Origin of the sequence: Dyella sp. M7H15-1 (genome assembly GCF_004114615.1) — a bacterium.
GTDB lineage: Bacteria > Pseudomonadota > Gammaproteobacteria > Xanthomonadales > Rhodanobacteraceae > Dyella_B.
The window spans coordinates 1,726,074-1,783,744 of the sequence record NZ_CP035300.1; the positions used below are offsets into that span (position 1 = coordinate 1,726,074).

At 60.3% G+C, this 57,671-nt stretch carries 54 protein-coding genes and 1 tRNA gene (2 of these 55 cut by a window edge); 21 read left to right on the forward strand and 34 right to left on the reverse strand.

Translation table 11 applies throughout. The features are described from left to right. Positions 1-3,577: the 3' portion of an alpha-2-macroglobulin gene (locus tag EO087_RS08110; protein ID WP_128898428.1), read on the forward strand. 1,412 nt of this gene lie to the left of the window's left edge; only the last 3,577 of its 4,989 coding nucleotides appear in the window; its start codon lies beyond the left edge, outside the window; the stop codon is at positions 3,575-3,577. Between the two features lie 359 nt (positions 3,578-3,936). Further along, on the forward strand, positions 3,937-6,222 hold the full coding sequence (pbpC, locus tag EO087_RS08115) for a penicillin-binding protein 1C (RefSeq protein ID WP_343133210.1): 2,286 nt from the start codon (positions 3,937-3,939) through the stop codon (positions 6,220-6,222). A gap of 39 nt (positions 6,223-6,261) precedes the next feature. Here pbpC and EO087_RS08120 read toward each other — a convergent pair. From EO087_RS08120 to thrS, 9 genes are all read right to left on the reverse strand, one after another. After that, positions 6,262-6,338: transfer RNA gene (locus EO087_RS08120), tRNA-Pro, on the reverse strand. 74 nt (positions 6,339-6,412) lie between these two features. Then, complete coding sequence (locus EO087_RS08125; RefSeq protein ID WP_115493718.1) at positions 6,413-6,769, reverse strand: MerR family transcriptional regulator; 357 nt, start codon at positions 6,767-6,769, stop codon at positions 6,413-6,415. Beyond that, the gene (gene ihfA, locus EO087_RS08130; protein ID WP_126674889.1) at positions 6,750-7,052 is read right to left on the reverse strand and encodes an integration host factor subunit alpha; all 303 of its coding nucleotides are present in this window, start codon (positions 7,050-7,052) and stop codon (positions 6,750-6,752) included. The genes EO087_RS08125 and ihfA overlap by 20 nt, the downstream gene beginning before the upstream one ends. 1 nt (position 7,053) lies before the next feature. Beyond that, positions 7,054-9,510, reverse strand: coding sequence for a phenylalanine--tRNA ligase subunit beta (gene pheT, locus EO087_RS08135; RefSeq protein ID WP_128898430.1), 2,457 nt, complete (start codon positions 9,508-9,510; stop codon positions 7,054-7,056). Between the two features lie 183 nt (positions 9,511-9,693). After that, entirely contained in the window at positions 9,694-10,704 is a 1,011-nt protein-coding gene (pheS, locus tag EO087_RS08140; protein WP_128898431.1) for a phenylalanine--tRNA ligase subunit alpha, read from the reverse strand. Positions 10,705-10,951: 247 nt separating this feature from the next. Continuing rightward, a complete protein-coding gene (gene rplT / locus EO087_RS08145; RefSeq protein ID WP_128898432.1) occupies positions 10,952-11,311 on the reverse strand; it encodes a 50S ribosomal protein L20 in 360 nt (119 codons plus the stop codon). 16 nt (positions 11,312-11,327) lie between these two features. After that, a complete protein-coding gene (gene rpmI, locus EO087_RS08150) occupies positions 11,328-11,525 on the reverse strand; it encodes a 50S ribosomal protein L35 (protein WP_019467379.1) in 198 nt (65 codons plus the stop codon). Positions 11,526-11,962: 437 nt separating this feature from the next. Next, entirely contained in the window at positions 11,963-12,487 is a 525-nt protein-coding gene (gene infC, locus EO087_RS08155) for a translation initiation factor IF-3 (protein WP_304988492.1), read from the reverse strand. Positions 12,488-12,530: 43 nt separating this feature from the next. After that, positions 12,531-14,432, reverse strand: a complete 1,902-nt coding sequence (gene thrS / locus EO087_RS08160) for a threonine--tRNA ligase (RefSeq protein WP_128898434.1) — start codon at positions 14,430-14,432, stop codon at positions 12,531-12,533. A 441-nt stretch (positions 14,433-14,873) separates the two neighbouring features. Here thrS and EO087_RS08165 point away from each other — a divergent pair, with 441 nt between their 5' ends. Continuing rightward, positions 14,874-15,887: an NAD-dependent epimerase gene (locus EO087_RS08165; protein ID WP_128898435.1), complete on the forward strand. Its 1,014-nt coding sequence runs from the start codon at positions 14,874-14,876 to the stop codon at positions 15,885-15,887. Between the two features lie 5 nt (positions 15,888-15,892). Here EO087_RS08165 and EO087_RS08170 read toward each other — a convergent pair whose 3' ends face one another. After that, on the reverse strand, positions 15,893-16,339 hold the full coding sequence (locus EO087_RS08170; protein ID WP_128898436.1) for a CopD family protein: 447 nt from the start codon (positions 16,337-16,339) through the stop codon (positions 15,893-15,895). Positions 16,340-16,495: 156 nt separating this feature from the next. Continuing rightward, a complete protein-coding gene (gene flgA, locus EO087_RS08175; RefSeq protein WP_128898437.1) occupies positions 16,496-17,191 on the reverse strand; it encodes a flagellar basal body P-ring formation chaperone FlgA in 696 nt (231 codons plus the stop codon). A gap of 157 nt (positions 17,192-17,348) precedes the next feature. Here flgA and flgB point away from each other — a divergent pair, with 157 nt between their 5' ends. The 13 genes from flgB (at position 17,349) to EO087_RS08240 (ending at position 30,345) form a co-directional block, all read left to right on the forward strand. Beyond that, a complete protein-coding gene (gene flgB / locus EO087_RS08180) occupies positions 17,349-17,711 on the forward strand; it encodes a flagellar basal body rod protein FlgB (protein ID WP_128898438.1) in 363 nt (120 codons plus the stop codon). Between the two features lie 2 nt (positions 17,712-17,713). After that, complete coding sequence (gene flgC / locus EO087_RS08185; RefSeq protein ID WP_128898439.1) at positions 17,714-18,112, forward strand: flagellar basal body rod protein FlgC; 399 nt, start codon at positions 17,714-17,716, stop codon at positions 18,110-18,112. A gap of 2 nt (positions 18,113-18,114) precedes the next feature. Next, positions 18,115-18,774 (forward strand): flagellar hook capping FlgD N-terminal domain-containing protein, encoded by a 660-nt coding sequence (locus EO087_RS08190; protein WP_128898440.1) that lies wholly within the window; start codon positions 18,115-18,117, stop codon positions 18,772-18,774. A 34-nt stretch (positions 18,775-18,808) separates the two neighbouring features. Beyond that, positions 18,809-19,978, forward strand: a complete 1,170-nt coding sequence (locus tag EO087_RS08195) for a flagellar hook-basal body complex protein (protein WP_128898441.1) — start codon at positions 18,809-18,811, stop codon at positions 19,976-19,978. Next, positions 19,978-20,703 (forward strand): flagellar basal-body rod protein FlgF, encoded by a 726-nt coding sequence (gene flgF / locus EO087_RS08200; protein WP_128898442.1) that lies wholly within the window; start codon positions 19,978-19,980, stop codon positions 20,701-20,703. The genes EO087_RS08195 and flgF overlap by 1 nt, the downstream gene beginning before the upstream one ends. Positions 20,704-20,795: 92 nt before the next feature. Next, positions 20,796-21,581 carry a flagellar basal-body rod protein FlgG gene (gene flgG, locus EO087_RS08205; protein WP_128898443.1) on the forward strand — a complete coding sequence of 262 codons (786 nt, stop codon included), beginning with the start codon at positions 20,796-20,798 and terminating at the stop codon, positions 21,579-21,581. After that, positions 21,581-22,240: a flagellar basal body L-ring protein FlgH gene (gene flgH / locus EO087_RS08210; protein ID WP_128898444.1), complete on the forward strand. Its 660-nt coding sequence runs from the start codon at positions 21,581-21,583 to the stop codon at positions 22,238-22,240. Before flgG ends, flgH begins: the two co-directional genes overlap by 1 nt. Before the next feature lie 415 nt (positions 22,241-22,655). Further along, positions 22,656-23,711: a flagellar basal body P-ring protein FlgI gene (locus EO087_RS08215; RefSeq protein ID WP_240669165.1), complete on the forward strand. Its 1,056-nt coding sequence runs from the start codon at positions 22,656-22,658 to the stop codon at positions 23,709-23,711. Next, entirely contained in the window at positions 23,711-24,067 is a 357-nt protein-coding gene (locus EO087_RS08220; RefSeq protein WP_128898445.1) for a flagellar biosynthesis protein FlgJ, read from the forward strand. Before EO087_RS08215 ends, EO087_RS08220 begins: the two co-directional genes overlap by 1 nt. Positions 24,068-24,236: 169 nt before the next feature. Next, entirely contained in the window at positions 24,237-25,583 is a 1,347-nt protein-coding gene (flgK, locus tag EO087_RS08225) for a flagellar hook-associated protein FlgK (protein ID WP_128898446.1), read from the forward strand. A 15-nt stretch (positions 25,584-25,598) separates the two neighbouring features. After that, positions 25,599-26,516, forward strand: a complete 918-nt coding sequence (gene flgL, locus EO087_RS08230; RefSeq protein ID WP_128898447.1) for a flagellar hook-associated protein FlgL — start codon at positions 25,599-25,601, stop codon at positions 26,514-26,516. Positions 26,517-26,523: 7 nt separating this feature from the next. Continuing rightward, positions 26,524-27,570 carry a hypothetical protein gene (locus tag EO087_RS08235; RefSeq protein ID WP_128898448.1) on the forward strand — a complete coding sequence of 349 codons (1,047 nt, stop codon included), beginning with the start codon at positions 26,524-26,526 and terminating at the stop codon, positions 27,568-27,570. A 201-nt stretch (positions 27,571-27,771) separates the two neighbouring features. After that, a complete protein-coding gene (locus tag EO087_RS08240) occupies positions 27,772-30,345 on the forward strand; it encodes an autotransporter outer membrane beta-barrel domain-containing protein (RefSeq protein ID WP_164931797.1) in 2,574 nt (857 codons plus the stop codon). Positions 30,346-30,449: 104 nt separating this feature from the next. Here the strand turns inward: EO087_RS08240 and EO087_RS08245 are convergent, their stop codons facing one another. The 9 genes from EO087_RS08245 to efp all read right to left on the reverse strand — a co-directional run bounded on the left by EO087_RS08245 (position 30,450) and on the right by efp (position 40,851). Next, positions 30,450-32,090: an NAD+ synthase gene (locus EO087_RS08245; RefSeq protein WP_128898450.1), complete on the reverse strand. Its 1,641-nt coding sequence runs from the start codon at positions 32,088-32,090 to the stop codon at positions 30,450-30,452. A 155-nt stretch (positions 32,091-32,245) separates the two neighbouring features. Beyond that, positions 32,246-34,351, reverse strand: coding sequence for a TonB-dependent copper receptor (locus EO087_RS08250; protein WP_128898451.1), 2,106 nt, complete (start codon positions 34,349-34,351; stop codon positions 32,246-32,248). A 307-nt stretch (positions 34,352-34,658) separates the two neighbouring features. Continuing rightward, positions 34,659-35,078, reverse strand: a complete 420-nt coding sequence (locus tag EO087_RS08255; RefSeq protein WP_128898452.1) for a DUF2946 domain-containing protein — start codon at positions 35,076-35,078, stop codon at positions 34,659-34,661. A gap of 193 nt (positions 35,079-35,271) precedes the next feature. Further along, entirely contained in the window at positions 35,272-36,222 is a 951-nt protein-coding gene (gene folE2 / locus EO087_RS08260; protein ID WP_128898453.1) for a GTP cyclohydrolase FolE2, read from the reverse strand. 99 nt (positions 36,223-36,321) lie between these two features. After that, positions 36,322-37,179 carry a squalene/phytoene synthase family protein gene (locus EO087_RS08265; protein WP_240668999.1) on the reverse strand — a complete coding sequence of 286 codons (858 nt, stop codon included), beginning with the start codon at positions 37,177-37,179 and terminating at the stop codon, positions 36,322-36,324. Further along, complete coding sequence (gene gph / locus EO087_RS08270) at positions 37,176-37,850, reverse strand: phosphoglycolate phosphatase (RefSeq protein ID WP_128898454.1); 675 nt, start codon at positions 37,848-37,850, stop codon at positions 37,176-37,178. Before gph ends, EO087_RS08265 begins: the two co-directional genes overlap by 4 nt. Further along, complete coding sequence (gene ubiG, locus EO087_RS08275; protein WP_128898455.1) at positions 37,847-38,557, reverse strand: bifunctional 2-polyprenyl-6-hydroxyphenol methylase/3-demethylubiquinol 3-O-methyltransferase UbiG; 711 nt, start codon at positions 38,555-38,557, stop codon at positions 37,847-37,849. The genes gph and ubiG overlap by 4 nt, the downstream gene beginning before the upstream one ends. 58 nt (positions 38,558-38,615) lie before the next feature. After that, positions 38,616-39,956, reverse strand: a complete 1,341-nt coding sequence (locus EO087_RS08280; RefSeq protein ID WP_128898456.1) for a TRZ/ATZ family hydrolase — start codon at positions 39,954-39,956, stop codon at positions 38,616-38,618. A gap of 328 nt (positions 39,957-40,284) precedes the next feature. Further along, positions 40,285-40,851 carry an elongation factor P gene (gene efp, locus EO087_RS08285; RefSeq protein WP_128898457.1) on the reverse strand — a complete coding sequence of 189 codons (567 nt, stop codon included), beginning with the start codon at positions 40,849-40,851 and terminating at the stop codon, positions 40,285-40,287. A gap of 85 nt (positions 40,852-40,936) precedes the next feature. Between efp and epmB the strand changes: the two genes are divergently transcribed. Both epmB and EO087_RS08295 read left to right on the forward strand, forming a co-directional pair. Continuing rightward, positions 40,937-41,950 (forward strand): EF-P beta-lysylation protein EpmB, encoded by a 1,014-nt coding sequence (epmB, locus tag EO087_RS08290; protein ID WP_128898458.1) that lies wholly within the window; start codon positions 40,937-40,939, stop codon positions 41,948-41,950. Between the two features lie 61 nt (positions 41,951-42,011). Further along, positions 42,012-44,066: an EAL domain-containing protein gene (locus EO087_RS08295; protein ID WP_128898459.1), complete on the forward strand. Its 2,055-nt coding sequence runs from the start codon at positions 42,012-42,014 to the stop codon at positions 44,064-44,066. A gap of 245 nt (positions 44,067-44,311) precedes the next feature. Here EO087_RS08295 and rplS read toward each other — a convergent pair whose 3' ends face one another. From rplS to ffh, 5 genes are all read right to left on the reverse strand, one after another. Continuing rightward, on the reverse strand, positions 44,312-44,674 hold the full coding sequence (gene rplS / locus EO087_RS08300; protein WP_128898460.1) for a 50S ribosomal protein L19: 363 nt from the start codon (positions 44,672-44,674) through the stop codon (positions 44,312-44,314). Positions 44,675-44,692: 18 nt separating this feature from the next. Beyond that, positions 44,693-45,481: a tRNA (guanosine(37)-N1)-methyltransferase TrmD gene (gene trmD, locus EO087_RS08305; RefSeq protein WP_128898461.1), complete on the reverse strand. Its 789-nt coding sequence runs from the start codon at positions 45,479-45,481 to the stop codon at positions 44,693-44,695. A 15-nt stretch (positions 45,482-45,496) separates the two neighbouring features. After that, complete coding sequence (gene rimM / locus EO087_RS08310) at positions 45,497-46,012, reverse strand: ribosome maturation factor RimM (RefSeq protein ID WP_128898462.1); 516 nt, start codon at positions 46,010-46,012, stop codon at positions 45,497-45,499. Positions 46,013-46,014: 2 nt separating this feature from the next. After that, on the reverse strand, positions 46,015-46,269 hold the full coding sequence (gene rpsP, locus EO087_RS08315; protein ID WP_128898463.1) for a 30S ribosomal protein S16: 255 nt from the start codon (positions 46,267-46,269) through the stop codon (positions 46,015-46,017). A 214-nt stretch (positions 46,270-46,483) separates the two neighbouring features. Continuing rightward, entirely contained in the window at positions 46,484-47,866 is a 1,383-nt protein-coding gene (ffh, locus tag EO087_RS08320) for a signal recognition particle protein (protein WP_128898464.1), read from the reverse strand. 168 nt (positions 47,867-48,034) lie between these two features. Between ffh and ccsA the strand changes: the two genes are divergently transcribed. Next, the gene (gene ccsA, locus EO087_RS08325; RefSeq protein ID WP_240669000.1) at positions 48,035-48,862 is read left to right on the forward strand and encodes a cytochrome c biogenesis protein CcsA; all 828 of its coding nucleotides are present in this window, start codon (positions 48,035-48,037) and stop codon (positions 48,860-48,862) included. A gap of 197 nt (positions 48,863-49,059) precedes the next feature. On the opposite strand, the gene radA is transcribed toward ccsA, so the two are convergent. The 9 genes from radA to EO087_RS08370 all read right to left on the reverse strand — a co-directional run bounded on the left by radA (position 49,060) and on the right by EO087_RS08370 (position 56,060). After that, entirely contained in the window at positions 49,060-50,439 is a 1,380-nt protein-coding gene (gene radA / locus EO087_RS08330) for a DNA repair protein RadA (RefSeq protein ID WP_128898465.1), read from the reverse strand. Positions 50,440-50,550: 111 nt separating this feature from the next. Further along, positions 50,551-50,877 (reverse strand): type II toxin-antitoxin system RelE/ParE family toxin, encoded by a 327-nt coding sequence (locus EO087_RS08335; RefSeq protein WP_205744336.1) that lies wholly within the window; start codon positions 50,875-50,877, stop codon positions 50,551-50,553. 82 nt (positions 50,878-50,959) lie between these two features. Further along, positions 50,960-51,235, reverse strand: a complete 276-nt coding sequence (locus tag EO087_RS08340; protein WP_128898467.1) for a type II toxin-antitoxin system Phd/YefM family antitoxin — start codon at positions 51,233-51,235, stop codon at positions 50,960-50,962. 57 nt (positions 51,236-51,292) lie between these two features. Then, complete coding sequence (alr, locus tag EO087_RS08345; protein ID WP_128898468.1) at positions 51,293-52,381, reverse strand: alanine racemase; 1,089 nt, start codon at positions 52,379-52,381, stop codon at positions 51,293-51,295. Positions 52,382-52,506: 125 nt separating this feature from the next. Then, positions 52,507-53,904 (reverse strand): replicative DNA helicase, encoded by a 1,398-nt coding sequence (locus tag EO087_RS08350; RefSeq protein WP_128898469.1) that lies wholly within the window; start codon positions 53,902-53,904, stop codon positions 52,507-52,509. 316 nt (positions 53,905-54,220) lie between these two features. Next, complete coding sequence (rplI, locus tag EO087_RS08355) at positions 54,221-54,673, reverse strand: 50S ribosomal protein L9 (protein WP_128898470.1); 453 nt, start codon at positions 54,671-54,673, stop codon at positions 54,221-54,223. A gap of 217 nt (positions 54,674-54,890) precedes the next feature. Then, positions 54,891-55,121, reverse strand: coding sequence for a 30S ribosomal protein S18 (gene rpsR / locus EO087_RS08360; RefSeq protein WP_074552179.1), 231 nt, complete (start codon positions 55,119-55,121; stop codon positions 54,891-54,893). 16 nt (positions 55,122-55,137) lie between these two features. Further along, positions 55,138-55,560, reverse strand: coding sequence for a 30S ribosomal protein S6 (gene rpsF / locus EO087_RS08365; RefSeq protein WP_240669187.1), 423 nt, complete (start codon positions 55,558-55,560; stop codon positions 55,138-55,140). Positions 55,561-55,733: 173 nt separating this feature from the next. Next, positions 55,734-56,060, reverse strand: coding sequence for an iron-sulfur cluster assembly accessory protein (locus EO087_RS08370; protein ID WP_128898472.1), 327 nt, complete (start codon positions 56,058-56,060; stop codon positions 55,734-55,736). A gap of 130 nt (positions 56,061-56,190) precedes the next feature. Between EO087_RS08370 and asnS the strand changes: the two genes are divergently transcribed. Further along, positions 56,191-57,591 carry an asparagine--tRNA ligase gene (gene asnS / locus EO087_RS08375; RefSeq protein WP_128898473.1) on the forward strand — a complete coding sequence of 467 codons (1,401 nt, stop codon included), beginning with the start codon at positions 56,191-56,193 and terminating at the stop codon, positions 57,589-57,591. Positions 57,592-57,603: 12 nt separating this feature from the next. Continuing rightward, a protein-coding gene (locus tag EO087_RS08380; protein ID WP_128898474.1) for a MalM family protein crosses the window boundary here: on the forward strand, positions 57,604-57,671 show its 5' end (the start). The gene runs 727 nt beyond the window's last position; 68 of the gene's 795 nt are visible here — the first part of the coding sequence; the start codon lies at positions 57,604-57,606; the stop codon falls past the right edge of the window.

The window sequence follows — 57,671 nt, forward strand, 5'->3', positions numbered from 1 at the left end:
GCAGCTCGAATTCCGCCTTGACCCGGCCAGCAAGCAGGCCGTGCAGGCCTTCCCCTTCCACGTCGAAGAGTTCCTGCCCGAGCGCCTGAAAGTGGATTTGTCCAGCCCGCAGGCACGGCTTGCGCCGAACGAGCCGTTGAAACTGGCCGTTAGCTCCAGTTATCTCTACGGCGCCCCCGCCGACGGCAACCGCTTTACCGCCAAGCTGCTGGTGAAGCCGGAAGTGCATCCGCTATCGAATCTACCGGATACCTTCTTCGGCAATCCGCTGACAGAGGTATCGAAAGAGGCGAAGGATGTCGTGGATGCCAAGCTCGATGCGCAAGGTCATCTCAAGGACGATATTAGCCTGCCCGATGACGTGAAACCGGTCGCACCCTTCACGGTGACCTTGTCAGGCAGCGTGTATGAAAGCGGTGGCCGCGCTGTTACGCGGTTGTTGAATCGGGTCTATTGGCCTGCCTCCGAACTGGTGGGTGTGCGCCCACTGTTTGATCCCATCCAGGGCGCGGAAAGTGAAGGTCATGCTTCGTTCGAAATCCTGCGCGCCAATGTGGATGGCAAGCTGGTCGCCGGTTCGCACCTGAAAGTACGCCTGCAACGCGAGATTCGCGATTTCTACTGGTTGTACGAACATGGCGACGACTGGAAGTCGAACGCCAACGTGCAATTGCAGCAGATCGATGAAAAGGACATCGACGTCGCCGCGGGTCAACGCGTGCAGGTCGACTTCCCGGTGGAATGGGGCGGTTATCGCCTGGAAGTCTATGATCCTGACACCAAGCTCACCGCGGTTTATCCCTTCTTTGCTGGCTATAGCTGGGACGACGAGAACCTCGGCAAGGAAGCACGCCCAGACAAGGTGAAGCTGGCGCTGGACAAGGCGCGCTATCGTGCTGGCGATACCATGCAGGTAACCGTCACGCCACCGCACAATGGCCCTGGCGTGTTGCTCGTCGAATCCGACCATTTGCTATACACGCAAAATATCCAAGCCACGGCTGGCGCCACCTTCTCGATCCCGGTCACCAAGGATTGGGAGCGGCACGATGTGTACGTCGTCGCGCTGGTGTTCCGCGGCGGTGATGCCACCGAGCACACCACTCCGGCACGCGCCATGGGCATCGAACATGTGACGATGGATCGCAACGACCGGCGCATTCTGCTGAAGCTCAGTGCACCCAGCATGATGCGTCCAGGCAATCCGCTCGACGTGACGGTGCAGGCCGATGGGCTTTCGGGCCAGCACGCCTATGTCACGCTGTCTGCCGTCGATCAGGGTGTGCTGAACATCACCAACTATTCGGTACCCGACGCTTGGGCATGGATGTTCGCCAAGCGTGCGCTGGGCGTGGATGCCTACGACCTCTACAGCCGCGTGATCGAAGCGATGGATGGCGCTGAAGCCAAGCTCCGCTACGGCGGCGACATGAGCGGCAAGGGCCTGCCGCATGCCGCGCGCCTGAATCCGCGCGTGCAGATCGTCGACCTGTTTGCCGGCCCAATCGCCTTTGATGCACAAGGCAAGGCAACACTGCATGTGCAGGTACCAGACTTCAACGGCAGCCTGCGACTGGCAGCGCTGGCGTATACCAACGAGCGCTTCGGCAATGCCGATGGCAACGTCACCGTACGCGCCCCGCTGGTAGTCGAACCCAGCACACCACGCGTGATGGCAGCGGATGACAAGGCGCAGATCAGCATCGATCTGAAGAACCTGTCCGGCAAGGACGGCATTGCCAAGATCAGCGTGAAAGGTGGCGACCTGATCAAGATCGATAACGCCACGCGCGACGTGCCACTGAAAGACGGCGGCAGCACCACCCTGCTGATGCCGGTCACCGCAGGCGGCGGCGCGGGTGTGGCCACCCTCGACATTCATGCGCAGCTCAACGACTACCAGGTGGATCGCCACTTCGAGTTTGCCGTGCGTCCCGCGTGGCCGGAACAGGTGACCACCGTGCCGATGGTGATCGAGAACGGCAAACCCGCGCATCTGGACGGCTCGCTGACCGGTCTGATTCCTTCCACGGTACGCACCCTGCTCACCCTCAGCACATTGCCTCCGCTGCCCTACAGCTCGGCCCTGCGCGATCTGCTCCGTTATCCCTACGGCTGTATCGAGCAGACGACGAGCAAAGGTTACGCCGCACTGTATATGGATCAGAAAACCGCCAAGGCGCTGGGCAGCGAAGGCTTGAGCGATCACGCACGGCAAGCGGCGGTAGAAGGTGCGCTGGCGCGCATCGCCTCGTTCCAGGCCAGCAACGGGCACTTCAGTTTCTGGGGCGGCACCAGCCCGATCGAAACGTTCATGACGCCCTACGTGGTCGATTTCATGCTCGACGCGCGTGATGCCGGCTTCGCCGTGCCGCAGGACGTACTGCAAAAATCTCTGCAGCGCCTCAGCGATGATCTGCTCGCCGGCGGCCACCCCTACTTCGATTACGAGTACCACGATCACCTGCGTATCGCCGACGAAGCGTACTCCGGCTTTGTGCTGGCAAGGGTCAATCGCGCGCCGCTAGGCACGCTGCGTGCGATCTTCGACAACGACCGGCAGAAGCTGGTAGGTCCGCTGCCACTGGTACACCTGGGTATCGCACTCAAGCTGATGGGCGACAACGAGCGCGCGCAAAAGGCCATCGATGAAGCCTTCGCCTGGACCAAGGAACGCCCCTGGTATGTGGGGGACTATGGCTCGGAACTACGCGACCTGGCAACCATGGTGGCGCTCACGCATACCTACAGCATGAGCAAACCCGAGTACGATGCGAAGCTGATCAACTGGGCGCGCAATGCAACAGCCAACGTCCGCTCCACCCAGGAAAAGATCCCGTACTACCACTGGTCGTGGTCCTACCTGAGCACCCAGGAACAGGTCGCCATCGCTCGCGTGGCGCATGCCTTCGATGCGGCAAACAATGCGCCACTCTCCGCTTCGTTGGTGATCGGCGGCAAGACTGAGCAGGTTCCTGCGGATAAATTCTTGTGGACACGCCATCTCACGCCAGCCGAACTTGCCGGCGGGGTCAGTGTGCAACCGGATAGCAAGGCCACGGTCTTTGCCAGCTTCGATATCGCCGGCATTCCCACCAAGGCGCCCGCCGCCGATGCCAGCCAGGTCGATGTACGCCGCGCGTACTTCACCACCGACGGCAAGCCGTGGACAGGCGATACGTTGAAGGAAGGCGACACACTGATCGTCGAACTGACCATCGAGGCTCGGATGAATATGCCTGATGCGCTGGTTACCGACCTGTTGCCAGGTGGTTTGGAAGTGGAGAACCTCAACCTCGCTGGCGCGCAGCAGTGGTCTGGCGTGGTGATCGACGGTATCCATCTTGATCAGCACACGAGTGCGGCCAATATCGTGCATGAGGAATATCGTGACGATCGCTACGATGCCGCACTGCACCTGGAAAAGGGTAATGCAGCGCATGTGTTCTATCTGGTGCGTGCCGTGACGCCGGGTACGTACACGGTGCCGCCGCCGCTGGTGGAAGATATGTATCGGCCGGCGGTGCGTGGCATCGGGGCGATACCGTTGACGCAATTGAAAGTGGTTGAGCCTTAAGCACGATGTGTCCCTCCCCCTGCCCGGCAGCTGTCTCTTGATCACATCTTTTAGTTTGCTATTTGCTGCGAATAACCGGCAAAACGAGACAGACCAGTCCCCTCTCCCCTCCGGGGAGAGGGCTAGGGTGAGGGGCCAGGCTTGAGCGAAACTCCATGGCTACACGAAAGCTCCGCTCTTTAAAAGGTCAAGATGAATTCTCGCTTTCGCGAAAACTCTTTACACCAGCGAAGCTGATCAACAACGGCCGTGAGAGTTACACCCTTCTTGCGTGTTTCACTATGAGCCATCCAAAAGCCCCCCAAACACGCATCGCCCGGTGCTTTCGTTGGCTGTTGCCGACTGTCATATCGATCGCTTTGACGGCACTCATTCTCGATCGGCTCTTCCCACTGCACCTCCCCGCCCCCGACACTGGCAGCACTGTCGTCCTCGCCCGCGACGGCACGCCACTGCGTGCCTTTGCCGATAGCGACGGCGTCTGGCGTTATCCGACCACCGCGCAAAAAGTCTCACCGCTCTACCTGCAAGCCCTGCTCACCTACGAAGATCGCTGGTTCTACCGTCACCCGGGTGTCAATCCTTACGCGTTGTTGCGTGGCGCGGCCGGCGCCCTACGTCATGGCCGTATCGTTTCCGGCGGTTCGACGCTGACCATGCAGGTTGCACGCATCATCGAGCCGATCCCGCATACCTTCATGGGCAAAATCATGCAGATTTTCCGGGCGCTTCAACTTGAAATACATCTGAGCAAAGCACAGATCCTTGGCCTGTATCTGGATCACGCGCCATTCGGGGGACCTATTCAGGGCGTGGAAGCGGCATCGTGGGCCTATCTTGGCAAACCCGCGAGCAAACTCTCGCATGCCGAAGCCGCCCTGCTCGCCGTGCTGCCGCAATCACCCAGCATGTTGCGTCCGGATCGTCATCCCGATGCAGCTTGGCACGCACGCGACAAAGTGCTCAAGCGCATGCGCGACGAAGGTGTGTGGACCGACGCGCAGATTCGCGACGCACACATCGAGCCGGTAGTAGCCCGTTCGCTACGCGCACCCTTGTCCGCGGCGTTGCTCGCGGAACGTTTGCACCGGCAGCAGCCGCAGGCCAGGCGCATCGTGACGACCATCGATGCGAACTTGCAACGTGCCGTGGAGGATCGCGTCAGCGACTATCTTTCGCGCCTGCCGCAGCGCACCTCCGCAGCCGTGCTGGTGGTCGACAATGCCACGCTCGAAACGCGTGTCTATGTCGGTACCGCCGAGTTTGCCGATCCACTGCGGCTTGGTCATGTCGACATGGTGCGTGCACCACGCTCGCCGGGCTCGACGCTCAAGCCGTTCCTGTATGGGCTGGCGCTGGACGATGGATTGATCACCTCGCAAAGCCTGCTGGTCGATGCGCCGCAAGATTTCAACGGCTACAAGCCTGGCAATTTCGACGAAAGCTTCAGTGGACCGGTGAGCGTGGCCGAAGCCTTGCAGCGTTCGCTCAATGTGCCGGCGGTGGATGTGCTCGATCATGTCGGCCCTCATCGCTTCGTGGCGCGCCTGGCCAATGGAGGTATCGATCTAGGCTTGCCACAGGGTGCGCCGCCGAACCTTTCCATCATCCTCGGCGGTGCATCGACACGACTGGAAAACCTGGTAGGCGCGTACACGGCTTTCGCCAACGGTGGCATCGCCGGTACGCCACGTTATGTGCCGGAACAATCCAAACAACAGCGCCATCTGCTTTCGCCCGGCGCCGCGTGGATCATTCGCGACATTCTTTCTACCAATCCTGCCGACGTCGAAGGCGCACCGCTAGATGGCACCGTCAACCGCCACGCCACCGTAGCGTGGAAGACTGGCACCAGTTACGGCTATCGCGATGCCTGGGCGATTGGCGTGACCGATAGCTGGACGGTTGGCGTGTGGATTGGACGCCCGGATGGCACGCCATCGCCGGGACAATACGGCGCGGTGACCTCACTGCCACTGATGTTTGCCGTGGTCGACATGCTGCCGAATGACCGCACTGCCTTTCATGCACCGCAGCCGCCGAACGTACAGCGCGTGGATATCTGCTGGCCGCTGGGTGGTGCCGCGACAACGACGTCGCCCGCATTGTGTCGCCAGCGACGCACGACTTGGTCACTGGATGGCGCCATTCCACCGACCTTTGCCGAGCGCGACATCACGGCGTGGTCGGCAGGCTTGATCACGCTACGCATCAATGCAAAAGGACAACGCCTCAGTGCAAGCTGCCACGGGAAAGACGAACACAACGTGCAGATTGCACGCTGGCCAGCCTTGGCCACACCGTGGCTGAGCACTGATGATGCCGCGCGCTCTAGGTTGCCGCCGCTTGCACCGGGCTGCGCACCGGATTCGCTTGACGTTGCCAACCCAATTCGCATCGCCGGACTTACGCAAGGGGCGCGCTTGCGGCAGGCGCCCAACAGCGCGCAGCCGCTGCGGGTGACGCTGCAGGCGCTGGGAGCAACGGGGGAAGTACAGTGGCTACTGGATGGACGCTTACAGGGCAGCAGCGTGGGTAGTGCAACGATACGGCTTGCGCTGCCGCAGGCGGGAGACCATCAAATTACGGCGCTGACGCGGGATGGAGCGTTTGCGCAGTTGGCGGTATCGGTCGATAAATCCTAGCATGTCCACCGCATGAACCCTTTGATCTCCTTTGCGAATTGGTCGGGGCGGCGGGATTCGAACCCACGACCCTTTGCCCCCCAGGCAAATGCGCTACCAGGCTGCGCTACGCCCCGACTGATCCAGCAAAGAAAAAAATTGTAGCAGTTCCGGTATGGTCACCGGAAGGCCGGACTTATTCAGCGTTGCCTCAACGCCGTAGCAAGGCCAGCACTTCTTCCAGCTCCATGCGCACTTGGCGCACGATCTGGTGCGACATGCTTGCCTCCATCCGTGCCTGCGGGCCTTCCAACCGGGCGCGAGCGCCGGTGATGGTGAAGCCTTCGTCGTAGAGCAACGAACGAATCTGACGGATCATCAATACGTCGTGGCGCTGATAGTACCGGCGGTTGCCGCGGCGCTTGACCGGATTGAGCGCAGGAAATTCTTGCTCCCAGTAGCGCAGCACATGTGGCTTCACCCCGCACAACTCGCTGACTTCACCGATGGTGAAGTAGCGCTTGGCAGGGATGGCGGGCAGTTCGGTGTTATTCCCCTGATCCAGCATAGCCCTCGACTCTCACCTTGAGTTTCTGTCCTGGTCGGAACGTCACCACCCGACGGGCGGAGATCGGAATCTCTTCGCCCGTCTTGGGGTTGCGACCCGGCCGCTGGTTTTTCTTGCGCAAGTCGAAATTGCCGAATCCTGACAACTTCACCTGTTCACCACGTTCCAACGCTTCGCGAACCACCTCGAAATAGGCGTCCACGAACTCTTTGGCTTCCCGTTTGTTAAGGCCCACCTCGAGGAAGAGGCGCTCGGCCATCTCCGCCTTTGTCAGCGCCGCCATCTTACCCTCGCAATTTCGCCTCGCATGCAGCCCCCAACGCCGACACCACATTTCGTACGCAGTTGTCCGCGTCGTCGTCAGTAAGGGTGCGTGAAGCGTCCTGCAAAATCAAGCCCATAGCGAGACTCTTTCGGCCTGCTTCGACCCCTTTGCCGCTATAGCGATCGAACAGGCGCAACCCTACCAGGGCACCACCTAAGCTACCTCGTACGGCGTGTTCAACCTGTGACCAGCTCACCTGCTCGGGCACGTCGACGGCGATGTCACGGCGGACTACGGGGAAACGGGGCACCGGCTGGGCCTTGGGCAGACGGCGGCCAAGCAGCGGCTCAAGGGCCAATTCCAGCACATGAACGTCCGGCCCCAGGTCCAGGGTCTTGGCCAGTTGCGGATGCACGGCGCCAAGATAGCCAACCGTCTGGCCGTCGCGCGCCACGCGCGCGCCACGCCCCGGGTGCAGCCAGCCGGGCAGGCCATCGGCATGCACCGACCAGCACTGCGGCTCGCCGCCCCATGCGATCAGTGCGTCCAGATCACCCTTGAGATCGAAAAAATCCAGTGGTCGGGCTGCCTCGCCCCATTGCTCGGCCCGGGCGTTGCCGCAAGCAACGATGGCTAGGCTCGGGGTTTCCTCGGGTGGGTCGCCCGCCGCAAATACGCGACCCAACTCGAACAGGCGCACGCGCTCCTGCTGGCGTGCGCGGTTGTGCGACAGCGCCTCGATCAAACCAGGCAGCAGCGACGGACGCATGACCGCCAAGTCGGCAGAAAGTGGATTGGCCAGCGGCACCAGCCCTTCACCCATGCCCCACTTCTCCAGCAAGGCGTGGCTGACAAAGGCCAGATTGATCGCCTCGTAGTAGCCGCGCGCCGCCATTTGCTCGCGCACGGCCAGCTCATTGAGACGTGCCTCCGGCTCGATGGCCAGCGCTAGCTCGCCCGCCGGGATATGCGTGGGGATGCGGTCGTAGCCGTAGATACGGGCCACTTCTTCGACCAGGTCTTCTTCCCGTTCGATATCGAAGCGACTGGTGGGCGCAGTAATACGCCAGCCTTCGGCAATGGTTTCCACCTGCATGCCGAGGGCAGTGAAGATGCGTGCGACTTCGGCATCGGCCACCTCCATGCCGAGCACGCGCTTGAGGCGCGTGCGGCGCAGTGCGACCGCGGCCGGCTTTAGCAGGTCGGACGGATTTTCGGCCACCAGCACCGGGCCGGCCTTGCCGCCGGAAATCGTCAGCAGCAATTGGGTAGCGCGCTCCAGCGCGCGGCGCGGCAGTTCTGGATCCACACCACGCTCGAAGCGGTGCGATGCGTCGGTGTGCATGCCTAGCTTGCGCGCGCGGCCCATGATGGCTGCCGGAGCAAAGTGCGCCGACTCCAGGAAGATGTTGTGCGTGGCGTCGGTGACACGCGAGTCGTAGCCGCCCATCACACCTGCGACCGCAAGCGCCTTGCTCTCGTCGGCGATCAGCAAAAATTGATTGTCTCTGCCAACACCAATCAGTGCGTGCTTGTCATATTCATCGCCATAGCTATCGCCGCTGTTCTGCAAGAAGCTCGTGTCGAACTTGACCGTCGTGACGTCAAGCAGTTTCAACGTTTCTCCGGCGCGCGCATGACGCACCACGATGTCGCCCTCCAGCGTGTCGTTGTCGAACGCATGCAGCGGCTGACCCAGTTCCAGCATGACGTAGTTGGTGACATCTACCACAGCGCTGATCGAACGCAAACCAGCGCGACGTAGGCGTTCGGCTAACCACAAAGGCGTACGTGCAGCGGGATCGATACCTTCGATAACGCGGCCGAGGTAACGTGGTGCATCGACGCCCGCTTCGAGGCGTATGCCACGGCGCGCACTGCCGGTGACTGCGACATCGGCTTGCGCAGGTACTTTCACGTGACTACCAAACAACGCGCCTACATCGTGTGCAAGGCCGACCAACCCGAGGCAGTCTGGGCGATTCGGCGTGAGCTTCAGTTCGATGCTTGCATCGGGCAAACCCAGAAAATCGGCCAGCGGTTTGCCGACCGGCGCATCGGAGGGCAGCTCCAACAAGCCGGACGCATCGTTGTCGATGCCCAGCTCCTTGGCCGAACACAGCATGCCAAACGAGTCGACGCCGCGCAGCTTGGCTGCCTTGATGGCGATACCACCAGGCAAATTCGCACCGACCGTGGCCAACGGAACCTTGATGCCGACGCGTGCGTTCGGTGCACCGCAAACGATCTGCAGCGGCTCGCCGGCGCCAGCGTTGACCTCGCATACCTGCAGGCGGTCAGCTTCCGGATGCTTTTCGGCGCCGATAATTTCGGCCACCACCACACCGTCCAAGCCTTCACCCAGCGACGTGAGCTCTTCCACTTCCAGCCCGGCCATGGTCAGCGCATGTGCAAGCGAAGCACGGTCCGCCTCGATCTCGACCAGCTCGCGCAACCAGTTTTCGGAGAATTTCATGGCTGCACCTGCGGGACTCGGGACTTGGGACTCGGGACTCGGGCGAAGAGCTCCCACCTGGAATGTTTCATGCTCGTGGCTCCAAATAGCTTCAAGGAACCCATCGCTCCGAACTGGCCACGCGGCGGCGCACTTGGCGCTCTACCGGGTCCCAAGTCCCGAGTCCCGAGTCCCGCCAACACATCAAGCAAACTGCTTCAAAAAGCGCAAATCGTTCTCGAAGAACGCACGCAGGTCGGAGACGCCGTAGCGCAGCATGGCGAAACGCTCTACACCCAGGCCGAAGGCAAAGCCGGTGTAACGCTCCGGATCGATGCCGCAATGCTTCAGCACGTTCGGATGCACCATGCCGCAGCCAAGCACTTCCAACCAACGCGTACTGCCGTCTTCGCCGCCTTTATCAGGATCGGTCCAACAGATGTCCACTTCGGCACTAGGTTCTGTGAAGGGGAAGTAGCTGGGGCGGAAACGCATCTCGAAATCGCGCTCGAAGAACGCACGAATGAATTCGGCCAGCGTGCCTTTCAGGTCGGCGAAGCTGGAGGTTTCGTCCACCAGCAGACCTTCGATCTGATGGAACATCGGTGAGTGCGTCTGATCCGAATCGCTGCGGTATACCTTGCCGGGCGCGATGACGCGGATTGGCGGCTGGCGCCCTTTCATCGAACGGATCTGCACCGGCGAGGTATGCGTGCGCAGCAAGCGCCCATCGCCGAAGTAGAACGTGTCATGCATGGCGCGCGCCGGATGGTGCGGCGGAAAATTCAGCGCTTCGAAGTTATGCCAGTCGTCTTCGATTTCCGGACCGTCGGCACGCTGGTAGCCGAGGCGCGCAAAGATCGCGGCAATGCGCTCAAGTGCGCGAGTGATGGGATGAATGCCGCCACGTTCGCCGTCGCGGCCCGGCATGCTGATGTCGAGTTTTTCGGAAGCAATGCGATGATCGATCTCCGCCTGTTCCAACGTTTGCTTGCGCGCAGAGAGTGCGTCGTTGAGGCGCTCTTTCAGGCAATTCACTTCAGCGCCGCGTGTCTTGCGTTCTTCCGGCGAGAGCGTGCCGAGTGCTTTCAGCGCAGCAGTAACGATGCCGCTTTTGCCGAGCAAGCTCACGCGCAACGCGTCGAGCGCGTCGAGCGTGTCGGTTTTGTCGATGTCGGCCAGCGCCTGGGTAGCGCGGGTGTCGAGGTCTTCCATTGTTTTTCCCCGGGAATCGGAAATCGTCAATCGTCAATCGTCAATCGTCAATCGTCAATCGGACGAGCAAAAGCTGGTGCGCTTTTACGATTCACGATTCACGATTCACGATTCACGATTCACGATTCACGATTCACGATTCACGATTCACGATTCACGATTCACGCCAAAAACAAAAACAAAAACGGGGAGAAGGCTTAAGGCCTTCTCCCCGCTTGATTCACATCATTTCGTCAGTGCTTGACGATCAAGCGGCCAGACTGGCCTTCGCTTTTTCCGCGATGGCCCCAAACGCCTTGATGTCATGCACGGCGATGTCGGCCAGCACCTTGCGATCAACGGTGATACCGGCCTTGGCCAGACCGTTGATCAGGCGGCTGTAGGACAAGCCGAACTGGCGAGCAGCCGCATTGATACGCACGATCCACAGGGCGCGGAACTGGCGCTTCTTCTGCTTGCGGCCGATGTAGGCGTACTGACCGGCCTTGATGACGGCCTGGTTGGCAACACGGAAGACCTTGCGACGGGCGTTGTAGTAGCCCTTCGCGCGACCGATGATTTTCTTGTGACGACGACGGGCGGTAACGCCACGCTTTACACGAGCCATGGTTTAGTCCTCCGCCTTAGAGATACGGCAACATGCGTGCTACACCCTTGGTGTCGCAAGCCTTGACGTGATTGGTGGCGCGCAGATTGCGCTTACGCTTGGTCGACTTCTTGGTCAGGATGTGCGACTTGAAGGCGTGACCGGCCTTGAACTTACCGGACGCGGTCTTGCGAAAACGCTTCGCCGCCGCGCGGTTGGTCTTGATCTTGGGCATGGAATGCTCCTTGATGGGGCTTGGCCCCTGGTTTCTAACTGATCTGGCGGCAGCTTCGAGGGCTGCGCTTTCCGTCCTGCCAGGATCGGTTCACGACCCTTCCTTGCGGATCGAACCAACGATCTTACGCGTAAATCCTCGACGTGACTAGCCCAAACCTTGACCAGCCCACGATTGCTTAACGTTCCGGCGGCGACGCCCCAGACCCTGCGGCCGGATGGGGCATGCGACTGGGCGGCAACTCATCTGACGAAGCAGCGCCCTTGCCATTCGGTTCGATCACGATCGTTTTGCGAACTTCTGCCACGATGTCACCTGCGCCGTTCTTCAGGTCAAGCCAGATGGGGACGGTGACGCGGCTAGTCAATCGACGAACCTGGCGCAGCAAAAGGCCCGATACGCGGTAACGTATCGGGCCCGATGAGTGTTTCGGGACCTTACTTCTTCTTCGGCCCAATCATCATCACCATCTGCCGCCCTTCCAGGCGCGGAAAGGATTCGATGATGCCGTTCTCGCCCACGTCATTCTGGATGCGCTTGGCGAGATCCTGACCAAGGTCCTGGTGGGACATTTCGCGGCCGCGGAAGCGGATGGTGACCTTAACCTTGTCCCCTTCCTCAAGGAAGCGAAGCATGTTACGCAGCTTGATCTGGTAGTCGCCCACGTCCGTCACCGGACGGAACTTCACTTCCTTGATTTCGACCTGCTTTTGCTTCTTTTTGGCGGCCTGGGCCTTCTTCTGGGCTTCGAACTTGAACTTACCGTAATCCATGATGCGGCAGACCGGCGGATCGCCATTCGGCTGGATCTCGACCAGGTCGAGCCCTACTTCCTCGGCGGCGCGCAGCGCCTCGTCACGAGTGAGGATGCCAAGTTGTTCGGAATCCGGGCCGATCACACGCACACGGGGTACGCGGATCTCATGGTTGCGGCGGTTGCCCTTAGTTTCTGTGGTGGCGATACCACTATCCTCCAGAAGATGTTTTCAATTTGGCCGGGCGGCGTCAGCGCCGCGTCTCGGTCTCCAGACGTTCGATGAAGCTGGCAAGCGACATGCTACCCAAATCTTCACCCGAACGGGTACGCACAGAAACAGCCCCCGATTCCTTTTCGCGATCACCGACCACAAGCAGGTAGGGCACTTTCTGGAGCGTATGTTCGCGGATTTTATAGCCGACCTTTTCATTGCGCAAATCGGCCTTCACGCGGAAGCCTTTGTCGACAAGGGCTTGTGCCACCTCGCGAACATAGTCGACCTGGGCATCCGTAATACTGAACACCTGCGCCTGCACCGGCGCGAGCCAGGCGGGCAGATGGCCGGCGTGATGTTCGATCAGGATGCCGATGAAACGTTCCATGGAGCCCACGATGGCCCGATGCAGCATCACCGGGTGGCGGCGCTGGCTGCGCTCGTCCACGTACTCGGCGCCGAGGCGCTCGGGCATCATGAAATCCACCTGCATCGTGCCGACTTGCCAGGCACGGCCGATGGAGTCCTTCATGTGGTACTCGATCTTCGGTCCGTAGAAGGCGCCCTCGCCCGGCAGTTCTTCCCATTGAACGCCGGCCGAGTGCAACGCGGCCCGCAAGGCATCCTCGGCGCGATCCCACACGTCATCACTGCCGATGCGCTTGTCGGGGCGCAGTGCAATCTTCAACGCAATGTCGTCGAAACCGAAATCGGCATACACCTTCATGGCCTGGCCGTGGAATGCTGTCACTTCCGATTCAATCTGCTCTTCCGTGCAGAAAATGTGACCGTCGTCCTGCGTGAAGGCGCGCACGCGCATGATGCCGTGCAGCGCGCCGGAAGGTTCGTTGCGATGGCAGCCGCCGAATTCGCCATAGCGGATCGGCAAATCGCGGTAGCTGTGCAGGTTGGTGTTGTAGATCTGCACGTGGCCCGGGCAGTTCATCGGTTTGAGCGCGTAGGTACGCTTTTCCGATTCCGTGAAAAACATATTTTCCTGGTAGTTGTCCCAGTGGCCGGACTTCTTCCACAGGCTTACGTCCATGATTTGCGGGCCGCGCACTTCCTGATAGCCGCTGCTGCGGTACACGCCGCGCACATATTGCTCCACCGCCTGCCAGATGGCCCAGCCATTCGGGTGCCAGAACACCATGCCGGGCGCTTCTTCCTGCTGGTGAAACAGGTCGAGCGCCTTGCCGATCTTGCGGTGATCACGCTTCTCGGCTTCTTCCAACTGATGCAGGTAGGCTTTCAGGTCCTTGTCGTTGAGCCAGGCCGTGCCGTAAATACGCGTGAGCATCGCGTTGTTGGAATCGCCGCGCCAATACGCGCCAGCCACCTTCATCAGCTTGAACGCACGCAACTTGCCCGTGTTCGGCACATGCGGACCACGGCACAGGTCTGTGAATTCACCTTGCGTGTAGAGCGACAGTTCTTCGTTGGCCGGAATGCTTTGGATGATCTCGGCCTTGTATTCCTCGCCCAGGTCACGGAAGAACGTCACCGCGTCATCACGCGACTTCACGCTGCGCGTGACCGGGAGCTGTTCCTTCACGATCTTTTCCATCTCCGCTTCGATCTTGATCAGATCATCGGGCGTGAACGGGCGCTCGTAGGCGAAGTCGTAATAAAAGCCGTTGTCGATCACCGGACCAATCGTCACCTGCGCACCGGGAAACAGGCGTTGCACGGCCTGCGCCAGCAAATGTGCCGTGGAGTGGCGAAGGATGTCCAGCGCTTCGGGGCTTTTCTCCGTAACGACTTCGAGGCTGGCGTCGTGCTTGATCGGGAAACTGGCGTCCACCAACGTGCCATCCACCTTGCCAGCAAGGGTGGCCTTGGCCAGACCGGCGCCAATGGAGGCGGCCACGTCCTGCACTGTGACGGGATGGTCGAACGGGCGCTTGCTGCCGTCAGGTAGCGTGATTTCAATCATGGGAATACACCTGCCAACGTCACTTCAATGAGACGTCGTTTTTTGGGGAGTCCGGCCACGGATGGCCGGTTTTGCCTATGCCCGCCTGGACGGCGGGCAAAAATAAAGAGCGCCACGCGCCCTTTATTTGTAATACAAGGCGTGGCGGGTTCAACGTTGGAAGCAGGTAGTTGCCATGTCGCACACTCGACCGGCGCCTGGGCGCGGGCCACCTTGTCTCCGTTGGATAATCTACAAACGCTAGTTCAGCGCATCGCAGGTGTCAATTCCGGGTAGCCCAACCGTTACAATGAACACCCCACGCACGTCATCCCGGCGCAGGCCGGAGACGCTTTACAACAGCGAAGCTGGTCACCCAGCGTCTTCCCGATGGCAAGACACCAGGCCCAGACTGTCCTGTAGCGGCGAGCAGCGACAACCACACTTTCGGAACATAGATAGATGCGTATTCTCGTCACCGGCTCGGCCGGCTTCGTCGGCGCCGCCTTTACGCAACGCCTGCTGGCCCGTGGCGATGAAGTACTCGGTATCGACAACCACAACGACTACTACGACCCTGCCCTGAAAGAAGCGAGGCTGGCGCTATTCGCTTCACACCCACGCTACACCCATCTACGTGCCGACCTGGCCAACGCAAAGGCGATCAGCCAGGCGTTCAGTGATTTCCAGCCACAACGCGTCGCTAGTCTCGCTGCCCAGGCTGGCGTGCGCTATTCGCTGAAAAACCCGCAGGCTTATGTGCAAAGCAACCTGGTGGGATTCGTGAACGTGCTGGAAGCGTGCCGCCACAACAAGGTGGAGCATCTCGTATATGCCTCATCCAGCTCCGTCTACGGCGCGAACCGCAAGATGCCGTTTGCCGTGGAAGACGCAGTCGATCATCCCGTCAGCCTCTACGCGGCCAGCAAGAAAGCCAATGAACTGATGGCGCACACCTACAGCCATCTTTACAACCTTCCTGCCACTGGCCTGCGCTTCTTTACCGTGTATGGACCATGGGGCCGCCCAGACATGTCGCCGATCCTGTTTGCCGACCGCATCGTGCGCGGCGAAGCGATCGACGTGTTCAACTACGGCAATCACAGCCGCGATTTCACCTATATCGACGATATTGTCGAAGGCGTGATCCGTACGTTGGATCACGTTGTACAGCCAGATCCCACGTACGATCCGCTGCAGCCGAATCCCGGCACCTCCAACGCCCCCTATCGCGTCTACAACATCGGCAACGACCAACCCGTACAACTCATGCGCTTCATCGAACTGCTGGAACAAAACCTGGGTCGCACGGTGGAAAAACGTCTGCTGCCGATGCAGCCTGGCGATGTACCCGATACCTGGGCCGATGTCTCAGCCTTGCGGCGCGATGTGGGGTATGCACCGAATACGTCGATTGAGGAAGGGGTGGCGAAGTTCGTGCAGTGGTATCGCGAGTATCACCAAATTGCGGCGTAGGTTACTCAAAACGGCTTGGCAACCGCCAGAAATATTACGCCAAGCAACAGCAACACCGGCAACTCATTGAGCAAGCGCAGCGTACGCGCCGAAGGCAAGGCGCCGCCTTTCGCGCTGCGCTTCATCATGCGGCCACTCCATATGTAATAGACCAGCAACACCGCGACCAGAGCCATCTTGGCGTGCAACCAGCCCAATTGCCTCCAATGCGGCAAGATCGTCGGGAACATATACGAACCGAGCCAAAGCGTGAGGCCGAACAGGAAGGCCACGCCGAACATCATGCCACCGAATCGGTATAAGCGCAGGCCCATCAACTCCAGTCGCGCCTTCACCGCCGGCTCGCTGCCTGCTTCGGCAATATTCACCAGGATTCGCGGCAGATAAAACACGGCAGCCACCCAAGCCATCACGAACAGGACATGCAGGCTTTTGATCCACAAATAGGTCATGACGACTCGCACGAAAGAGGCACGTGCGAGATGGTACGTGGATTGGATGTTTGCGTCAGCGGTTGCGGCTACACGTCACATGGGATGTAGGTTGGGGTGCAAACCCCAACACCGTCATCCGGATCGACAGGGCGACGTTGGGGTTTGCACCCCAACCTACGTGCCATCCACCACCGGCTCCACCACTCCAGTCCCCACCACCCGCGCCATGATCAACTTGCCCGTCGCATCGTTACGCACGCGCACCAGCGCATCGTGATCGGCTTTCTGCATCACCGTGCCCATCGTGCTGATCTGGAACTGCGGCTGGCGCGACACGATCTGCACCACCTGCCCGCGACGCACGCCTTCGCCGTTTTTCAGAAAACGCATCTGTACCACCTGCCCTGCCCGCAATGGACGTTGCGCCGCACGGCCGGCAATGTCGTCGACCTTGAGCGTGGCATCGGGCAACAACACAATATCGGCATCGACCCGTTTCAAGTCGTTCTTGTCGATGGTCTTGCCGGCAGGTATCGCCGCAGCCACGGCAAGCGCCTTGGTATGCACAGCGGCGCGCACGGTATAGGTTTCAGCCGTGCCATCAGGGCAACGCGCAGAGAAGCGCAAACGGGACATCCGAGCGGTATCGACCGGCAACACTTTCAACGCCTGCCCGCATGACGGCGCGGGACGGCGATTAGGCAACACCACCACATCGACCCGCGCATCCGGCCACTGCTCCTGCTTGACCCGATCCGCCAGCCAATTGTGCGCCGCGCGTGACACGACGTCTTCCACCTCGCCCGCCAAGGCGCCATGCACCGGCAGGGCCAACAAGGCTGCCACGATCAGGGCAGGTATTGGATTCATAAACGCTCGATTCACGTAAGCATGCCGAACATGCTGCGCATTATGAAGTGCTCATCGCACTTGCAACGCTCAAGGTCTTTTTAGATTCCTAAGCAGCCCGCAAGCGTCCACCTACCATCGCCCTCGTTCGAAAACCGTACTGAGGAAGAGCCGCACGATGGGACTGAATATTGAACAAGCGCTGGGCGTCCATCCGGCCGCATTGAAGTTACGTGCGGAGCGCACCAAGATCCTTGCTTCCAACCTTGCCCACGACAGCACGCCGGGTTACCAAGCGCGCGACATCGACTTTCGCGCCAGCCTGCGCGATGCGATGAACGGCCAGTCGCAGGGCCTGAACTTCGATTCCGATCGTGTGATGTATCGCGTCGCCAACCGCGCCTCGCAGGACGGCAACACCGTGGAGCTTGGCGCGGAGCAAGCCGAGTTTGCGCAGAACGCCATCGATTTCCAGACCAGCCTGACCTTTCTCAATATGAAGTTGAAAGGTCTGGCCACGGCCATCAACGGGAACTCCTGATCATGAGTTTTAAAAGTATCGCCCAGATCGCAGGTTCCGCCATGAGCGCGCAAACCGTGCGCCTCAATACCGTGGCGAGCAATCTTGCCAACGCCGGCACCGCCGGCACGGAAGACAGCGCCTATCGCGCACGCAAACCGGTATTCGCTTCCGTTTTCGACGGTGCCGGTGCACGCGTGCAGGTGCTCGATGTGATCGACAGCAACGAGCCGCTCAACGCGCGGCATGAGCCTGGCCACCCGATGGCCGACGACAACGGCATGGTCTATTACTCGAACGTCAGCCCAGTCGAGGAAATGACCGACATGATGGCCGCCTCGCGCGCCTTCTCCACCGGCCTGGAAGTGCTGGCACGGGTGAACGGCATGCAGCAGGAACTGCTGAAAATGGGGCAGAGCTGATCATGCAAATCAACAACGCGATCCACAACGCCAACGACAACTCGATAACCGGCAACACACCTCAGAGCAACGGCGGCGGCAGCATCTCCGACATGTTCACCACCTTGCTGGTAGCGCAGATCCAGAACCAAGACCCGCTGGCGCCGACGGACGCCAGCCAGTTCGTGACCCAGTTCGCCCAGCTGAGCCAGGTGGAAGCCATGCAGTCGATGGCCAGCCTCACTGCCGCCGCCGCGGCGCTGCAGGAAAGCATGCTGGTCGTCACGCTCGGCTCACAGGTGGGTTCGCACGTGATGGTGGCTGCCGATGCGGTACATCTGGACGGCGATACCGTTAAAGGCGGCTTTGTACTCAGCGACCACGCCAGCGACGTCACCCTGGTGCTGACCGGTCCGGATGGCAGCGAACATCGCATCGAGCTGGGTGCGCGCGAGGCCGGCGAAGTGGATTTCGAGATCGATCCGGAAGCACTCGGCCTGCCGCCCGGCAAGTACGCCATGCGCGTGGACACCAATACCAACGAAACCGTCCGCACTGAAATCCAGGGCGAACTGCAAAGCGTGCGCCTGGGTGCCGATGGCCGCGTGATCCTGATGGTTGCCGGCATCGGCGAAATCGCCACCAGTGACATCACGCGCTTCCTCGGCCGTGGTGTTAGTTAGTGCGTTGACCTTTTAATAAAACTCAGGAATCACCATGAGCCTCAATATTGCCCTGTCCGGCATCCAAGCCATCAACAGCCAGCTCAACTCGATCAGCAACAACATCGCCAACAGCGGTACGTTCGGCTTCAAGTCCGGTCGCGCCAACTTTGCCTCGTCTTACATGTCGGGAGCGCCGCAAGGCGTGTATGTTGGCTCCACCACGCAGTCGATGAGTATCGGCGGCAACCTGCTCGCGACAGGCCGCAGCATGGATGCGGCGATTCAGGGCCGTGGTTTCTTCGTCAGCCGCGACGCCGACGGTTCCATGATGTATTCACGCGTCGGCATGTTCGATGTGGACAAGCATGGCTTTTTGGTCGACGCCTTTGGCCGCCACGTTCAAGGCTACGACCCAAGTGGTAACGGCAATATCGGCGACATCACCGTACCGACCGGCGCGATCGGTGCCGAGGCCAGCGGCACGCTGGATTTCGCCGGCAACATGTCCGCGGATTGGGAACAGCCGGAGGTTCCGTTCGATATGGACGACCCAAGCTCCTACAACGGTATGCAGGTGACGCGCGTATTTGACTCGCTCGGCCGCGAACACACGGTCACCCAATATTTTGTAAAGGGTGACGGCAACTCCGTCCAGGTGTACTACGCGATGGATGGCAACGAAGTAGGCATGCCGACCACCTTGCGCTTCGATACCAACGGGAAACTGACCAGCACACCCAACCTGACCCTGCCGCTGGGCACCCCCAACGGCGCGTCGCCCATGTCGCTGAGTCTCAATTACACCGGCATGACGTTGTATGCCGGCACGATGACCACGACCACTAATCGCGCCGACGGCTATCCCTCCGGCCAGGTCACCGGCGTCGCCTTGGCGGATGATGGTTCGATCCAGGTGCAATACAGCAATGGCGTAAAGCTACCCGCCGGCTTGCTCGCCATCGCCACGTTCCCCGACGAACTCGGTCTGAACCCGATCGACGGTTCGGCCTGGCAGGCATCGACGACGTCCGGCGAACCGATCTACGGCACCGCCGGCTCCGGCCTCGCCGGCAAGTTGCACGTGAGCGCGCTGGAGCAATCCAACGTGGACATGACGGCTGAACTGGTCAACCTGATGTCGGCGCAGCAGAACTATCAAGCCAATTCCAAGGTACTGAGCACCGAAAACGACATGATGCGCAGCTTGATGCAGGCGCTCTAATGGACGCTTTTATCTACACCGCGATGAGCGGCGCCGACCACGCACAACGTTCGCTGGGCGTGCGCGCCAACAATCTCGCGAACGCGCATACCGCGGGCTTTCGCGCAGATACCGCCGTATCAGAAACAACGACCGTGAAAGGTTACGGCTACGACTCGCGCCATCAGGCACGCCTGGCCGAAAGCGCGGTGGTGCATGCACCTGGCCAGCTCAGCGAAACCGGTCGTTCACTCGACGTGGCGATCCAGGGCGAGGGTTACTTCGTGCTGGATACCGATAGCGGCAGCGCGTACACCCGTGCCGGCAGCTTGCAGATGGATGCCGACGGCGCACTCACCAGCAACGGCCACAAAGTACGCGGCGAAGGCGGTCCGATCGTCTTGCCGCCGCACAGCCAGGTAAGCATCGGCAACGACGGCAGCATTTCCGTGCTGCCGCAAGGCCAAACCGAGTTGCAGGTGGTCGACAAGCTGCTGCTGGTGAAACCCGACCCCGCCGATCTGCTGAAGAACGAGCAGGGTCATTTGATCACGCGTTCCGGCATGGATTATCCGGCCGATGACAGCGTGGCCGTTGCGCCTGGCCATGTGGAAGGCAGCAATGTATCGGCGGTGGAAGAAATGATGCAGACCATGCAACTCACCCGCTCCTTTGAAATGCAGATGCGGATGTTCAAGGTGGCGGATGAGATGGCGGAAGGTGGAAATCGGCTGATGCGCTCCTGACCTGTAGGTTGGGGTGCAAACCCCAACAAGACACCTCCGCAAATCACCACATTGGGGTTTACACCCCAACCTACGACATCGAGAACAACGTCATGAATCACGCACTTTGGATCAGCAAAACCGGCCTGCAAGCACAAGATACACGCCTGCAAACCATCGCCAACAATCTCGCCAACGTAAACACTGTCGGCTTCAAGCGCGACCGTGCCGTATTCGAAGACCTGTTCTACCGCACCGAAATGCAACCCGGTGCGCAGACCGGCGACAACACCACCGCTGGCGGCGTGCAGATCGGCAACGGTACGCGTGTGGTCGGTGCACAGAAAATCCACACCAGCGGTTCGGTGCAAGTGACGGGCCAGGCACTGGATCTGGCCATCGTCGGCAACGGCTTCTTTCAGGTGGAAATGAACAACGGTGAGACCGGCTACACCCGCGCCGGTCAGCTGCGCCTCGATCAAGATGGCCGCCTGACCAATGCGCAAGGCCTGCCGCTGATTCCCAACATCAATATTCCGCAGGAAGCGACCTCCATCACCATGGGCGAGAACGGCGTGGTGTCGGTGATCACGGCAGCCAATCCGAACGGCACCGAAGTCGGCCAGATCACGCTGGCGAGCTTTATCAACCCGGCCGGCTTGCTGGCACAAGGCGACAACCTGTTCCAGGAAACCGCCGCCAGCGGCGCGCCGACCGAGGGCGAACCGGGTATCGAATCGCTGGGCAAGATCAAGCAAGGTTCGCTGGAAGGTTCGAACGTGCAAGCGGTCGAAGAAATGGTGGAAATGATCGCCGCCCAACGCACCTATGAAATGAACACCAAGGTACTCACCGCATCCGACAGCATGATGCAGAGCCTGGTACAGGCGGCACGCTGATGAGTCCACGCATCCCTTTCCTTATCGTTGCGCTGATGGCGCTATGCGGCTGTGCAGGGATGCGCGTCAACCCGACCACACCGGATGTCGACGACATGCCCGATTCCGCCTTCGACATCAGTCGCGGCCAGGCCGGTGGCGTGATGGTGCCGAACTCGGCGTGGTCGCTCACCTCCGACAACCGCGCCTTTCGCACCGGCGATCTGCTCACCGTGGTGTTGCAGGAATCCACCCAGGCCAGCAAGCAGAGCGGCACCAGCATCGGCAAGAACAGCAACATCGGCGCGAAAGCCGGCAAGATTCTCGGCAACACCATCCCCACCGAAACCGACGTCGGCTTCAAGCGCGATTTCAGCGGCAACGGCAGCAGCTCGCAACAGAATGCGCTGAAAGGTTCGGTGAGCGTGATCGTACAGAAAGTGCTGCCGAACGGCCTATTGCAGGTGCGCGGTGAAAAGCGACTGACGTTGAATCAGGGCGAGGAAATCGTACGTCTTTCCGGCTACGTGCGTGTGGCCGATATCGACACCAGCAACCGCGTGTCGTCGCAGCAAATTGCCAACGCGCGCATTCAGTATTCGGGCAAGGGTTCGCTTGCCGATGCCAATCAGCCCGGTTGGCTGACGCGTTTCTTCAATAGTCCGTGGATGCCTTTGTAAGCCTGATCGGGGAATCACAACCATGAAGCGTCTATCAACCACCATCATCCGTCGTCCCGGCGAAGGCCCACTGCTGCCCAGGCAAGATCATGCTGATCGATGGAATGTCGTTTATGCCAAAGGTTTCACAGCATCAATGCATGCGGAGACTTGCGAAACATCTGATGGGCGAACCCCTCTCCCTTCGGGAGAGGGTTCCGGCAAGCGGGTGAGGGTCCGGGCGAAGCGCGCAATTCAATTCTCGCGCAAGTCTTTGTTTTCGCGCGCTGGCCGAACCCTCACCCCAACCCCTCTCCCGAAGGGAGAGGGGCTCACTCCATGCTCGTCTTTAGCCACTCGTACTGGGCACAATCTTCCCCGGCCTTCGCCGGGGCAACGGTTCCTTGTAGCACTTTGGTTTTTGGCACTGTCCGCCATGGGAAGCGCCCACGCCCAATCCCTCGGCCAACTAACCAACGTCGAAGGCATACGCGAAAACCAGCTCACCGGCTACGGCATCGTGGTCGGTCTGGCCGGCACCGGTGACGGCAGCCAGGCCAAATACACCAGTCAGTCGATCAAGAACATGCTCAACCAGTTCGGCGTACGCATGCCGGACAACGCTCAGCTGCGTGCACGCAACACCGCGGCGGTGATGGTGAGCGCCAGTTTTCCGCCCGGTTACCGCAAGGGTCAGCAGATCGACATAACCGTTTCCTCGCTCGGCGATGCCAAGAGCCTGCGTGGCGGCACCCTGCTGATGACGCCACTGCGCGCGGCCGACGGTGATATCTACGCACTCGCACAAGGCAACCTGGTGATTCCCGGCGTAGCCGCCAGCGGTCGCACGGGCTCCAGCGTCACCATCAATACCGCGACAGCCGGCCGCGTTCCGAACGGCGCCACCATCGAGCGCGAGATCGCCAGCGACTTCGCCGATGCGCCGACGCTTCGCCTGAATCTCAAGCGCCCCAATTTCCAGACCGCCACGAATATCGTCGATGCGATCAACCGCAACTTCGGCGCATCGATTGCCGCCACGGAAGATGCTACCTCCGTCGAAATCGCCATACCCGGCAACGCCGGCAGCCGCTCCGCCTTTATCGCACACCTGAATCGCATCCAGATCGAACCAGGCAACGACACGCCGAAGGTCATCTTCAACGCACGCACCGGCACGGTCGTGATCAGCCAAGGCGTTACCGTGAAACCCACAGTGGTCTCGCACGGCACGCTCAAGGTGACCATCGACGAGAACTTTGCGGTGAGTCAGCCTGAAGCGCTCGGCAACGGCCAGACGATGGTCACACCGCAATCCTCGATCAACGTATCGGAAAGCGGCGCCCACACCTTCCAATGGAAGAACGGCGCCAGCCTGCAGGCCATCGTCGACACCATCAACAGCATCGGCGCCACGCCGGACGACCTGATGGCGATTTTGCAGGGCCTGTCCGAAGCGGGCGCGCTGAACGCCGAACTGGAGGTGATCTGATGAACGTTCTGCCCTTTCAAGGCATACAGAATTCATTTGAACTTGGCGAAACCGGTATTAAGCCGGGCGATGCTGGGTATCGCGAAAAACTGGAGCGGGTAGCGGAGCAATTCGAAGGCATGTTTATCGCGCACTTGCTGAGCGAGATGCGCAAAGCCACCGAACAGATGAATCCGGATAGCGCCAGTGCCAGCCACAAACCGGGCGCCGCGTTGATGGATGAAGCCTATCGACGGGTGGCGGATGACATTGCCAGGCAGCGTGCGTTCGGCATTACCGACAGCATTGTGGCGCAGATGATGCCGAACGACGCCGCGCCCTGCTCCCTCTCCCCTCCGGGGAGAGGGCTGGGGTGAGGGGCGAATCTCGCGAAAAGGTTAGTTCTTTGCAACATTCAAACAGAAAAATTTGCACGCACCAGAAGCGTCCCGCAAGTCCCGCCCCTCACCCTCTCCCCGGAGGGGAGAGGGGACTGGCTTGCGGTGCGACCAAACCACAAGCACCCCCAAGAAACGGATCAAAACCATGAGCATCACCCACATCGGCATGTCCGGCCTGCTCGCCGCCCAGGCTGGCCTGGGCATGTCGGCACGCAACACCGCCAATCTGCTCACCGCCGGCTACTCTCGGCAAGGCGTGCTGCTCACGCCACGCGTGGTCGGTGGTGGCGTGGAAATCGGCGCTTTCATCCGTTTCACCGACAACTTCAAGACGCAGGCGCTGTGGAGCAGCAACGCACCGCTTGGCCAATATGCCGTGGGCGAGTCCTACTACCGCCAATTGGAAGAGGTGATGGGCCTTGGCGCCGGTAGCGTGAAAGCCGGCATCGACGGTTTCTTCGGTGCACTGGACGAAGTCAGTACCGATCCCACCAACAGCGCACTGCGACTGCAGGTGATCTCTGCCGCCGATGCGATGGCCAAGAGCTTCAACAGCCTGCGCCAGGCCATGACGCGCCAGCTCGACACCGCGCGCCAACAAAGCATGGCCACCGCCGATCAAGTCAACATGCTGTCCACCACCATCGCCGATCTCAACCGCCAGATCGAGCAGGCTCACGCCAGCGGCAGCGTGCCGTCGGAGCTGCTCGATCAGCGCGACCTGGCCGTCGACAACCTCTCCAAACTGGTGGACGTGCAAGTGCTGCAACAGCCCAATGGCACGGTGGACGTTTCCATTGCCAACGGACCGCCGCTCGTCGCCGGTGGGCAGGTCGGCAAACTCAATGTGCTGCCCCATACGGATGGCACGTTCTCGCTCGCGCTTGAACTGGCCGGCACCCGCTATCCGCTGGACGGCTCGCGTATCGGCGGCGAACTCGGTGGCCTCGGCAAGTACGTGGAAGATACGCTGCTGCCGCAGATGGATGCCAACAAGCAGCTGGCCGAAGAACTGGCCACGCGCATCAACAACCAGCTCGCCGCCGGTTTCGGCACCCACGGCGAACCGGGCAAGCCGCTGTTCGACTTCAACCCGACCACCGGCACGCTCAGCATCAACCCCGACATCACCCAGGCCGACCTCGGCTTCTCCGCCAACCCCGACGAACCCGGCAACAGCGACAACCTGCTGGCGGTGATCGAACTGCGCAAGGAGCGCATCACGCTGCCCGGTGTGGGCGAAGTGTCGATGGGGGATGCCTACACCATGCTGGTCGGCAAGCTCGGCTCCGCCAGCCAGCTCAACCAGAACGCGCTGGACCGCGCCACCGAAATCCGCAAACAGGCCGAGATGGATTGGCTGGCGGTGAGCGGCATCAGCATGGAAGAGGAAACCGTGAAAATCTCCGAATTCCTCAATATGTACAACGCCAATATGAAGGTGATCTCGGTCGCCAACGAACTGCTCGATTCCACCATCAAGATGCTCTGACGGGAACGTGACGATATGCGTATCACCAACGGCTTTTTCGGCAACACCATGTTGCACTCGCTACAGAAATCCAACGGCAAGGTCGCCGATCTGATGAGCCAGATCAGCAGCGGCTATCGCGTACAACGCCCGTCGGACGATCCCATCGCGGCGGTGCGCCTGCTGCTGCTCGACCGCGACCAGACCATGATCGGCCAGTACCGCAGCAACATCGGCTCGCTGGGTATCCGCATGCAGCAGAACGAACTGCGACTGGACAGCATGCTGCGTTCCGTCCACTCCGCCCACGACCTGATGATCCGCGCCATTGACGGCAGCAACACCCCGGAAGACCTCAACGCCATGGCCGGCAGCCTGCGCACGCTACGCGATAACTTGCTGACCGAAGTCAACGCGACCGACAACGAAGGCAATTATCTTTTCTCTGGCACGAAAACCGACACGCCTGCGATCAGCTACGATCCGGATGCGCCGCTCGGTAGTCGTTACACCTTCACCGGCAACACCGACCAACAACAGGTGGTGATTGGCCAAGGCGTGACGGAAGCGGCCAACGTGACCGCCGACGACATGGCCGATATTTTCAACCAGCTCGACCAGGCCTTGGCCGTGCTGGAAGATCCCAATGTCGACGTCAACGATCCCGCGACCCGCACCATGCTTACCGCGTGCCTGGATGCCATGAACCATGGCATCGGCACACTCAGCACCAAGATCGCCGTGCTCGGCGGCGCGCAAACCACGCTGACCCTGATGGATGAAACTCATGCTGCGATGGCCGTTTCCAACGGCCAGGCGGCGCAGATGCTGGGCGAACTGGATTACGCCGAAGCCTACGATCGGCTCAACAACTATGTGATTGCGGTGCAAGGCAGCTATCAGGTCTACAGCCGCGTGATGCAGCTTTCACCGTTCGACGTGATCTTGCGTTGATCCCGCCATGAATGTGCAGCTGTCCAGCCCTGGGATCGGTCATGGCACATTGACCAGTGCAGGCAAGGCCACACCGATCGATTCGGTTTCGCACAACATCTCGAAAGGCGCATCGGCAAATACCGCCACACAGCGCATCAGCCTTGCGCGGCGTAGCGAATTCGCAGCACGCCAGGAACACATCAACCGTCAGGTGACGCACGCGCAGCGTTCCATCGCATTCCTGGATCAGACGCTAGACAGCTTGCAGGAGTTGAAAGCTTCGCTGAGCAGCAGCGTCGCCCGCCGCGCAACGACCCAGGACACACTCGAAATCAGCCTAGCCCGCGTGCAGGCGCAATGGCAGACCCGCCATGGCGCCACCGGTGGTGCGCTTGGGCCGGATCTGAGTTTCCATGATGACGGCGCAGCGCAGCAAAGCTTTCAAGTGCGCTCGCTGGACATGAAGTCCCTGCAGAACGAACGCGCCGAAATACTCACCGTTTATCCGCGTGGCGCCGGCAAGCCTTCGGTATCGGTGCTGGTCGACGGCCGCCATCGCTCCGATCGCGAATGGGCACGCCGCATGGACCACGCATTAGCAGCCAGCGGCATCAGCGCTCGTATCACCGATGAGCGCGAACTGACCTTCACCGCGCGGGAAAGCCGCTGGATCGAACTACGCGAACAACTGATGATTCAGGGCAATGGCCATCGTTTTCCCGCAGGACGCCCTGCGCGCGCGACTGCCGAAGCAACAACGGTGGCGATTGAGCCGGCAAACTGGCAAACCGGAACGGCTGCCGAGCGTCGCACCACCCTGCGTCAAGTCGTACAAGCTATCGATCATATCCAGATCGTACGCGATGGATTGAATCACGTGTTGAAGCGTGCCGGCACCATCTTGCATAGCGACAGCAATGTCCTGGCATCAAGCGATGCTGCGCAAACCGCTGCCACATTCGACGTTGCACTGACCCAAGCCAACGACTTCCAGCGCTTCAGCACGATCAGCGCCGCATTGCGCGGGCTCAACGGACATCGCGTGCGCACCGTTACAAACGGACTTGCATAGCCGTCGCTAACGGCGGTGCCTGACAACTCTCTCTTCACCTCGACTTCCCATCTATCGGCGTATGAGGGGGACTTCGCCAGCACCGGACCAAAGGGGAATGGAATGATGGGCCATTCATGGAAATCGCTGTTGCAAAATGCAAGTGCGCATGAAGCGAAACCTATGTTCGATTCTCTGCTCGGGCGCAGGATCGCGCCATGCGTGCTCTCACTGCTCATTCTGAATGCGTTGCAAGCCGCGCGGGCACAGGAAGTGGTTGCGGTGAATGGCGAGGACGTAAGAGTCCCGACAGGGGCCTCGTACTCCACCACGGCCAGCGGAATGCCGGGTATCGTGCTGTACGCCTCCGGCACCCATCCGTCGACAGGTTCGCCTAGTACGATCACGGCGACGTCCACCGCCATTTTTACGATAGGCAATGGAGCCTACGGCGTCGATGCTGAAAACGGCGCGCATGTCATGCTCATGGGCGATAACTTGACGGGCCTGTTCGTCATCAGAACCAGTGGCAACAACGCATCGGGCATCCTGGCCACGGGGGCCGGAACCACGGTCGACGCCACCGATGTCAACTTCGCCACGTCCAGTCTGAATGCGCGCGGATTTGACGCCTATGATGGGGCGACGGTGAATGTCAACTATTGCGCGATCGTGGTCAATGCCGGATCAGGCGTCGATTCGGAAGACGTGGGTACCGTCGCCAATATCGCGGGCGGCAGCATCACTGCCAACGGCGTGACAGGCAATGCGATGACCCTGCGCAACGGCGGCACCATCAACGCATCCAGCGTGCTAGCAACCGGCACGGGACAATACTCCACCGCGCTGTCGTCGTATTCGCAAGGCACCGGCATCGTCAACCATGCCACCATCGTCAACAGCATGCTGACCTCGGAGCAGCAAGGTAACGCCATCGATATCTTCGGCGGCACCACCGACGTGACACTGAAAAACACCGATGTCGATGGCGCCACCGGCACGGCGATGGACGTGGAGGATGTCGCCGGCTCGCCCGGCAATGCCACGCTCGATGCCATCGATTCCCGCTTGCTCGGCAATATCAATGTCCAGAACAATCTCTATCCAGCGGGGGGATCGAGCTTCGTCAATGTCGAGCTGAGTGCCGGCAGCGTGCTTCGAGGCTGGGTGAACGATGTCAATGCGCTGACCATCGATGCGAGTAGCCAATGGATGATGACAGCCAACTCCCGCATCAACGGTAATCTCTTGAACGACGGCAGCATCGTCTTCCTGCCCGGCGGGGCATACAAAACATTGACAATCACTGGCTCGTTCTACAGCCCCGGCCCCGGCAGCATCACGCTCAACACCACCCTGGACGCCAGCGAAACCAGCTCGGACAAGATTCTGCTCGACGGACCGGATGCCAACGCGGCGATCGGCGCGCATGCCCTGGTCATCAACGCATCGGGTAACGCTGCCCTCACCCAAGGCAACGGCATTCTTGTGGTACAGGCAGTGGATGGGGCCATCACGTTTCCACGTGCGTTCGTGCTGAACGATCCCGTGGTGCGTGGCCCTTATGAATATGAGCTGTTCCGCGGCACCCTGGACGGCAGCGCGCCGGACAACTGGTATTTGCGCGATGCATTGCCCACGCCATCGCCGAGCCCAACTCCAACTCCAACTCCAACCCCAACCCCAACTCCAACTCCAACTCCAACTCCAACTCCAACTCCAACTCCAACTCCAACTCCAACTCCAACTCCCACCCCGGCCCCAACACCTGCGCCGCCACCTACACCCCTGCCGGAAAGGCCGCTCTATAACCGCGAAGCCTCGCTGAACACAGCACTGCCTTCCGCCATGCTGCAGTTGGGCCGCGCGTTTCTTGGCTCGCTAGACGAACGCGTGGGCATCCAAAACGTCGGTGATGCATCGGCTCCATCCACAGGCCAGACCGATCCTGTCGTGTGGGCGCGCGTGCTTGGAGAAAGCGGCAAACAATCGGGCAGTGGTCTCTCCGGCAATGGTCCATTGTTCGATTACGACCTCGCCGCGGTACAGGTAGGTGCACACCTCTATCGAAACGGTTCCGACGGTGCTCCGCACGACGATGCGGGCGTCTATGGCTCGTTCGGCCATCTGTCCTCACAGGTCATCCATGATGATCTGCTGCTCGGCCCCATGACCGCCGGCACCAATCGCCTCGATGCAGCATCCGTCGATGTCTACTGGACGCATTACGGCAACGACGGAAGCTATCTGGACGCCGTGCTGCAAGGCATCTGGTACGACTTGGCACGCGCCAGCTCCAGCGAGAACGTTGAAAACCTGTCGACTCGCGCAGCGGGGTTGGGTACATCGTTCGAAGGCGGATGGCGCAAATTCGCTTTATCACCCGCTTTGACGTTGCAGCCACAAGCACAGGTGATCTACCAGCATCTACGCATCGACGACAGCAGCAACGATTTCGAAACGGTGCGATTCGGCAACGTCGGCTCACTGGCGGCGCGTATCGGCGTGCAACTTGCCAATGCATCCCCTACCGGTACGCTAGGTGGGCTGAACTGGTGGTTTGACTTGAACGCGTGGCACGAATTTTACGCCGATCCACGCACCACTTATCCCACGGGCAGTGGAGACGTATCTTTCCACTCTGATCTGCAAGGCACGTGGTGGGAATTGCAATGGGGCATGCAAGGGCGCGTGTCGCAGCACGTCAACGTATATGGCACGCTCAATTACGATGCCGGCGGCAATGCCGGACGCAGGGAGACCGGTGCAAATATCGGCATCATGGTGCATTGGTGACATAGGCTTGTGAGCAAGGCCAGAGGCGCGTAATGTGGCCGCCTCGCATCTGATGTGGTTTTGTTTTGCAGCGCGCATAGCGAGACCGCTTCAACCGTCAGTCGTCACTTCCATCCGGACGTGATCGGATACCTCCGTTCACGCCCAAACGCACGCGTGGTAACACGCGGCCCCGGCGCAGACTGACGTCGCTTGAATTCGTTGATCAACACCCATCGCACCACGCGATGCACGGTGTTTTCATCGAAGCCCGCGGCAATGATCTCTGCCTGCGATTGTTCGTCTTCGATGAAACGAGTCAGGATCGCGTCGAGTTCGTCGTAGGGTGGTAGCGAATCCTGGTCGGTCTGGTTGTCGCGCAATTCGGCCGAGGGTGGGCGTTCGATCACGGTTGGCGGAATGATCCAACGGTCCGCTTGCCCGGTTTTGCGCGCCTGCGCCTGATTGCGCCAGCGCGAGAGCCGGTACACCTCGGTTTTGTAGACATCCTTGAGCGGTGCATACGCGCCACACATGTCGCCGTAGAGCGTGGCATAGCCAACCGCCATTTCGCTCTTGTTGCCGGTCGCCAGCAGCAGGCGGCCATGCTTGTTGGACAGGGCCATCAGCATCACGCCGCGCGTGCGCGATTGCAGATTTTCTTCGGTGGTATCGGCTGGCTTACCGCCGAACAAGGGGTTCAGCGCTTCGATGAAAGCGTTATATGTCGGCTCGATGCCAATAACGTGGTACTCCACGCCAAGCCTTTCGGCCTGCTCGCGCGCACCGTCCAGCGACAGTTGCGAGGTGTAGCGCATTGGCATCATCACCGCGGTGACGCGCTCGGGGCCGAGGGCATCCACCGCCAGCGCCAAGGTCAGCGCGGAGTCGATACCACCGGACAAACCCAGCAACACACCACCAAAACCATTCTTGTCAATGTAGTCGCGAACGCCACGCACCAGCGCGGCGTAGAGTGTCGCCTCGCGCGAAGCATCCATGACGGTCGGCCAATCCCGCGCATGCAGGGTACGCGTTTCCGGATCGAAATCAGCCCACAACAAGGCATCAACGAAAGCCGGGGCGCGCGCGGCAATACTGCCATCCGCACTCACTAGCAGGCTACCGCCGTCATAGACAACTTCGTCCTGGCCACCGACGAGGTTGAGATAGATCACAGCGCAGCCGGTTTCCTGTGCACGTGCAGCCAAAACCTCTTCGCGTGCCGACTGCTTGGCGGCATCCCATGGGGACGCATTGATCACCACCATCAGCTCCGCGCCGGCCGCCGCAGCCTTGGCGGCCGGTTCGGCCTGCCAGATGTCTTCGCAAACCAGATAGCCGACACGCACACCATCCACGACAGCCATCGCACTGGTGCGACCAGGGCGGAAATAGCGCTTGTCGTCGAACACGCCATAGTTGGGCAGGATCTGCTTGTGCGTGATCTGCGCGATCTCGCCGCCATGCAGGAACGCGGCCGCGTTGTAGACCTCGCCCTGGCTATGTGGAAAACCGACGATCGCGGCCAGCTCGTTGGTGCTGGCGGCAAGCTCTTGGATGGCATCCTGGCAGGCAGCAAGAAAGCTGGGGCGCAGCAGTAGATCTTCGGGCGGATAGCCGCTGACCGCCAGCTCGGGAAAAACCGCCAGTGATGCACCACCTTCGCGGGCGCGCGCCATCAGCTCGCGGACCTTGGCGGTATTGGCGGCGACAGCGCCGACGGGGAAATCGTATTGGGCCAGCGCCAGGCGAAGAACGGCCATAGGTGTTGCTTATCCAAGTTCGACTGGCACTAGATGATGGTAGTGAATAAGCCTCTACACAAGGGCAGCGGGACGCCTCGATCAGGGTTTCACTATCATCTGGAGTGACGAAATTTTTGGGACCCCGGCGTATACCCCCAACGCGGCCGTTAGCCTCAGAGCTTGGCGTCGAGCTTGATCCAAAGTGTGCGTCCTGGCTCGTTCACGCGAGTCGTATTGACGTAACCGGCTAAGCTCGCAGCGGCTGCATTCACGTGCTCGGCGTATGTCTTGTTGAACAGGTTGTCGATGCCTGCGCTGAGCGTAAAGCGTCGATCGATACGATACGCACCGTTAAACGAAAACACGCCAAAGCCAGCACTAGGTCCCAAATCCTGCCCTACGATGTTGCCCTCGTCATCGGCGACGCGATGCTGTGCGGTGGCCAGGCGCCATAACGCGCCGATGGACCACTGTGTCGCTTCGTACGTCAGGCCCCATCGCGCCTCGAAGGGTGGCATCTGTGGCAGCGGACGGTTTTCGGTGAGGTTCTCACCCCATGCATAGGACACGGTGACGTCAGCCTTCCAATGGCTAGTGAAGTCGTAATTCGCACCAGCCTCGCCACCGGCGATGCGCGCCTGCACATTGCTGGCATAGTCCACACCCATGGACGTCATGGGGTAATGCATCAGAATGAAGTCATTGACTACTCCAGCATAGGCCGACACCCAGGCTTTCACGCGGTCGCCGTGGTATTGCATGCCAATGTCCCACTGCGTGGTGCGTTCGGGTTGGAGCGCACGGAAACTGTCGAGCGTGCCCTCCACGTGCTGACCAAACAGTTCCCAGTAGTCGGGAAAACGCTCGACGTGGCCCATGCCGGCGTAGAACGTTGTAGGCGAGCGGCTCAGGTCGCTCTCGTAGCGCACGAAGCCTGAGGGCAACGTATCGCCCCGATCCGCAGCCGTTTGCGCAGGCATCATGGCCATGGCGTCTACGCCGCTCATGCTTTCCATGTGCTCCATGCCTGCCATGTCTTCTAATGTGTAGCCGCGCGTCTGCACACGGTCCACACGCACCCCCGTTACCAGACGTTGCGACTGCGCGAACGACCAGCGTGTCTCGGCGAATATTCCAATATCCTGCATGCGCGCATCGCGCATGCGCGGCTGGTCTTTGTAATAGCCCATCATGCTTCCCGGCGGACCGCCCGCACGATGGGTGTGCACGCTCACCGAACCATCCACACCTGCCTGCAATTCCAGCGCGTCACCCCAGCGCCAAGTACCCGTCGCACGGCCCCCGGAGGTGCGGCGATCCACGTCTGCCGCCATGGCCATGGGCATCATGCTGGCGGGATCAGGGGTCCGCAGCGTGTAGTTGTCCATCACGTGATCGGCGTAGTTGGTGTACGCCTGCACCTCGAGCTTTTCCCAATGAGTGGTGAGGTGCTCCTGCGTCCATTTGAGCGCCGTGCTTTCGCGCAAGAACTGGACGCCATCCATGCGGCTAAAGGCATACGCGGCATCGCCATTGCCTTTGCCGACCGTCAGCTCGATGCGCGTTTGGTCACTGGGCGTCCAGCCGATGGTGGCGTCGGCGTTCCAGCGATCGTACTGAGAATGGACCCGGTTGCCGTCGCCGTCCTTGTAATCCTGTGAATGCGTGTGGTTGGTACTTATACCGATGTATCCGGTGCTATCGCCCGCGCGCAGATCGAGGTTCTGGTCGCTGCGTCCAGCGGAGCCAAACAGGAGGCTCGCATCACCGCTGAGAGTGGGTTGCGTATAGCGCTCGAAGTTGCGGTCGAACAGCACCACACCCGCGGAATTGCCGGGACCATACAGCACCGTTTCCGGCCCCTTGATAAGGGTGACGCGGTCATACAACTGCGGCGCAATGTAGGCGGTGGGGGGGTCCATGCGCGATGGGCAGCCACCGGCGATCATGCCCCCGTCCACCAGGATATTCAGCCGCGAGCCACTCATGCCGCGCAGCAACGGATCGCCATTGCTGCCACCTTTGCGGATGGTGGAAAACCCGGGAATGCTTTTGAGGAAGTCCGCACCGTCGCTGGCCGGCACCGGCTGGCGTGGCTGCTTAGGATCCGTGACGACGATGAGCGGACTGTCCTGCATGGTGGCGGTAACCACCACCGGCGTCAGCGTATGAGTGTTCTTGTCAGCATTGTCGTCGGCATGTGCCGTGCCTGTGAGAGCCAGTGCCACGGCACATGCCAACGCGCATGGCGATAAGAGGCCAGCGTAAAACGTGGTCATAGTATCTGATCCTTAGGGTGCGGTCGGCCGCCATCTGCCAGATATTCATCGGGCATGGCAGGGCGTATGCACGCAGGCGAACCTAGGGATGCTCTGATCTATTCCACGTACCCGTCACCGCACTGTATGCGCGCAACGCCTCGCCCCAGTGTCTCGACAGACGGCTACAGTCTGCCTTCACCGCTGCGTGCATACAGTGCGGTGACGGGTACGTGGAATAGATCAGAGCATCCCTAGTGCACGATGCACGTATGCGCGCCGACCCGCATGAGTCGGGGAGTAATGTGTTGATCCTGGGAATCGCCGCTCAGGAGACGGCGCGATGCTCAAACGATGCGGGTGGTCCGCGCGCAAGTCTGCGCTGTACTACCGCAGCCGCGATGCGTCGACCAACAGGTTGTACGACAAACACGAACGCCAACGGCATCGACGGCACACAGAGCACCACCGTGTCGCATAACATTGTGCCGTGCGATATGAGCACGCAGTAGCCGCAGGCATCCATCGTGTCACGGTGGCGGTCCCTAGGCGAATGTGGCGTGGTATGAGCGTGCTCGCTGCAGATGCCATCCATGCCCATGGACAAAGCCATGGCGTTGCCAGAAATGATGCGAGAAATGCAAGGTGCGAATACCAGCAGGCACATCGCCAGCATGGCGAGCCAAGCGACTGATTTGTGCTGGGCGCGTCCGCGATGCATGCCAACCCCTACAAAAATTTGCGCCATGATGCCACAAGAATGTGGCTTAGGATTGGATGCTGTGACAAATCGACACGCGAGCACGGCATCTCATCACAACGGAATTCAGCGCCTGGCGATGCGCGCGCGTTGCGGCCTGTTGCGACCACCATCCGTCGCCATGGGCGCGCACGGCAGCCGATTGCATGGTGGCCACGATGAAAAGTCGAGCTAGATCGAATCAGGCGCGATCGGCACCATAACCGCCAGCCACGCCCTTGCTCACATAAGCCACGGCATCGTGCGGATGTAAGCTTTCCTGGTGCTCCAAGCGGACGTGAAAATCGGCGATGCTGTCATCGGCATCCAGTGCGCGCTGAATACGACGCGCGGCGTCTTCACAGAACATGAGGTTGCTGCCGTTGGCCAACGCAAACGCCTGTTCGTCTTCGCGCTTCACCGCGGTTTGCACCGGCGTTCCCAGCGATTGTTCGACACGGTTGAGCAGATCGATCAGGTTCAGCGGCGCACCGTCGACAAAACGCACCAGCAAGCGCGCCACGCTGCGCTGCGCGTGCGGTGTGGCGACGATACCTTTCTCGCTGCCGAGCCAGGCAAACACAGCCGCGTGATCCAGCGGCTTGCCAGCATCGAAATCCCTGGCGAATTGTTCTTGGATCAATTGGCGTGACAACGCGGCTGACGCCGGACAGGTGGAGGAATAGACCACCTCGGTACCCAGCTCGAGACGAAAACCGTCCTCGCACAGGCTAGCCTCGATCGACACCGGATAAGTACGCCAACCGCTGTTGTCACTGCGCAAGGCCGCACGGCGCACGAGTTGATCAAAGCGGATGCTGACGCGGGCGCGATCGGAAAGATCCTTGTGCGATTCGAGAAAAGTGCGCAGCAGGGATTCGAGCATCGCTGCATCGACCGTCTTCGAACTCAGGCATTCATCCACCAGTAGGTAGAGGCGCGACATATGGATGCCACGGCGATCCGGCCGGGTGAGGTTCACAAAGGCACCTACCTGGGCGCTGGAACGCTGCGCATTCCCGTCACCCGCATCGAAGCGTACCGGCACCTCGATGCCGTCCATGCCTACCCAGTCCATCGCGCCAGCTAGATGCGGCTGTGCCTGGGTGGCGACATCAGGCATCAGACGAACGGTGTTTTCATGGGCGTGCATGGGGGTTGACTCCATAAGCCGGCGATCAAGCGCCGTGAGGCCCATATATCTTGGGGCAGCTTCACGCGTCGCAACAAGCTCGGCAAAGAAACGCTGCGTTTACCCGGACAACTGACTCTGCCAACGTCGGGCCGCTTGCCAGGCGCGCAACGTGGGCAGGAAGCCACTGTCCGGCCCGCCCTGCCGCAACACGGCCAGGGGTTCCCCTGTACGCGCGGCCTTGCGCACCAGGCGCTCGCCCTGCCCGGCGTCCAATGCCCGGAACACACTCAATGGTCCTGGCAGGCGCGCTGCATCAGCCCATATCGACTTCAAGTCGTCCAGTTGGGCTTTGATCGCCTGATCCCGCACTTCGCTGCGTTCGCGCAGGTTGGCGCGGCTGAGGTTGAAGCGGGCCAGCCGAGACATCGGCAGTGGCAGGCGGTCGCGCTCGACGTCGTCCTGCAGGCGGCGCAGTGCATAAAGCAGATGGCTCAAGGTCGCTATACAGGCGGCGCGTTCAGGCGAGGCTGCATCGCCATACCACCAGACCGTTTCCAGCTCGGCTAACGCACCATGCAAGGCGGAGGCAGCATGGAGCTGGGCGGCAAAATCCACCGCCGTGCCTTCTTCCAGTTGCGCCATCGCAGCCAGCACCGGGGCCAGCCAGCGTTTCTGCGGTATGACATGGGCACGGCCATCATCAAAGAGCACGCGCGTCAGAGGATGCCGGCCACCGCTGACGGCAGCGCTACTTAATTCCTCCGCCCACCAATTGAGCTTGGTGGCGGCCACGTGTGGCTCACGAATACCGTAAGCCGCGGAAAGCAGCTCCTGCTCCAGCGCCGCCAGCGCGACATGGCCGGGATATTTGCTCGGCTCAACGAAGACCAGCGCCATCCGCTGCTGCGGCTGCACGGCAAGCCACTTGTCGATGTAGCTCTGCAAGGCACCGTGGAAGACGACCTCTTCGCTCACACCAAAACCTGCAAGGCAAGCAATTCGGCGAGCTGGCGCGGATGTTCAACCACGGCATCGGCGCCCCAGGCATGCGGATCGCCGCCATCGAGATAACCCCAGTGCACGGCGACCGAATAAAGTCCCGCATCGTTGCCGGCCTGAACGTCGCGACGATCGTCGCCGACGAACAGGCAATGCGACGGCTCCAGTCCCGCGCGTTCGCATGCCAGCCATACCGGCGCCGGATCGGGCTTGCGCACTGGCAAGGTATCACCGGAGATCACGGCGCAGACGCGCTGGCTCCAGCCGATATGGCGGACCAATTCGTCAGTGAGATATCCCGGCTTGTTGGTCACGATGCCCCAGGCCAATCCACCCACCTCGAGCGCTTCAAGTAGCGCATCGATGCCTTCAAACGGACGCGTATGACGTGACATCATCGAGTGATAAAGCTCGAGATAACGTGGCGTGCGCTCCAGCAATTCGTCATCGTTTTCATTGAAAGCACAGCTCAGGATGGCACGCGAGCCGCGCGAAACCACTTCCCGCACCATCGCATAGGGCGGTACGGGCGCATCCACTTCAGCGCAATAAGCAACAAGTGCAGCATGCAGGTCCGGCGCACTGTCCAGCAGCGTGCCGTCGAGATCGAACAATACGCCCTGCAGCACCTTGGGTAGCTGTTTCATGCGGCCTTGCGTGCGCAGAGAAGGTAATTGACGGCGGTAAAGCGGCTCAGCCATGCCTTGCGGTTGAGCGGGTTGTAGCCCAAGCCGCTGACATCTTCCAGCTCCAGACCCGCCTGGCGCAACAGGCGGGCCAGCTCGGACGGCTTGAGGAATTGTGAGTAATGGTGCGTGCCGCGCGGCAGCATGCGCATGATGTACTCCGCACCAAGAATCGCCGCACCGAAAGCGACCGGCGTGCGATTGAGCGTGGACATGAACAGGCGCGCGCCAGGCTTGAGCATGTTCGCCAGATCCTGCACCAGTGCAGCGGGATCGGGGACATGTTCGATCAACTCCATGCAGCACACGGCATCGAAACTATTCGGCTCGGCCATCGCGAGTTCCGCCGAAGATTGCTTGCGGTAATCGACCTTGAGATGGGATTCGTGCAGGTGCAGCCGCGCAATCTCGATCACCTTCAGGCCAAGATCGACGCCGACGACGTCCGCACCGGCACGCGCCAGCGCTTCACTCAGCAAACCACCGCCACAACCCACATCGGCAACCTTGGCGCCGCGCAAGCTCACCCGCGACGCTACGTAATCGAGACGCACCGGATTGAGATCATGCAACGGGCGCGATTCGCCGTCGGGATCCCACCAGCGCGCCGCCAGCTTGTCGAAACGGGCGATTTCATCGTGGCTGACGTTTGGTGCGGCCTGGGTCATGGTGAAAGCTCCAACTGATTCGCTGAATTTAACGCGCATTCCATTCGTAAATTATCCATTAAGCAAGATCCAACGCAGCGATGCGCTCGCGCCATGCATGGGTGCGCGCCATCATACCGGCCACATCCATATCCACCAGTTCTCGTGCGGCGAGTTTGCGCTTGCCGGCAATCCACACATCGCTCACTTGATGCCGGCCGGCCGCGTACACAAGCTGCGAGATGATGTGGAACAGCGGCTGAGTTTCAATGTCGCTGAGCCGCACGGCGGCTAGGTCGGCCTGCTTGCCGACTTCGATCGAACCGACGCTTGCGTCCAGGCCGATGGCTTTCGCCGCGTTAATCGTTGCCGCGCGCAGTGCATAGCCCGCATCGAAGGCAGCGGCATCTTCCGCAACCGCCTTGGCCAGCAATGCCGCGGTACGCATCTCGCCGAACATGTCCAGATCGTTGTTGGAGGCGCAGCCGTCGGTGCCGATGGCGACGTTTACGCCTGCCTTGCGCAGCTTTTCTACCGGGGAAAAACCCGAAGCCAACTTCAGATTGGACTCCGGGCAATGCACCACGGACACCCCGGCTTCGGCGCAAGTGGCGATTTCATCATCGGTAAGCTGGGTCATGTGTACGGCAATCAGGCGATCATTGATCAGACCTAGCTTTTGCAAGCGCTGGAACGGACGCAGGCCGCTCTTGTGGCGCTCCTCTTCCACTTCATGCGCGGTTTCGTGCAGGTGCAAATGCACGGGAATATCCAGTTGGTCGGCCAGTACGCGAATGCGTTCGAATGATTCGTCCGACACCGTATAGGGTGCATGCGGCCCGAAGGCCGTGCGAACCAGCGCATCATGACGAAAGTTGTCGTGCACCTCGACGGCGCGCTCGAAGTATTCATCTTGTGTGCGTGCCCAGGCGGTGGGGAACTTGATCACCGGCAAGGCAATCACTGCGCGGAACCCCAACTTGTGGTAAGTCGCGCCAATGGCATCGGGGAAGAAGTAGTTCTCGTTGGCACAGGTGGTGCCGCCGCGAATCATTTCGGCGACGGAAAGCTCCACGCCGTCGTGCACGAATTCGGGGCCAATCACCTTGGCCTCGACCGGCCAGATGTGCTGTTGCAACCAGACCATCAGCGGCAGGTCGTCGGCAAGGCCGCGCATCAGGATCATCGGGTTGTGGGTGTGCGTGTTGATGAGACCCGGGATCAGCACATGCTCGCCCAGTTCAACACGTTCGCGCGGTGCGTATGTCTTTTGCGCGTCGGCAATCGGCAGGATAGCGACGATGCGATCAGCATTCACGGCTACCGCGTGATGCTCCAGCACCATGTTGTGCGGTTCAACCGGAACGACCCAGCGGGCCTCGATAAGGAGATCGACGGTCTGCGGGGCGTTCTGGCTCATCGTTATTCGCCTTGCTGGAGAGAGGATATGAAGTGGGGCGGCACATCTTACGATGCCCGCCCCACTTGGATGGCCGTCTAGTGCCAGATGGATTCGTGAGTTGCACACAAAAGGGGATTGTGCGTTTGGCACGACCCGTTGAAACAGGACCTCCGCCTGCGCCTGTCTCTTGATCACATTTCCTTAAGCCCGAGATGCTCGTTTTTTCGCTTGTCGTTCCGGCGCAGGCCTATTGCTGTCCGGGGAAAAAGTGTGAACGAAGTTCGCGCGCCTATTTCGCGTGCTTCGCACGGCATATTTACACTGGATCCCGGCCTGCGCCAGCTCGTCACTTGATGCGCTTGGTGTATTCGCCGGTGCGGGTGTCGACTTCGATGATTTCGTCCTGATTCACAAACAACGGCACGCGTACCACGGCACCGGTTTCCAGCTTGGCTGGCTTGCCACCACCGCCTGACGTATCGCCACGCAGACCTGGGTCGGTTTCGACGATCTTGAGCTGGACGAAGTTCGGCGCCTGGATCGAGATCGGGCGACCGTTCCACAACGTGACCACGCACTCTTCCTCGCCCTTCAGCCACTTGGCCGCATCGGACATCGCGGTGGCGTCAGCCTGGTGCTGCTCGAACGACTCCTGGTGCATGAAATGCCAGAACTCGCCATCACTGTAGAGGTACTGCATATCGGTATCGACCACGTCCGCACCCTCGTAGGAGTCGCTGGACTTGAGCGTCTTTTCGGTGGTGCGGCCGTTGAGCAGGTTGCGGATCTTGATACGGGTGAAGGCCTGCCCCTTGCCCGGTTTAATGAACTCCGCCTCGGTGATAATGTAGGGATCGCCGTCGACGATGATCTTCAGACCGTTCTTGACGCCATTAAGGTCGTAGGTGGCCATGCACTTCGCTCCAATAAGGAAAACCGCTGCCATCAGCGGCTAAAATAGATAGTTTCAGGGGCCACAGGCCCGCATGCAGCTCTCTATGATAACCGTAAGCCCCAGCACCCGCATTACATCGTCCGCCCCACCCGATTGGCGCCGGCTCTGGCGCGATGCGATCACCGACAGCCGCGAGCTGCTTGATTTGCTCGATCTAGGTCACCTGGCCTCCCGCCTACCAGCCGCGGACGCGGGCTTTGCCTTGCGCGTACCGCACGGCTTCGCCACGCGCATGCGCAAGGGTGACGCGAGCGACCCACTGCTACTGCAGGTGCTTCCGCAATTAGCGGAACTGGACCTGGTGCCAGGGTTCGTGACGGATGCCGTGGGCGACCTGGCTTCCCGCGAAACGCAGGGGGTCCTGCACAAGTACCAGGGCCGAGCCCTGCTGATTGCCAGTGGCAGTTGCGCCATCCATTGCCGTTATTGCTTCCGCCGACACTTCCCATATGGCGATGAGATAGCTGCGTCGAACCAGTGGCGTCAGGCCCTGGAACAGGTCGCTCAGGACAAGTCAATGAACGAATTGATCCTTTCCGGTGGCGACCCGCTGGCACTGGCCACCCACAAGCTCGAAGAACTCAGCCGAGGCTTGGCCGACCTGCCGCACGTCATCCGGCTGCGCATCCATACCCGCCTGCCAGTGGTGTTGCCCGAACGCATCGACGGGTCATTTGTCGAGTGGCTGAGCGCATTGCCTTTGCAGAAGGTCGTGGTGCTGCACGCCAATCACGCCAATGAGTTCGATCCCGCCGTGGATGCTGCCTGCGCAAGTTTGCGCGACGCGGGCGCCACGCTGCTCAACCAGTCTGTGCTCCTGCGTGGGATCAATGACACCACCGATGCCTTGGTAGCGCTGTCCGAGCGCATGTTTGCCGCTGGTGTGCTGCCCTATTATCTGCACCAGCTCGATCGTGTGCGGGGTGCGGCACATTTCGAGGTTGCAGACGACAAGGCGCAAACGCTGATCGAGGATATGCGCAGTCGCCTGCCCGGCTATCTCGTGCCCAAGCTGGTCCGCGAAGTGGCGGGCGACCCGTCAAAGCGCCCGCTCTGACGCCGTAAGTGATTGACCTAGTGGTGTCTCACAAGTAACGCGATAGGTAGCACGACGCCCCATGAAGACAGACGCCGTTATCAAGATCCTCTTCATCGAGAATTCGGTCGAGGACGCGGAACAGATCATTACGTTATTGCGCAACGCGGGCATTGCCGTTCGCCCCGCTCGCGCAACGACAAACGAACAGATTCATGCGGCGCTGGAGGAACTTGGCCCGGATCTGGTGCTGTTCAACCCTGGTGTGCACAGCTTGCCATTACGCAGTGTGACCCAACAGATCGATGCCAGCGCGCGCGACATCGCGCTGATTGCGTGCGTTGCCAAAATGGACGACCAGGGCATCGCCGACTTGTTTCAGAACGGTGTCCAGGGCGTCGGCTCGCGCAACCAGCCCAAGCATCTGATCACGGTCATCAAGCGCGAATTCGATGCGCTGAACACGCGTCGGCAGGTGCGCCGGCTGGAATCTGCCCTGCGTGAGTCCGAGCGCCGCTGCGATGCCCTTTTGGATTCCTCCAACGATCCCATCGCCTATGTGCACGAAGGCATGCACGTACGCGCTAATCGGTCCTATCTAGATACCTTTGGCTACGCTGACGATGAGGAACTGCTCGGCCTGCCGGTGCTGGACCTGATCGGTCCAGCCGATGCCAACGCCTTCAAGAACCTGCTGCGCGCGCTGTCGCGCGGGGAAAAAACCGAGTACCAGCTTGAGCTGAATGCACGCCGCGCCGATGGCAGCACCTTCCTAGCCACAGCCGAGTTTGCCCACGCCACTTTTGAAGGTGAAACCTGCCTGCAGATCGTGTTCCGCCGCCAGCACGGCGATCCGTCGCTGGTGGCGCAACTACAACGCGATGCCATCACTGGCCTTTACAACCGCACACGCACCCTGGAATGCATCGACAACGCAGTGGCTGCCGCCAATGAAGGGCGTAAGGGTCAGAGCCTACTGCTGATCGAGCCGGACAACTGGACGCAAATCGTGAACGGTATCGGCCTCAGCAAGGCAGATGAACTACTGGCTGCTTTTGCGCAGCGCGTCAGTATGCAATTAGATCAGAAAGATATTGCGGGCCTGCTTGCGGATCACACAATTGGCGTCATCCTGCACACAGAAAGCGATGAAGCAATCCGCGAATGGATCGACACACTGCAGCAGGTCATCTCGCGCGAGATTTTCGACCTCGGCACGCAATCGATCACACTGACCACCAGCATCGGCGGCAGCCTGCTCGGCGAGAAGAATGCCAACACCGATATGTTGCTTAACCAGGCCAGCCAAGCCTTGCGCAGCGCGCAGAGCCAAGGCGGCAATCGCATCGAGCTACATGATCCGGCGGCCCGCGAAAAGGCCGATGCCGAGCGCGAAGGCAACTGGCTTGGCCTGCTGCGTCAGGCCCTGACACAGAACGAGTTCGTGTTGTACCACCAGCAGAGCATCAGCCTGCAGGATGTCGAAGGCGATTATTCGGAAATTCTCTTGCGCATGAATGGTCCGCAGAGTGAAGTGCTGCCCGGCTTCTTCCTACCTATCGCCGAGAAGCACGGCCTCAATGCCGAGATCGATCGCTGGGTGCTCAATCAGACCATCAACGCGCTGAAATCCCGTGAAAAGCTGGACTTCCCTACGACGTTCTTCGTCAAGCTCACACCCGATTCGCTGCAACCACAAGCCAATCTGTTGCCATGGCTAGATCGCACGCTGAAGCAGGCCAACCTCAAAAATGGCCGTCTGGTGCTGGAAATGACGGAAAGCAAGGTCGTGACCCTGCTGCGTCCTGCACAGACATTCATCACCGGCTGGAAGCAACTCGGCGGCTTCTTTGCGCTGGAGCAGTTCGGATCGGGCCTGAACTCCTTCCAGTTGCTCAATCACATCGATGCTGATTATCTGAAAATCGATCGCAGCTTCATGGCTAATCTTCCCCAGCATCCAGAGAATCAGAAGAAGATCACCGAGATCTGCCTTCAGGCGCACGAATTGAAGCGCCTGACAGTGGCCGAGTGGGTGGAAGATGCAGCCAGCACGTCGATGTTGTTCGCTTGCGGCGTGGACTTTGTGCAGGGTAACTTTCTGCAGGAGCCGCAGCGGCTGGTGGTGAATGTGTAACGGCATCAGGGCCTGACGGCTGTTACGCTCTTGTCCCCCATGGAACGTTTATGACAGAAGCCGGCGTCAAGCAGCACTTCCTTGAGCCTCTCACAATGCCCCCATTAGCCCTTGGGGTTCAGCGGGCCGTGGTTTTCTATCCATGCGATACCTCCCGCGAAACGGAACGGCGCCAACAAGCGTCCAAGAAAAGCAAAAGCCCCGCGGATCGATCCTTGGGGCCTTTTTGCATAGCTATATGCTGATTACTCGGCGGTGGAGGCACCGATGTCTTCTTTGATACGAGCAGCCTTGCCTTCCAAACCACGCAGGTAGTACAGCTTGGCACCACGCACTTTGCCCTTGCGCTTCACCGTAACCGATTCGATGGTCGGGCTGTGCGCCTGGAATACGCGCTCCACACCGGTACCGTGCGAAATCTTGCGCACAGTGAAAGCCGAATGCAGGCCACGGCTGCGCTTGGCGATGACAACACCCTCGAACGCCTGCACGCGTTCGCGGTTACCTTCCTTCACCTTGACGTTGACCACCACGGTGTCGCCAGGGCCGAACTCCGGCAGCTGGCGGGTGATCTGCTCGGCTTCGAACTGTTCGATGATCTTGTTCATGACAACACCTGTCTTTGTTCAATGATTGCGGTCTTCGTTGGCCGCATCGTTTTGCCGCGCCTGCATCTGTTGTGCATATTCGCGGCGGAATTCATCCAACAGCGCACGGGATTCCTTATCCAGCGCGCGCTGCGCCAATAAATCAGGACGTCGCAACCAAGTCCGCCCCAGCGCTTGCTTCAGACGCCAGCGGCGGATGGCCGCATGATCGCCGGAAAGCAACACCTCCGGTACGTCGCCCAGCGCATCGTGCACCGGCTTCGCGTAATGCGGACAATCGAGCAACCCGTTCGAGAACGAATCCTGCTCGGCCGATTGCGCGTCGTTCAACGCACCATTCTGCAAGCGGCCTACGGCATCAATAATCACCGCGGCGCCCAGCTCACCACCGGACAGCACATAATCGCCGATGGAAAGCTCCTCGTCGACTTCGTGCGCCAGTAGACGCTCGTCCACACCTTCGTAACGTCCGCAGAGCAAGGCGATGCGCGGCAGCTTCGCCAACACCTCCACCCTACCCTGCGTCAGCCGCGCTCCTTGCGGACTGAGGTAAATCACGTGCACCGGACCTGGTGCAGCCTTGCGTACCGCCTTAAGGGCTGCCCGCAAAGGCTCGATCAGCATCACCATGCCGGGACCACCGCCGCAGGTGCGGCCATCCACGGTACGGTAATTGTCAGTGGCGTAATCGCGCGGGCTCCAGGTTTCCACCTGCAACAGCTCACGCTGCTGCGCGCGTCCTACCACACCAACAGCGGCGCACTGACGCATGAAGTCGGGAAACAGCGTGACGACATCGATGCGCATCCAGGCCCTCAATCTTCAGAATTCAGGGTCCCAATCCACCACCATGCGTCCGTCGGACAAATCCACCGAACGCACGTAAACACCCTGGACGAAAGGAACAAGCCGCTCGCGCTCGCCATCCCTTACCACCACCACATCGTTGGCGCCGGTTGCGAACAGGTGGCTAATCCGTCCTAACGCCACGCCTTCCGTGGTAACGACCTCAAGACCTTCGAGATCGACCCAGTAATATTCATCCTTATCAGGCTGCGGCAGCAACTCACGGGCGACATAAACATCTTGCCCCACCAGAGCGGCTGCGACGTCCCGATCATCCATCCCCGGCAACTTGGCCACGAGGCCTTTGCCTTGGGGATGACCTTTGATACCCACAACCTCCGTTTCCTGACCCGGCACCAACGAGAGCAGCCAGGGCTGATACTTGAAGATCTGCGCGCGGGGTTCGGTCCAGGATTCAACCTTGAGCCAGCCCTGCACGCCATACAACCCGACGATGCGTCCGACCAGGACGCGCCGACCGGCTGCCATCATGCTCAGGCAGCCTGCTGCTTGCCGGCTTCCTTCACCAACGAGACGACCTTATCGCTCAATTGGGCGCCCTTGGACACCCATTCCTGAATGCGTGCCACGTTCAGCTCAAGGCGCTTGTCCTTGCCCGAAGCGACCGGATTGTAGAAACCCACGCTCTCGATATTGCGGCCATCACGAGCACTGCGCGAGTCGGTCACAACGACGTGGTAGAACGGACGGCCCTTGGCGCCGCCGCGCGAAAGACGAATCTTGACCATAGTAAAAGCTCCAGAGTTGCCGGCATGCCCGGCAAACGCGCCCTGGGACGGGCGCGGTAAACGGGACATTTTAATGAAATCTGGGGAAAAAGAAAGGGTACTGGGCGCAGGGAATCGTAAATCGTCAATCGGGAATGGTTAAAAAGCGGGAATTGCCTGCCCAGCGCATCCTGCTCTTAACGATTGACGATTTCCGATTGACGATTTCCGGCTCTCAGCGCATCGGCGGGAAGCCACCACCCATGCCGCCCATACCCTTCATAGCGCCACGCATCTGCCGCAGCAGGCCCTTGGTGCCGCCTTTGGAGAGTTTGGACATCATTCTTTCCATCTGTATGTATTGCTTCAGCAAGCGGTTTACATCCGCAGGCTGTGTGCCTGAGCCCTTGGCCACGCGGGCGCGCCGGGAGCCATTCAGCAGATCTGGATGGCGGCGTTCTTTCTTCGTCATCGAACTGATGATCGCGACCATGTGTCTGATCTCGCCATCGCTGACATTGGACTTTACGTTCTCAGGCAGACCAGAGACACCCGGCAGCTTGTCCATCAAGCCAGCCAGCCCCCCCATGTTGGTCATCTGCTCAAGTTGATCGCGCATATCATTGAGATCGAAGCGCTTGCCCTTCATCACCTTGGTGGCGAGCTTCTGCGCTTTTTCCTGGTCGACCTTGCGCTCCATTTCCTCCACCAGCGACAGCACGTCACCCATGCCGAGAATGCGCTGCGCCACACGATCAGGATGGAACGGCTCCAGTGCGTCAGTCTTCTCGCCTGCGCCGAGGAATTTGATCGGGCGCCCGGTGACATAGCGCACCGAGAGCGCAGCGCCGCCACGCGCATCACCGTCGGTCTTAGTCAGCACCACGCCGGTAAGCGGCAACGCCTCGCTGAAGGCCTTTGCGGTGTTGGCGGCATCCTGGCCGGTCATCGAGTCGACCACGAACAGAGTTTCGATCGGCGTGACGACGGCGTGCAGCGCTTTGATTTCCTCCATCATCGCCTCGTCGACGTGCAGTCGGCCGGCAGTGTCGATCAGCAGCACATCCATCACCTCCTTGCGTGCCGCCACCATCGCTGCCTTAGCGATATCAACCGGATCCTGGCCACCTTCGGACGGGAAAAACGTCACACCAACCTGCTCGGCCAGCGTACACAATTGCTCGATCGCCGCCGGACGATAGACGTCGCAGCTCACCACCATCACGCGCTTTTTTTTGCGCTCGGTAAGGAAGCGCGCCAGCTTGGCCACGGTGGTGGTTTTACCCGCGCCTTGCAAACCGGCCATCAGCACCACCGCGGGTGGCTGCTGGGCGAGGTTGAGTTCGCTGTTCGCCGTGCCCATCACCGCTGTCAGCTCGTCACTGACCACTTTTACCAGCGCCTGACCAGGCGACAGACTCTTGAGCACTTCCTGCCCTACCGCACGCACCTTCACACGCTCGACCAACGCTTGCACCACGGGCAAGGCCACGTCAGCCTCGAGCAGGGCAATGCGCACCTCGCGCAAGCTTTCGCGAATGTTTTCCTCAGTCAGGCGGCCGCGACCGCGCAAGCGGTTGACGGTGGTAGAGAGGCGTTGGCTGAGCGTCTCGAACATGATGGACTGGACCTTGGGATTGACCTTCAAATATACCAGACCCGTGAAAGCCGTCCGGGATGGCTTCTATCCCCGATTCACCAGCAGTCCCGCCCGCAAAATGGCCAATGCGTCACATCCGGGACCAAACGCAGGGACGATTCGCCACGTTCATCCTGTCCAAGCTGTATGCGACACTTGCAGGCCATGCTGCCCGCACTCTCGATCTTCGCCATCCTCTGCTACCTGTTCGCCAGCCTGCTGCTGGCGCGGCCGCTGCTTGGCCGAAGCTCCAGCGCACCCGCTGCATTCGCTCGCCCTGCATTGGCTATTGCCACGGTGGCGGTTCTTGCGCATGCCAGCGGATTGCTGGCCATGCATCGTGGCGCTCTGGATCTGCACTTCTTCGCAGCGCTGTCGCTGGTGGCTTGCGTGATGTCAGCACTCACTTTGCTGGTAAACCTCACCCGCCCGGTTGCTACGCTTGGTGTGATCGTGTTTCCACTTAGCGCCCTGCTGCTTTGGGTCGACAGCTTCCTGGCGCCGCCTACCATGCCAATCTCGATGGACTGGCATATCAAGCTACACGTTACGGTGGCCTTGTTGGCCTTCTGTGTACTTGCTATTGCCGCGGCGATGGCGATTTTGCTCGCTGTGCAGGAGCGTGCCTTGCGTCATCGCCAACTGGGGCCGTGGCTAAGTGCGCTTCCACCACTCACATTGACCGAATCGCTGTTGTTTCGCCTGATCGGCGCCGGCTTCACGCTGCTATCGCTGACTCTGCTTACGGGCACGCTATTTGTCGACAATCTGTTCGGGCAGCATCTAGTGCACAAGACCGTGCTGTCCATCATTGCGTGGCTGGTCTTCGGCACCTTGCTGTACGGCCGCTGGCGGCATGGCTGGCGTGGGCGCAGCGCGGTGAATCTCACCCTGATCGGCATGGGGGTGCTGGCGCTGGCATTTTTCGGCTCGAAATTCGTGCTGGAAGTGATTCTGCGCCGCGCAGTGGATTAAGGATGCTCTTTCTATTCCACGCACCCGGCATGACGTGCAGAAGGCCCGCAGGCTGTGTTGCGTGGCGCAGGGCAGACTGGCCGTCTGTTCAAGCCGCGCGGCACAGCCTGCGGGCCTTCCGCACGTCACCCCGTCCTTTAGATTCAATATGTTGGAGCGGAATAGATCAGAGCATCCTTAAGGCAGCGCTGCCTTAATCAGCGGCAAGCATCGATGGCTTGCGCCAATCGCTCGACCCCGATCACTTCCATCTCGCCAACCCTGCCCTTCTTGGGCGCATTGGCCTTCGGCACGATGGCGCGCTGAAAACCATGATGGGAGGCCTCCTTCATGCGCTCCTCACCGTTGGGCACCGGGCGAATTTCGCCGGATAAACCCACTTCGCCGAAGGCAATGGTTTTCTCCGGCAAGGGGCGATCGCGCAAGGACGAGAGCACCGCCAGCAACACCGGCAGATCGGCAGCGGTTTCCTGCACACGAATACCACCGACGACGTTGACGAATACATCCTGGTCGTACGCCGCTACACCGCCGTGCCGATGCAGCACGGCCAGCAGCATGGCCAAGCGGTTTTGCTCAAGGCCCAAGGCGACTCGCCTGGGATTGCCGAGCGAGGATTGATCGACCAGCGCCTGCACTTCCACCAGCAGCGGACGCGTACCCTCGCGCGTCACCATCACGGCGCTGCCGGAAGTCGGTCCGCTATGTGCGGACAGGAAAATCGCCGAAGGATTGGGCACCTCGCGCAAGCCCTTCTCGGACATCGCGAATACACCCAGTTCGTTCACCGCACCAAAGCGATTCTTGAAGGCTCGCAGCACGCGGAAACGACTGCCGGATTCGCCTTCGAAATACAACACGGCATCGACCATGTGTTCGAGCACGCGCGGGCCGGCGATACCACCTTCCTTGGTGACGTGCCCAACCAGGAAAACCGAAGTACCGGTCTCCTTCGCGAAACGCGTAAGCTTGGCCGCCGATTCACGCACTTGGCTCACCGAGCCCGGTGCAGCGGCCAGCAGATCGGTCCAGATCGTCTGGATGGAGTCGATCACCAGCACCCGTGGCCGCGATGCTGCGACTTGATCGAGAATGCGCTCGATGCAGGTTTCGGCCAGCGCGTGCAAAGGCTGCAGGGGCAGATCCAGTCGTTGCGCGCGCGCAGCCACTTGCGCCAGCGATTCCTCGCCGGTGACGTAGACGCTGGGCAGTTTTTCGCCGAGTTTGCCGAGCATTTGCAGCAGCAAGGTGGATTTGCCGATGCCGGGATCGCCGCCAATCAGCACCACCGAGCCGTCGACCAGGCCACCGCCCAGCACACGGTCGAATTCGCCGATACCGGTGAGCGTGCGCGACTCGGCAGTTACCAGCACATCAGTCAGCGGGGTAACTCGCGCCACACCATTGGCGACACCCGCATAGCCACTTTGCCTGGCCGCCCCTACCGACTTCTGCGCCGGCTGCACCACGAACTCCGACAGCGTGTTCCACGCGCCGCATTCCACGCATTGGCCCTGCCATTTGTTGTGTTCGGCACCGCAATCGGCGCAGACGTAGGCGGTTTTGGCTTTGGCCATGGCGTTAGATGCGGGAGTTCAATGGGAAGAGCTTAGCTTGTGGTGGTCGCAGGCGGCGAGACAACGGTGACGATAGATTCGCCCGCCATATCAGGCTCAAGGCGTAAGCATTCAGACGTCAAGTAATCGCTGAGCAAGTAGCGATCGCATATCGCGCCGGCCATCAGCAACGACATCAATAAAAACCTGCTCGCCCAGAACGCGGTAGATAATTCGCCACGGCTCTCGGATGAGCTGGCGATATTGCGTCAAGCCCAAGCCCATAAGCTCACGGGGACAACTACCACGCTCAGGCATGCTGGCTAGCGAATCAACCACCTGCACCAATTCATCCAGCATCTGCACCGCCCGAGCGACACTATCGTTGGCAGCGATGTAGTCGTAGATGGACTCTAGGTCGCGTTCCGCCCCAGCTCCAATCCGTACTTCGTAGCGCATTATGGACCCTCTGATTTATTCCTACGTACCCGTCACCGCATACAGTGCGGTGACGGGTACGTAGGAATAAATCAGAGGGTCCTTAAGGTGATTTGTACTTGGCTTTAAGCCTGGCAACCACCTCTTCGATCGGAGTGGTACGGCCCGCCTCGACGTCCTTTTGCCCGAGAGCCAGTATCTTCAACAATGCCAGGGTTTCTTGCGTCTTCTCATACGAGAAGATGTCCTGAATCACCGCCTTGGCCTCACCGTTCTGGGTGATGATCATCGGCTCGTGCGTCTGGGCGAGCTTTTCCAGCACTTCGGCCGCGTTGGCCTTCAAGTAGCTGATCGGCTTGATTTGCGATGCCAGGCTCATGGTGACGACCCTCCACTGGATTGAATGGACTAAATATAGTCCTTTAACAGTCCTGACTCAATGTTCGTCTTCGACGAACAACACTCGCCGGGTCATCCCGCAGGTCAGGTCATAGCTGATGGTGCCGGCCTGGGCGGCGATGATTTCTACCGGCAGCCCCGGTCCCCACAGCGTTACCCGATCGCCCACCTTGGTCTCCGGCACCTCGCGCAGATCGAGGGTGATGAGATCCATCGATACGCGCCCGATCAACGGCACGCGCCGGTCGCCCACCAGCACCGGTGTGCCGGCAACGGCGCTGCGCGGGTAACCATCTCCGTAGCCGACGGCAGCAACGCCGACCGGCATATCCTCCGGGCACTCCCACAAACCGTTGTAGCCAATGCGTTCGCCGCGCTTGATCTGATTGATGGCGATCAGACGCGTGGACAGCGTCATGGCTGCGCGAAAGCCGAAATCTGCACCGCTTTTGCCTTCCACTACGGAAAGCCCGTACAACAGACCGCCCGTGCGCACCCAGTCGCCACGTGCATCCGGCCAACCGAGAACGGCCGCGGAGTTGGAGAGCGAGCGCGGTCCGGACAAGCCCGCCGTCGCCTGCTGGAATCGCTCGATCTGTTCGCGGGTGCGCTCGCCGTCGAACACCTCCGACTCCGCAAAGTGAGTCATCAAACCAACGTCCGGATCGATGCCGGCCATGCCGATCAATTGCGCGTGCACGGCCGCCGCGCGCTCGGGTGCAAAGCCCAGCCGATGCATGCCGCTGTCGACTTTCAGCCAGACTCGCAGACGTCCACGCATCGGCGACGCTTCGGACAACCCATGCAGTTGGCTTTCATGATGAATCGCCGCATCCAGGCCCAAGCGCTGCATTTCGGCGATGTCACCAGCTTGGTCGGGACCGGACAGCACCACGATGCGCTGCCGATGCCTGGCGGCGCGCAAACGCAAACCATCACCGAGAGAAGCCACCGCGAACGCGTCCGCCGCGCCGTCCAGCGCACGGGCGACACGCTCCAGGCCATGCCCGTAGGCGTCGGCCTTGACCACCGCCATGACCATGGCCGGCGACGCCAGCGCGCGAATCCGCTCGAGGTTATGGCGCAGTGCACCCAGATGGATAGTGGCAACAGTGGTACGGCTCATGGTTCCTGATGTGCTCTGAAAAGCGGCTTCCATACAGCAAAAACGCCTACCCGCGGCATCATAGGTTACCCACCGGCGAGCGGCGGATCAGGACATTGTGATGGCAAAGCGCGGGCAGCAATCGCTTAGAAGTGCCCGGTGTAGGTATCAGGGCTGTAGTTTTCGAACTTGGTGTAGTGCCCCAGGAAGGTCAGCTTCACCATATCGGTGGGACCGTTACGTTGCTTGCCGATGATGATTTCGGCCAGGCCCTTGTCCGGCGATTCCTTGTTGTAGTACTCGTCACGGTAGATGAACATGATCACATCGGCATCCTGCTCGATAGCGCCGGATTCGCGCAGGTCAGACATCATCGGACGCTTGTCGGCGCGTTGTTCCAGCGAACGGTTCAACTGCGACAGTGCGATCACTGGGACGTTGAGTTCCTTGGCCAGGCCCTTCAGCGAGCGGGAGATTTCCGAGATTTCCGTCGCGCGGTTTTCCTTGTTGCCCGGCACCTGCATGAGTTGCAGGTAGTCGATCACGATCATGCCCAAGCCGCCATGTTCGCGCGCAAGGCGGCGCGAACGCGAACGCACTTCCACCGGCGAAAGACTTGGCGTGTCATCAATGAAGATTTTGGCCTCTGACAACAGCGCAATCGCGTTGGTGACACGCGGCCAGTCTTCTTCGGCCAGATCGCCGTTGCGTAGATGCTGCTGGTGGATACGGCCAACGGAGGAAATCAAACGAAATGCCAACTGGGATGCGGACATTTCCATCGAAAATATCGCGACCGGTTTTTTCGCACGCAGGGCACAGGCTTCGGCGATGTTGACCGAGAACGCGGTCTTGCCCATCGATGGACGCGCCGCAACGATGATCAGGTCCGAAGGCTGCAAGCCGGAAGTGAGATTGTCCAGATCGGCAAAACCGGTGGAGATACCGGTGAGCTGGCCGCGATTTTGATAGCGCTCGTGCAGGATGCGAAAAGCATCTTTCACCGCCTCGCGCATCGAAACCGTGTCTTTCTTACCACGTGCACCAGATTCGGCAATGTGGAACACGCGCTGTTCGGCGGTTTCCAGCACCTCCTGCACGCTCTTGCCTTCCGGCCGATAGCCATCCTCGGTAATCGAGGTACCCGCATCGATCAACTGGCGCAGCACGGATTTCTCGCGCACGATTTCCGCGTAAGCCGCAATATTCGCGGCACTCGGCGTGCTGTTGGCCAGCTCGACCAGATAGCCGGCGCCCCCCACCATCTCGGCCAGGCCATTGGCCTCGAACCAGTCGCCAAGGGTCACCCCATCGCACGGCATGCCTTTGTTGGCCAATTCGGTGATGGCGCGCCAGATCAGCCGATGGTCGCGGCGGTAGAAATCTTGTTCGCCAAGCTTGTCCGCGACCTTATCAAGCGCCTCCGGAGCCAGCATCAAACCGCCAAGCACCGCCTGTTCCGCATCGATGGAGTGCGGGGGAACCCGCAGGGCTTCGATAGCGCTGTTGTTATTGCCGGATTTGCGTTCAGTCACGAAGGACATGGACATTCCCTGTAGCAAGGAAGGTGCACAAAACCATGTAGGCAGGCACAAGCTGCGAGCATACGCGGCGTAGTCTCAAGGGACGAGACAATAAGTCTGTGGATATCTTGTGGAAGTGTGGGGATAAAGCTGGGAATCGGGAATCGGGAATCGGGAATCGGGAATCGGGAATCGGGAATCGGGAATCGAAAAGCAGAGAGGCACCTGCGTCAATGCACAAGTGCCTCTCGACTTTTTTTATGACTTCAAAATGCGCGGCAAGCGAAACAGCTATGACCTCGCCATGATTCGAGTCCCGAGTCCCGAGTCCCAGCGCTTAAGCCTTCTCGGCGACCACGATCACCTTGATCGCACCCTGTACGTCGGCGTGCAGGCTGATCACCACTTCAAACTCGCCGACGTGGCGGATCGGGCCTTCGCCCTGGATCACCTCGCCCTTATGGATGTCGTGACCTGCAGTCTGCAAGGCTTCGGCGATCTCGCGCGGACCGACCGAACCGTACAACTTGCCTTCGGGGCTAGCGTTGGCGCTGATGGTCACCGACACGTCAGCCAGCCTGGCCTTGCGCGAATCAGCGTCGGTCAGCAGCTTGTTGGCCTTGGCTTCGTATTCAGCTCGGCGGGCTTCGAAAGCCGCTAGGCTTTCAGCGTTGACACGCGCAGCCTTGCCCTGCGGCAGCAGGTAGTTGCGACCGTAACCTGGCTTCACCTTGACCTTGTCGCCAAGCTTGCCGAGGTTGCGCACGTTTTCAAGAAGAATCAGTTCCATGGGTTAATCCTCAATTCGTTAGCACCGGTGTGGCTCGATGCAGCCGTGGACGGTTGTCCGAAATCGTCTAGCGATCTCTCCCATTTGGAGAGGTCTGGGGTGAGGGGATGCGCTTGCCTTGGACGTTATTCGAAGCGTGCTCCGAATAAATGTCTTGGCGAGGCTGCCCCTCACCTCGGCCCTCTCCCCAGAGAGGGAGAGGAGGAAAAACACAACCTCAAACGTCGTGGTTGTCGGTATACGGCAGCAGCGCTAGGAAACGGGCGCGCTTGATGGCCGTGGCCAACTGGCGTTGGTAGCGAGCCTTGGTGCCGGTGATGCGGCTGGGAACGATCTTGCCGTTCTCAGTGATGTACTGGCGCAGCGTGTTGAGATCCTTATAGTCGATCTCTTTGACGTTTTCGGCCGTGAAGCGGCAGAACTTGCGGCGGCGGAAGAACTTGGACATGGGTCTGGGCTCCTAATCAGTCTTCAAGATCAACATCGTCGCTGTCGACGCGACCCACACGGCGGTCATCGCCATCGGCGGCGTCGTCACGGCGGCGGGAAGACTTGGCATCGTCCTTTTCCTTGCTCTTCAGGATGAAGGATTGCTCGGTCTCGGCCTCGTCGCGCTTGACGACCAGGTGGCGTAGTACGGCATCGTTGAAGCGGAAACCCGATTCCAGCTCGTTCAGCACGGTCTGGCTCACTTCGATGTTCAGCATGACGTAGTGAGCCTTGGCCAGGTTCACGATCGGGTAGGCCAGTTGGCGGCGTCCCCAATCTTCCAGGCGGTGGATCTTGCCGCCGTCGGCCGTGATCAGCGTCTTGTAGCGCTCGATCATCGCCGGAACCTGCTCGCTCTGGTCAGGGTGGACCAGAAACACTACTTCGTAATGACGCAAGGTCATCGGAGAAACTCCTTATGGATGCGACCCTTGTGGGTCAAACAGCCTCCCGCCGGTGCGGTGAGGCAAGAGACTGTCTGCGCCTGTTTGGTGCAGACAGAAGCGGAATTCTAAGGGAAATCAATCATTCAGCGCAAGACGCTGAATGATTGGAAAAGGAAAAGCAGCACTCAGCCGACCGTAAAGCTCTCGCCGCAGCCGCACTCGCCAGTGGCATTGGGGTTGCTGAACACGAAGCTGGCGTTCAACCCCTGCCTCTGGAAATCGATCACAGTGCCATCCACCAGCGGCAGACTCTTGGTATCCACGATCACTGGCACGCCGTCGACCTGGAGGATCTGGTCGTCAGCGCTGGCTTTATCAGCCAAGTCCACCACATAAGCGAAACCCGAACAGCCGGTGCGCTTTACACCAAAGCGGACGCCGGCAGCCGCAGGCGACTGTGCGAGAAACTGGCGCATGCGTTGATTGGCGGACGGGGTAATCGAAATAGTCATAACGACAACGGTTCTGATTCGGCACTTGGGGCATGCATGGCATGTCGCAGTGCGGGCAAAGCCTACATTATCATGCTTGCTTACCCTCACGCCCTTAACAAATGGGCGCATTCCCCAGGAGTTTCAATCCATGACGGTGGTCAGCGTCAAACAGGCTCTTTCCGGCAAGCTCGAAGCCGGCAGCAAGGTAACCGTACGCGGCTGGGTGCGCACCCGGCGCGATTCCAAAGCTGGCCTGTCCTTCGTGAATATCAGCGACGGCTCCTGCTTCGATCCCATCCAGGCCGTGGTGCCCGCCACCGTGGGCAATTATGAAACCGAGGTAAAGCACCTCTCTGCCGGCGCCGGCGTGATCGCCACCGGTACCCTGATGCCCTCCCAGGGCAAGGGCCAGGCGTTCGAACTCCAGACTGATAGCGTGGTCGTGACTGGAATGGTCGACGATCCGGAAACCTACCCGATCCAGCCTAAGCAGCATTCAATGGAATTCTTGCGCGAAGTGGCCCACCTGCGTCCGCGCACCAACCTGTTCGGTGCGATCACGCGCGTGCGTCACACAATGATGATGGCGATCCATCGCCATCTCACCGAGCAGGGCTTCTTCTGGATCAACACGCCCATCATCACCACCTCGGATGCCGAGGGCGCGGGCGACATGTTCCGCCTGTCCACGCTGGACCTGGCCAACCTGCCGCGCGATGACAAGGGCAAGATCGATTTCCGCAAGGATTTCTTCGGCCGCGAAGCCTTTCTCACCGTATCCGGCCAGCTCAACGTCGAGGCGTACTGCCTGGCCATGAGCAGGGTCTATACCTTCGGCCCGACCTTCCGCGCCGAAAACTCCAACACGCCACGCCATCTGGCCGAATTCTGGATGGTGGAACCGGAAATCGCCTTTGCTGACCTCCACGCCAATGCCGACTGCGCCGAGGCTTTCCTCAAGGCGATCTTCAAGACAGTGTTGGAAGAACGCCACGACGACATGGCGTTCTTTGCAGAACGCGTGTTGCCAGATGCGATCACACGCCTTGAGAACTTCATCGCCCAGCCGTTCGCGCGCATCGATTACACCGAGGTCATCGACATCCTCAAAAAGTCCAGCCACAACTTCGAATTCCCAGTGACCTGGGGCGTCGATCTACAGACCGAGCACGAGCGTTACCTGGCCGAGAAGCACGTCGGCCGCCCAGTGGTGGTCATGAACTATCCCGAACAGATCAAGGCATTCTACATGCGCCTTAACGACGACGAAAAAACCGTCGCGGCCATGGACGTGCTCGCTCCGGGCATCGGCGAAATCATCGGCGGCAGCCAACGCGAGGAACGCCTGGACTACCTCGACCGCCGCATGACCCAGTTTGGTCTCGATATTGCCACCTACGACTGGTACCGTGACCTGCGCCGCTATGGCACCGTGCCTCACGCCGGCTTCGGTCTCGGCTTCGAACGCCTGCTGGTGTATATCTGCGGATTGCAGAACATCCGCGATGCCATCCCTTACCCCCGTGTGGCGGGGAGTGCCGAATTCTGATCGACATCCGCTATGCGTTTCCGACTGCTACTCACGTTTGCCGCCATCCTGCTGCTAGGTGCTTGCCATAACGTCAAGTT

Coding starts and splice junctions, on each gene's coding strand:
- rplT (WP_128898432.1), bottom strand. CDS start 11,311: ATGGCTCGTGTAAAGCGTGGCGTTACCGCCCGTCGTCGTCACAAGAAA.
- EO087_RS08245 (WP_128898450.1), bottom strand. CDS start 32,090: ATGGCCGTTCTTCGCCTGGCGCTGGCCCAATACGATTTCCCCGTCGGC.
- rpsR (WP_074552179.1), bottom strand. CDS start 55,121: ATGTCCAAGTTCTTCCGCCGCCGCAAGTTCTGCCGCTTCACGGCCGAA.
- flgF (WP_128898442.1), top strand. CDS start 19,978: ATGGACGCTTTTATCTACACCGCGATGAGCGGCGCCGACCACGCACAA.
- EO087_RS08170 (WP_128898436.1), bottom strand. CDS start 16,339: ATGACCTATTTGTGGATCAAAAGCCTGCATGTCCTGTTCGTGATGGCT.
- radA (WP_128898465.1), bottom strand. CDS start 50,439: ATGGCCAAAGCCAAAACCGCCTACGTCTGCGCCGATTGCGGTGCCGAA.
- pheS (WP_128898431.1), bottom strand. CDS start 10,704: ATGGAAGACCTCGACACCCGCGCTACCCAGGCGCTGGCCGACATCGAC.
- EO087_RS08335 (WP_205744336.1), bottom strand. CDS start 50,877: ATGCGCTACGAAGTACGGATTGGAGCTGGGGCGGAACGCGACCTAGAG.
- flgG (WP_128898443.1), top strand. CDS start 20,796: ATGAATCACGCACTTTGGATCAGCAAAACCGGCCTGCAAGCACAAGAT.
- thrS (WP_128898434.1), bottom strand. CDS start 14,432: ATGATTGAAATCACGCTACCTGACGGCAGCAAGCGCCCGTTCGACCAT.
- rpmI (WP_019467379.1), bottom strand. CDS start 11,525: ATGCCCAAGATCAAGACCAACCGCGCGGCGGCGAAGCGTTTTCGCAAG.
- alr (WP_128898468.1), bottom strand. CDS start 52,381: ATGAGCCGTACCACTGTTGCCACTATCCATCTGGGTGCACTGCGCCAT.
- EO087_RS08165 (WP_128898435.1), top strand. CDS start 14,874: ATGCGTATTCTCGTCACCGGCTCGGCCGGCTTCGTCGGCGCCGCCTTT.
- ubiG (WP_128898455.1), bottom strand. CDS start 38,557: ATGACCCAGGCCGCACCAAACGTCAGCCACGATGAAATCGCCCGTTTC.
- flgK (WP_128898446.1), top strand. CDS start 24,237: ATGAGCATCACCCACATCGGCATGTCCGGCCTGCTCGCCGCCCAGGCT.
- flgC (WP_128898439.1), top strand. CDS start 17,714: ATGAGTTTTAAAAGTATCGCCCAGATCGCAGGTTCCGCCATGAGCGCG.
- ccsA (WP_240669000.1), top strand. CDS start 48,035: ATGCGACACTTGCAGGCCATGCTGCCCGCACTCTCGATCTTCGCCATC.
- EO087_RS08350 (WP_128898469.1), bottom strand. CDS start 53,904: ATGTCCTTCGTGACTGAACGCAAATCCGGCAATAACAACAGCGCTATC.
- EO087_RS08250 (WP_128898451.1), bottom strand. CDS start 34,351: ATGACCACGTTTTACGCTGGCCTCTTATCGCCATGCGCGTTGGCATGT.
- gph (WP_128898454.1), bottom strand. CDS start 37,850: ATGAAACAGCTACCCAAGGTGCTGCAGGGCGTATTGTTCGATCTCGAC.
- rpsP (WP_128898463.1), bottom strand. CDS start 46,269: ATGGTCAAGATTCGTCTTTCGCGCGGCGGCGCCAAGGGCCGTCCGTTC.
- flgA (WP_128898437.1), bottom strand. CDS start 17,191: ATGAATCCAATACCTGCCCTGATCGTGGCAGCCTTGTTGGCCCTGCCG.
- EO087_RS08280 (WP_128898456.1), bottom strand. CDS start 39,956: ATGAGCCAGAACGCCCCGCAGACCGTCGATCTCCTTATCGAGGCCCGC.
- rimM (WP_128898462.1), bottom strand. CDS start 46,012: ATGATGGCAGCCGGTCGGCGCGTCCTGGTCGGACGCATCGTCGGGTTG.
- pheT (WP_128898430.1), bottom strand. CDS start 9,510: ATGAAATTCTCCGAAAACTGGTTGCGCGAGCTGGTCGAGATCGAGGCG.
- ihfA (WP_126674889.1), bottom strand. CDS start 7,052: ATGGCGGCGCTGACAAAGGCGGAGATGGCCGAGCGCCTCTTCCTCGAG.
- EO087_RS08125 (WP_115493718.1), bottom strand. CDS start 6,769: ATGCTGGATCAGGGGAATAACACCGAACTGCCCGCCATCCCTGCCAAG.
- asnS (WP_128898473.1), top strand. CDS start 56,191: ATGACGGTGGTCAGCGTCAAACAGGCTCTTTCCGGCAAGCTCGAAGCC.
- EO087_RS08215 (WP_240669165.1), top strand. CDS start 22,656: ATGGGAAGCGCCCACGCCCAATCCCTCGGCCAACTAACCAACGTCGAA.
- EO087_RS08295 (WP_128898459.1), top strand. CDS start 42,012: ATGAAGACAGACGCCGTTATCAAGATCCTCTTCATCGAGAATTCGGTC.
- EO087_RS08195 (WP_128898441.1), top strand. CDS start 18,809: ATGAGCCTCAATATTGCCCTGTCCGGCATCCAAGCCATCAACAGCCAG.
- flgH (WP_128898444.1), top strand. CDS start 21,581: ATGAGTCCACGCATCCCTTTCCTTATCGTTGCGCTGATGGCGCTATGC.
- EO087_RS08190 (WP_128898440.1), top strand. CDS start 18,115: ATGCAAATCAACAACGCGATCCACAACGCCAACGACAACTCGATAACC.
- folE2 (WP_128898453.1), bottom strand. CDS start 36,222: ATGCACGCCCATGAAAACACCGTTCGTCTGATGCCTGATGTCGCCACC.
- flgL (WP_128898447.1), top strand. CDS start 25,599: ATGCGTATCACCAACGGCTTTTTCGGCAACACCATGTTGCACTCGCTA.
- epmB (WP_128898458.1), top strand. CDS start 40,937: ATGATAACCGTAAGCCCCAGCACCCGCATTACATCGTCCGCCCCACCC.
- EO087_RS08220 (WP_128898445.1), top strand. CDS start 23,711: ATGAACGTTCTGCCCTTTCAAGGCATACAGAATTCATTTGAACTTGGC.
- EO087_RS08370 (WP_128898472.1), bottom strand. CDS start 56,060: ATGACTATTTCGATTACCCCGTCCGCCAATCAACGCATGCGCCAGTTT.
- flgB (WP_128898438.1), top strand. CDS start 17,349: ATGGGACTGAATATTGAACAAGCGCTGGGCGTCCATCCGGCCGCATTG.
- efp (WP_128898457.1), bottom strand. CDS start 40,851: ATGGCCACCTACGACCTTAATGGCGTCAAGAACGGTCTGAAGATCATC.
- EO087_RS08340 (WP_128898467.1), bottom strand. CDS start 51,235: ATGAGCCTGGCATCGCAAATCAAGCCGATCAGCTACTTGAAGGCCAAC.
- EO087_RS08255 (WP_128898452.1), bottom strand. CDS start 35,078: ATGGCGCAAATTTTTGTAGGGGTTGGCATGCATCGCGGACGCGCCCAG.
- ffh (WP_128898464.1), bottom strand. CDS start 47,866: ATGTTCGAGACGCTCAGCCAACGCCTCTCTACCACCGTCAACCGCTTG.
- rplI (WP_128898470.1), bottom strand. CDS start 54,673: ATGGAACTGATTCTTCTTGAAAACGTGCGCAACCTCGGCAAGCTTGGC.
- rplS (WP_128898460.1), bottom strand. CDS start 44,674: ATGAACAAGATCATCGAACAGTTCGAAGCCGAGCAGATCACCCGCCAG.
- trmD (WP_128898461.1), bottom strand. CDS start 45,481: ATGCGCATCGATGTCGTCACGCTGTTTCCCGACTTCATGCGTCAGTGC.
- EO087_RS08235 (WP_128898448.1), top strand. CDS start 26,524: ATGAATGTGCAGCTGTCCAGCCCTGGGATCGGTCATGGCACATTGACC.